This is a genomic window from Reinekea sp., assembly GCF_982785585.1.
In genome coordinates, this window is the sequence record NZ_CEYAVF010000011.1 from 1 (window position 1) to 57,671 (window position 57,671).

Consider the following 57,671-nt stretch of genomic DNA (forward strand, 5'->3'; position numbering starts at 1 on the left):
GGATTAATAAAAAAGCCCGGCTTAGCCGGGCTTTTTTGTGGCCGCTCGAAACGGCGATCTAGATCAGGGCTGCGCGCTCATACTAGGATTTCTTACTGCCATCCACCATCAGCTCTTCGAGTGGCAACTTGGTTAGGGACTTCAATTGGGCCAGCAAATAAAAGATCGCGCCGATTAATACAATCATGCTCGGAATCACGATAACCGGATAACTTAGTGCGGTCATGCGGCCTAGCTCTTCATTGAACTGGGAGGTTCCCGCCGGACTTTTCAGCACCAGCTTGGCCAACATATAGTTCAAGCCTGAAGACAGGAAGAAAGAAGAGGCAACTATGTAAGTCACAATATTCATCTTTTGATCGAATTTGGCTTTATTGCCCAGTTCCGCCAATGCCTCGTGAACTCGGGCAATCTGGATTATGTTCTCATTGAAGATTAACAACTTCACCACCGACCGACGCGAGCCTTGGCTGATGATTACCGCCAGTCCGATAAGCCCCGGAATGGCCGCTTCTTTGATGGCAATATATTTAGGGTCTAACTGCAATAGGCTGATGCCACCGGTCAACAGCACACTGACCACACCGAGAATGGAAAACCCATTGACCTTACCAGTCACGCGCATTTCCCACAGACCAAAGCCTATTGGGAAGGCAAGGGCGACAATAATGCTCCAAACCGGCCCCAATGCAGACTCTTGGCTAAACTTTGTTAAGATGACCACTGGAATAACTATATTAAACAGCAGGTTGCTTAGAAATCCGCCTTTTTTAGGCTGAGCGGCAGAAGAGGTCGAAGAATTTGGCGTTGGGTCTGTCATTACAGGCTCACAGAGCAGAAATTTGACCCCACTTTACCTGACTTTAGGTACCTGAGCATACTCATGAAAGGGTAAAATGATCGATCACAGTTTAAAAACCCGTATGGGCACACGTCTGAGCGCACTCTTTAACGCCATACCCGAAACCACCACTGAATTTTGGGATCTCTGTTGTGACCACGGCGCGGCTGGCCGTGCCATACTCGAATCTAGGCCAAGCTGCCCGGTGGTGTTCAACGATATCCACAGCGATATTATGGCCCATCTAGAGCACCAGTTGGCGGAGTTAGCGGCAGATAATTATCGCCTGGCAATCTGCCCAGCCGAACGCTTAGAGCTCACCGCCAGTAGGCAACCTACCCTATTGCTGGCCGGCGTTGGCGCTGAACAATGTATCGTTATTTTGGCCCATCTGTTTGCCCAACCGGCCAGTGCATCGGCAAGCTTTATTATTTCTCCGGCGACAAAGATGTACTGGGTTCGGCAATTTCTGATCGAACAAGGCGCTTATCTGTTGGCAGAACAGGTGGTCACGGAACATAACCGTTCTTACGAAATACTCACCATTCGTCGCGAACCGACATCATCTGGGTTGGCAATGATCGACCATCCAGACTTTAGTCATGGCGATTGCTGGCTCCCGGCCGACCCCAATCACCGGCGCCACATCAACAAGCTGATAGCCTATTATGGCGCACAACTAGAGCATCGCCCTACGCCACAAAGCAAGGCGATTGTGCAGGGTTATCAAAATATATTAAAAAAATTATCGGGCCAGACTTGAAGCGGGTCAACCTAACCCCTATCTCTTGATTACGACGCCGCAAAGCGGGTCGTATTAGATAAAAGCGTTAAGCGTTTTAGCCAACCCGGTTAGCAACGTCTTAGCAACCTTTTGCTCATAGGAGATTAGGATATGCGTACAGCCTTCGATTTTTCACCACTACACCGCACCACGGTCGGTTTTGACCGAATTGCCCACCTCTTTGATGCGGCCAACCAGAGTGCCAACACGGGCACCAACTACCCACCTTATGATATTGAGATCACCGGTGAGAACCAATATGTCATCACCCTCGCCTTGGCCGGCTTTGCCGAACATGAGATCGACATCCAGTCGGAAAATAGCCTACTAGTGGTGCGAGGAAAAAAAGACAAGGACGAAACAACACGGCAGTTTCTATACCAAGGCATTGCCTATCGTTCCTTTGAACGGAAGTTTCAACTGGCCGATTATGTCACGGTGACCGGCGCGCAACTGGCGCATGGTATCTTACAGATCAGCTTGCTGAAGGAAATTCCCGACGCGATGAAGGCTAAAAAAATCCAAATCAACAGCCTGCACCCGACGGCGATAAAAGAGCAGTAACGCAGGGCGGTTATTCGAGCGCTCTGGCGCGAGACCGGCGCGTGCTCTAACGCGCCGGATTGCCCTTGACCAGAGCGCCATCGGCAACGTCCCGAGTGACCACACTGCCCGCCGCCACGACGGCTCCCACACCAATGGTGATGCCGGGCAAGATAATCGCACCTCCGCCAATCCAAGCCCGCGTTTTAATATGAATCGGCTCAGCCCACATCAGGCCTTTTGCACGGGCCTCGGCATCTAGGGCGTGCTGCGCGGTATAAAACTGTGCAGCGGGCCCAATCAATACCTCATCATCGATACGGATCGGTGCGGAATCGAGGAACACACAGTGGGCATTAATATAGACCGCGCGGCCCAGGGTCATCTGGCTGCCGTAATCGACAAACAAGCCCGCCTCAATAAAGCACTGTTCACCGACGGACTCAAACTGTTCGAACAAGCGTTTTAGGTGGCCTTTACTGGGCGCACGATTAAATTGCGCGCTGCGTTGGCGTATTAGCTCTCTTTGCTGCAACAGATCGGGCGCCAGCGAACAATAGGGCTCGCCCCGGACCATGCGTTGCCAATCGTCACTACGTGCCATTGCTTACTCCTAGGGGCCGCTCGGCAACCACAGCCTGCCACGGCGACAAATACTGCAACCAGACCGAGGGTTGGGCCAGATTGGGCCTTGAAGGCTGATCGGCGGGCCCTCTGTTGGTCATGACTAGGTGCCAGTCGTCCCTGCGCACCGGCTCGGGTAGGGTCAGATCCGCGGGCTGATCGGATAGGTTTACTAAAACCAAAAAATCGCCATTAGCATCGCGCCTTCGATACGCAAAGACCTGCTCCGAGCTATCCATAAAGGACTCGTAATGGCCATAAACCAGAGTCTTACGCACCTTACGCAAGGCAATCAGCCGCTGATACCAGGGCCACACGCCCTGCTCTTCCGCTTGCGCGGCGGCGACATTGATCTGGGCAAAGTTAGGGTTCACTCTCAGCCATGGCATTCCAGTGGTAAAGCCGGCCTGAGGCCCGTCGGTCCATTGCATAGGGGTGCGGGCATTGTCGCGCCCCATACGATGAATAGACGTCAAGAGTTGCACCGGATCCCGGCCTTGGGCGAGTTGCTCTCGATACCAATTGATGATTTCCAGATCGCGGTAGGCCTCGATTGGATACTGCACATTGGTCATACCGATCTCTTCGCCCATATAGATATAGGGCGTGCCCGGCAAGGTCAGGGTAACGGCCGCCAAAGCCTGGGCAGACTCGATACGAAAGCTCTGGTCGTTACCGAAGCGACTCACGGCTCGGGGCTGGTCGTGATTCATCCAAAACTGACTGTTCCAGCCAATGCCGTCTAAACCCTCGATCCAGCGTTTGAGAATGCTTTTCAGTGCCACCCGCGACCAGGTCGCTTGCGCGTCCCACTTACCAGCGGGACCGTGATCCAGCGCCATATGCTCCATCTGAAAGATCATCTGCAACTCGTTACGGTCGGCGCCGACCAGCTGCTTGCCCTGCTCTATATCGACGTCAAAGCATTCACCGACAGTCATGCAATCGTAATGTTGTAACACTTCTCGATGCATCTCCTGCATATAGTCATGCAACTTAGGGCCGTTAATAAAGTATTCACCTCCCCAGCTCAGCTGGATCTCATCACCGACCGAGGGCAGATGCGGATGCTTCGAGATCATATTGATCACGTCCATCCGGAAGCCGTCGACGCCCTTGTCAAACCAGCGCCGCATCATACGGTAGATATCCTGACGCAGGTCGGGGTTGGCCCAGTTTAGATCCGGTTGTTTTTTGGAAAACAGATGCAGGTAATATTGCCTGCTGGCGGGGTCAAATTCCCAGGCCGATCCAGAGAAGACACTGAGCCAATTATTCGGTGCCCGATCCTGGTCGCCGTCCCGCCAGAAGTAATAGTCCCGATAGGGCCCGGTCGGATTGGCCCGGCTGCTAACAAACCAGGGGTGTTCATCGGAACAGTGGTTAACCACTAGGTCCATAATTAGCCGAATGCCGCGTTGATGCAGGCCGGCCAACAACTCATCGAAGTCGGCCATGGTGCCAAATTCGGCCATAATGGCGTCATAGTCGGAGATGTCATAGCCGTTATCATCATTGGGCGATTGATAGATCGGGTTTAACCAGACGATGTCGACGCCCAGTTCAACCAAATAATCGAGTTTGCTGATGATCCCACGCAGATCGCCGACGCCATTACCGGTACTGTCGGCAAAGCTGCGCGGATATATTTGATAAACAATGCCTTCTTTCCACCAGGTCACAATAACTGTCCTTACCGGTTATAAATTTGCTCGCAGCCTAATAAACTTTCAAATCGACGCCTAGATTTAAAGGTCGGGCCGGTTGATTTTACTCAAACCTTAAAAGCCATAACCACCGCCATCCAGGCCATAAACAGGGCCATCAGGGTGTCGAACAGGCGCCAACGGCGAGGCGAAGACAGCCAGCGACTCAAGGGTTTGCCCGCCGCCGCCAAGGCACTAAACCAGAGGATCGAGGCGCTGGCACTGCCGCTCCAAAAGAGCCAAGGCTGTTGCGAGGCGGCCGCTAAACTGCCCAACAAAACAACGGTATCCAGATAAACATGGGGGTTGAGTAACGACATGGCCAGGGCCGCCAACACCGCCTGGCGCAAACCCAGGGTCGGTTGCTCAAGGTTGGCGGTTAAGCCAGATTGGCCGCGGATCGCGCGCCGGCCAGCCTGCCAGGCTAACACGACCAACAAGAGCACCGCCATCGCCGTGAACCAGGGCACCAGACCGGGCAGCCAAGCTTGAATCCGGGCGAAGGCGACCACGCCGATGGCCATCAGCACGACATCGACGCTCATACAGACCAGCGCGATCGGCCAAGGCCGCTGGCCGCGCAGACTCATGCTGAGCACCCAGGCATTTTGCGAACCGATCGCGACGATCAGCCCCAAGGCCAGGGTCAGCCCGGTGAGATAGATCATTTAAAAGTCCTTGCTAATAAGTGGCGTCGACTGGGTCACAGACCGCAGAGTGCCTGTGCCATTTGCGCTGGCGCGATTGTCAGTGCGCGTTACAGTTGATAGGCCGGTAATTGGGGGGCGCTGATGGCTACCAACATTTCACTGATAAGGGTCCACGGGTCGCCCTTGGTCTGACCTTTGATCATGGCATCGATTTTGGAACAGGCGATCAAACAACGCTGATAGTGGTTGACCGGCGCTCGGCGCATGGCCGATTGATAATCTTTTTGCCGTTGTTCGAAGATACGCAGCCGCTTAAAGACCTCCTGCACCGACTGGTTGTGCACCTGGGCCTCGCACAACTCGATCACCAGCCGCAGCTCTCGACTGATCAGCCAGAGCACAATGGGCGCCTCGATACCTTCACCGGCTAGGCCGTGCATGATTTTCAGTGTTCGGGTGAGATCGCCCGACAAAAAAGCCGATGAGAGATCAAACACCGTGTAGCGCGAACTGTCTGAGACACTATTGAGAATCATCTCAGCGCTGACCTGACCAGCCCCCGCGAGCAATTGCAGCTTATCGATTTCCTGTTTCGCCGCGAGCAAATTACCATCGACCCGATCGACCAACAGGGTGAGCGCATCCGGTTCGGGCTGCAGACCCGCCTGCTGCATGCGGGTGCGAATCCAGCCGGACAACTGACTGTGCTCAATTGGCCAGATTGGCAGCCACCAGCCCGCCGCGACCACCTGCAAAAACCACTTGGCCTTAGTTTGGGCAGCCTCAAGTCGATTGGACACGATCACTAACAGGTTGTCCGGATTGGGCTGCGCGATATATTCCATAAGGGCTTTGCGGCCCTTGTCGTTAAACTTAGCGTGCATGCGCAACTCGATCAATTCCCGGTCGCCAAAGAGCGACAGGGACTGGTTGGCGGCGATCAATTCCGAACCGTCAAATGATCCATCGACATCGATCGAGATACGCCCTTCAATACCCGCCTTTTTCGCCTGGGCACGGATCAGATCACTGGCTTCGAGGACCAATAGAGGTTCATCACCACTGAGCCAAATAACCGCTGGCAGCGGCATTGACGTGAGATTTTTCGCTAATTGAGCGGCGGCAATTTTCATCCGAGTTCCCCGTTAGCGCAGTGCGAGCAGGCCCACCCTAGGGCATCCGGTGTCAGCCAGAGCCCTAAGCGTGCTACCTCTGATGGTGCCGTCAATTGGCCACTATATTGATTAACTTGTTAGGGATCACGATAACCTTGCGAATCGTTACCCCCTCGAGAAACTTCATCACATGTTCATCACTAAGTGCCAAGACTTCAACCTCGTCCTTGGCCATGCTGGCGGGCACTTCAAGCCGCGCCCTCACCTTGCCATTAACCTGAACCACATAGAGCAGCGTATCCTTAACCAGAGCGCTCTGATCGACTGTGGGCCAAGCGGCATCGATGATCAACCCGTCCTGACCCAGTTCCTGCCAGAGACGTTGGCTGATATGCGGCACAATAGGCGATAACATCACCACGATCGCCTGCAAGGCTTCGCCTACCACCGCAGAACTCTGCGCGCCGTCGCCGGTAAATTGATTGACCGCATTGAGCAACTCCATCGTTTTAGCGATGGCGGTATTGAAGGTCTTACGCTCACCAAAGTCGAGCGTGATGCCCTCGATGGTCTCATGGGTCTTGCGCCGCAGCGTTTTCTCGGCGGCGGTGAGATGGCTCGGATCGAGCGCGACCCGGGCGTCACCGCTAACCAACTGATGCACCGCACGCCAGACTCGCTCGAGAAAGCGCTTTGCGCCTTGCACGCCAGCTTCAGTCCACTCAAGGGTTTGTTCCGGGGGCGCGGCAAACATTGAAAACAGCCGGACCGTATCGGCCCCATAGAGATCGATCGCTTGCTGGGGATCCTTGCCGTTCATTTTGGACTTGGACATCTTAGCCATACCGGCGTAGATCAACGCGGCTCCAGTGGCCGTTTCAATGCCCGCGACGATACGGCCCTGCTCATCGCGCTCGGGGGTCACCGCGTCAGGATTGATCCACACCCTGGTGGTGCCATCGAGCCGATACCAAGTTTCTGCCAAAACCATGCCCTGGCACAGCAAACGGGTAAAGGGTTCGTTCGAGTTCACCAGGCCTTCATCGCGCAGCGCCTTGTGAAAGAAACGGGCATACATCAGATGCATGGTGGCGTGTTCAATACCGCCGATATATTGATCGACCGGGAGCCAATAATTGGCCTCTTCCGGCTCGAGCATGCCCTCATCGTAATGGGGCGTGCAGTAACGCGCATAATACCAACTCGATTCCATAAAGGTGTCAAAGGTATCGGTTTCACGCAGCGCCGGCTGCCCTTGCCAGGTAGTTTGCTCGAACTCAGGATTGTTTTTGATCGGTGAATTGATGCCATCGATGGTGACATCATAGGGCAACTCGACCGGAAACTGCTCGGCCGGCTTGGCCACACCATCGACATAGACTACCGGTACCGGGGTGCCCCAATAGCGCTGGCGACTTACGCCCCAGTCTCTAAGCCGATAGTTGGTCGCAACCGAGCCCTTGTTCTGTGCGACCAAAACGGCTGCGATTGCGTCGAAGGCGGCCTCAAAGGTCAAACCGTCGAACTCGCCAGAATGGACCAACTGGCCCTTCTCGGTAAAGGCTTCGAGTTCAATATCGCAGGCTATGGCACTGTCTGCCAGTGGCGCGACGACCTGCTCGATGGCCAAGCCGTATTTGCGGGCAAACTCCCAATCGCGTTGATCGTGGGCCGGCACGGCCATAACCGCACCAGTGCCGTAATCCATAAGTACGAAATTGGCGGCCCAGATGGGCACGGCCTTGCCGGTTAAGGGGTGTATCGCCATCTGACCGGTAGCACAACCCCGTTTTTCCATGGTCGCCATATTGGCTTCAGAGGTCGTCGATTGACGGCATTCATCGATAAACTGCGCCAGCGCCGGATTAGACTGCGCTGCGGCCGTCGCCAACGGGTGTGCCGAGGCCACAGCCAAATAGGTGACGCCCATCAGCGTGTCTGGACGAGTGGTATAGACTTCAACCACGTCCGGGCTGTCCTGCACGGCGAATTGCAAGTTGACGCCTCTGGATTTACCAATCCAGTGACGCTGCATAGCCTTCACTTCCTCGGGCCAACCGGGCAGATTGTCCAGTTCACTGAGTAATTCTTCGGCATAGGCGGTGGTGCGGACAAACCACTGCTCCATCTCTTTGCGTTCGACCGGGGTATCACAACGCCAGCAACAGCCATCGTGAACCTGTTCATTGGCCAATACCGTCATATCGTGTGGGCACCAGTTCACAAAGGACGACTTTTTATAAGCCATGTCCTTGGCCATCAGGCGGGTAAAGAACCATTGTTCCCAACGATAATATTCGGGTTTACAGGTGGTCACCTCACGCTCCCAATCGTAGGCAAAGCCCAGGCTTTTGAGCTGAGTACGCATGTAGTCGATATTTTCCAAGGTCCACTTGGCCGGCGCAACGCCGTGTTTGATGGCCGCATTCTCGGCCGGCATCCCGAAGGCGTCCCAACCCATAGGCTGAATCACATTTTTGCCCAGCATGCGCTGAAAACGACTGATCACATCACCAATGGTATAGTTGCGCACATGGCCCATATGTAAGGCACCGCTAGGATAGGGCAACATCGACAGGCAATAGTACTTCTCCTTATTGGTGTCGACGACGGCCTTAAAGACCTGCTTTTGAGCCCATACTTGCTGGACAGAGCGCTCTATTGCGGCGGGTACGTAACTTGTTTCCATTGATTTTGAAACTCGCATAATGAGGTTATAAAACCCAAGTCTGAAACTCGGATCTACAGAGGCGCCAAGAATAACCCAGACGCCGCCGCTTTAAAACTGATGACAACGGCAAAGGCTGGGTTCAAACTTAACCAGTAGTGCTCTAGCAGCGACAAAGTGACACCCGAACGTCCTGTTCTGGCACTGCCTCAGTCGTTAAATCCTGGATAATAAAACAACAGGAGCACAACCATGAAAACTGTACTAGTCCCCCTAGCAGACGGTTGCGAAGAGCTCGAAGCCGTTGCCATTACCGATATCCTCACCCGAGCCGGTGCCAAGGTAGTCACCGCGGGTCTGCGCCCCGGCCCGATCAAAGCCAGTCGAGGCCTAAAGCTGGTACCCGACACCAGCCTGGCTCAAATCAAAGACCAGCGCTTTGACCTAATTGTCCTGCCCGGCGGTCTACCCGGCTCGATCAGTCTCGCCGAAGACCCAATACTGCACGCCCTATTGCAAGATCAGGACCTCCATAATAGGCCCTTTGCCGCCATCTGTGCGGCGCCCCAAGCTCTGGCCGTCGCCGGCTTACTCACCCAGCGAACGCTAACTTGCTTTCCCGGCGCGCTCGATGCCTTCGATTGCCAATGGACCAATACCGGTGCGGCTATTGAAATAGATGGCAATCTGATTACTGGGCGAGGGCCCGGTGTCGCCATAGACTTTGCCCTCGCGCTGGTGCATCAACTGTTCGGAGCAGAAAAATGTGCCGAGGTGAAACAGGGCCTGGGTATCTAAGATATTGGATTTAAGGATTGTTCCATATTAGAAACAGTGCGGCCAAAAAGATCGGTTGCATTAAAATTAGTAATATCTAATATATATAAATCCAAGTCGTTAGCCCAAGAGGTAATAGCCATGCAGCATTTAGTTGATGTCCGATCTCCTGCCGAGTTTCAAACCGGCCATGCACCCGGTGCAATCAATTTCCCCGTCGAGCAGTTAGCGATCCAGTTGGATGCCGGTTTGGCGATGGCTACCGATGATGAGATCACGGTCTATTGTGCCGCCGGCGGCCGGGCCGGCGTGGCCAAAACGTTGCTGGAGCGAGCCGGATATCTGCACGTAACCAATGGCGGTGGGCTAAGTAATATGCTCTAGAGTTGGCGACACAAAAAAGCCCGAGGTCCATAAGGACCTCGGGCTTTTTTTTTGCGGCCGGCGCTGCGGTTGTTTAGTGACCCAAGATCTGGCTCAAAAACAACTTAGTCCGCTCGTTTTCAGGATTGTCGAAGAAATCCTGCGGATTGTTCTCTTCAATAACTTGACCGGCGTCCATAAAGATCACCCTATCGGCTACTTTACGCGCAAAACCCATTTCGTGGGTTACGCAGATCATGGTCATACCCTCTTCCGCTAGACCGACCATGACATCCAATACCTCGGCGATCATCTCAGGATCGAGCGCCGACGTTGGTTCGTCAAAGAGCATAATCTTCGGCTTCATACAGAGCGACCGCGCAATGGCGACGCGCTGCTGTTGTCCACCGGATAGCTGGCCGGGATACTTCTTAGCCTGGTCCGGAATCTTAACGCGTTCCAGATAATGCATGGCGGTCGCTTCGGCTTCCGCTTTAGGGATCTTACGAACCCACATCGGCGCCAAGGTCAGGTTTTCCAAAATGGTCAAATGCGGAAATAAGTTGAAATGCTGAAAACACATTCCGACTTCCCGACGAACTTCCTCGATGTTCTTAACATCACTGGTCAGCTCGGTGCCATTGACGATGATCTGGCCTTGTTGATGCTCTTCCAGACGGTTAATGCAGCGAATCATGGTGGACTTACCGGAACCTGATGGTCCGCACACAACAATCCGCTCACCCTTCTTCACTGACAAATTAATGTCTTTTAAAACATGAAAATCGCCATACCACTTATGCATCTGGTTGAGCTGGATGACTACTTCTTCCGATAAGTCGCGTTGAACAAATTGAGTCATTACAGAGATTCCTTAATTTCGGTGGCCAGTATCTAAGACACGTTCCAGATGTTGTGAGTAACGGCTCATACTGAAACAAAACACAAAGAAGCCGAGGGCCGCAAAGACGTAGCCTTCAATGGCGAAGCCTAACCAATCGGGATTGGTCGAGGCCAGCTGGGCCATGCCCAACAGATCGAAGAGGCCAATAATCAGGACCAGTGTGGTGTCTTTAAACAAGCCAATAAAGGTATTGACGATGCCAGGGATCACCATTTTCAGTGCCTGCGGCAAAATAATCAGCATGGTGCTTTTCCAGAAGTTCAGACCCAGTGCAGCTGCAGCTTCATACTGACCCTTGGGCATGGCCTGCAAGCCACCGCGGACCACTTCAGCCATATAGGCCGATGAAAACAGCGCCACGCCTATTAGAGCACGCACCAGCTTATCGGGGCTCATCTCTTCTGGGACAAACAACGGAAACATAACCGAGGCCATAAAGAGCACGGTGATCAGTGGGATACCACGCCAAAATTCGATGAAGACCACACAGATTGACTTCACCACCGGCATCTCAGAGCGCCGTCCCAACGCGAGTAAAATACCCAAGGGCAGAGACATCACGATACCGGTAACGGCAATCACCAGGGTTAAGAACAAGCCGCCCCAAACCGAGGTTTCAACCATTTCCAGGCCGAAGCTGCCACCGTAGTAAAGGTAGAAGCAGATAACCGGAAAGACCACGACCAGAAATAGCACCAAGACGGTCTTGATTTGGCGCGATACCGCGTCAAAAAACAGCGGTGCAGCGGCTGCGATCGCTAAAATATAGGACAGATTGATCCGCCATATTTGCTCGTCGGGATAACGACCATAGATGAGCTGCTCGTACCAAACTCGAATAAACACCCAGCAGGCACCCTCACGCGAGCAAGAACTGCGATCCTCGCCGAGCCAGTCTGCGGAAAAAACCGCCCAATTCAAAAAGGGCGGAACCACTAGCCATACCAGATATAAACTGAAAAACGTCAGGATAGCATTCATCGGACTACTAAAAAAACTCGACCGAACCCAATGCAGGGCCCCCACCGAGTGCTTTGGTGGCGGCAAATTGGGGTGGAGTCCAACAGCGTATTTTTGTTCTGTCATTGCAACACTCCTAGCGTTCGACCAAGGCCATTTTCGAGTTATACCAATTCATAAAGAATGAAATGGTCAAACTTAAAAATAGATACACGGCTAATGTCATGCCCATTATTTCAACTGCCTGACCCACCTGATTCAGAGCGGTGCCCGCAAATACGGCGACCAAGTCTGGATAGGCGATGGCGGCTGCCAATGACGAGTTTTTTGTCAAATTGAGATATTGGGACGTTAAGGGCGGAATGATGACCCGCAAGGCTTGCGGTACGACGACCAAGCGAGTTGTCCACGCCGGTTTGATACCCAAGGCAAAGGCCGCTTCGGTTTGACCCTGATCGACCGCGAGTATTCCGGAACGCACGATCTCGGCGATAAAGGAAGACGTATAGATCGACAACGCAAATACCAGCGATGAAAATTCCGGTGTTAGGGACATGCCACCACGAAAGTTAAAGCCCTTCAAGACCGGGATATCCCACGACATTGGGAAACCGTTCAATGCCGCGATCACAAGGGGCAGGCCAATCAACAGGGCCAACGCCGTGCGGTACACTGGAAACAGCTCACCAGTCGCTTCTTGACGTCTTCGGGCCCATTTGAATAGGACCACGGTACCGATAACCGCTAGGACGAAGCCAATAGCAACCCAGCCAAAGCCTGCTTCATAGATGGGTTTCGGGCCAAACAGACCGCGATTGGTGAGAAATAAATTGCTGCCGAATTCGATGGCCTGCTTCGGATTGGGTAAGGGTCGCAAGACCGCAAAGTACCAGAAAAACAGTTGCAACAGCAGAGGGATGTTACGCAGTGTATCGACATAGATGGCCGCTAAACGCGAAATCAGCCAGTTATTCGACAGACGGGCTATACCCATGCTGAAGCCTAGGATAGTAGCGAAAAAGATACCAATGACCGACACCAGAATGGTGTTGAGCAGGCCGACAAAAAAGGAGTCTAAATAGGTAGAGCTCTCATTATAGTCAATGAGTGTTTCTGCAATGGCAAAGCCAGTATTGGTCGATAAAAAACCAAACCCGGAGGCAATTCCCTGAGATGCCAGGTTGGTCATGGTATTGTTTACCAATGAATAACCGATATACAGCACAATAGCTAAGAACACTATTTGAAATGCTAGGGCACGTTTTTCAGGATCTCGCCAAAAAGGGGGTTTAGCCGGAGCGTTAGTAGCATTCAGTTCGCTCACAAAGGGTCTCCCGGAATTCCATATAAACTAATGAGGGTAGAGAAGTCAGCTGACTTACCTAAAGAATTGTGGAGCTTGGCATACAAGGCTGGATTGATCTGTATATTTTTTATTAGTAAACCACCTCGTAACGAGGTGGTTAGGTAGGACCAATCAACTTTTAATCTTTAACGATTAACGAACTGGTGGCGCGTACATGATGCCGCCATTGTTCCAAAGATTGTTCAGGCCACGCGGCAATTCCAAACCGGAAATGTTGCGGTCCCAAATTTCACCGTAGTTACCCACTAGGCGAATAACGTTATAAGACCATTTGGCGTCCAATCCAAGGTTTTCACCTAAAGCACCTTCACGACCAACGAATCGAAGTTCCGCAGGTGTCGCTGAGTTGGAATCAACCAACAGGCGAGAGATGTTTGAAGACGTCAGACCCATTTCTTCAGCTTCAACTGTGGCATTGATAACCCAGCTAACAACGTCGAAGAATTGATCATCACCGTGACGAACTGCGGGTCCGAGTGGTTCTTTAGAGATGATTTCCGGCAGCACTATGTGTGCAGCAGGTTCGGCCAGCTTGGTGCGCTGAGCAGCAAGACCGGAAGCATCGGTGGTGTAAACATCACAACGACCTGAATCGTAAGCCGCAACAACTTCATCTGCCTTAACAAACACAACAGGTTCAAATGTCATGTTGTTGGCACGGAAGTAGTCAGCCAAGTTAACTTCGGTAGTTGTTCCTTGGTTGGTACATACTGAAGCACCGTCCAATTCCAAAGCACTGGTAACACCCAGATCTTTACGAACCATGAAACCCTGGCCGTCATAATAAGTCACGCCGGCAAAGTTGATACCCAAAGACGTATCACGAGTCTGAGTCCAAGTGGTGTTACGCGACAACAAGTCGATTTCACCAGACTGCAGCGCCGTAAAACGCTCAGAAGCCGACAGAGGTGAAAACTTCACCTTAGTGGCATCGCCAAAGATTGCAGCGGCTACGCCGCGACAAAAATCGACGTCGAGACCAGACCACTCACCATTAACATCGGTGTTAGAAAAACCAGGCAAACCCTGGCTAACACCACATTGGACAAAACCCTTAGCTTTTACCTTGTCTAACACTTCTCCAGCCTGGGCCGTAGACATCAAAAGTGATGACGTAAGCGCAACACCTAGAGTCGTTAATAAAGCTTTCTTAATCATGTGAGTCTCCTGAACTTATAATTATTTTCATACACACCTGACATGATCCGAATCATTTTGACTAAGGATATCTATCGGTCTGTACGTCTAGCACGGTTAGATTAGCACGCTTATTTTAAAAATCGAACTGTTTAAAATACAAATGTCTGCTAACGCCCTGCCAATGCCTCACGGCCTGCACACTATTGGTGCGCCTAGCATTTAGGGCTTTTTGGGTGCACTAAGACGCGACAAAAATCCGTTAATCGGTCATGATTCAATCAAAATGATATGTCAACTAAGTGTAAATAGATATATGGAGAACCATTTTTGGTCTAACGGTCGAGGCGAAGCTAAAAAACCCGTCCGAATCTTCGTCATCAATCTAATCGAATTCGATTCAATCGCCCGAATAACGGCAACTGTGGCTTCATCAGCCGGCACCTGAAGACGAGTTTGGGCAATTAAGGCCGTCAGCACCAACCCTTGCCATTGGCAGCGCTACATAAGGGCCAATTGGGCAGTGGTTTTAAAGGTCCAGGCCAAAAAGCGACTGTTTTTTTGGCCCTGGGACATGCTGATCACACGGCGATTCTGCACCGGTAAGGCCGTAATCGATTGCTCCAACGTCTTTAAATGCTCTCGCTTTGACACTAGGCAGGTGAACCAACCCACTTGCGACTGGAATTCAACACTCTCTCGGATCATATTCTGGATAAAACGCAGCTCACCGCCCTGGCACCACAATTCAGCCTGTTGCCCGCCAAAATTGCGGATCGGTTCGGCCGGTCCCGGCTTGGCTTTTTTAAGGTTGTGGAGTTTTCGGCGGGTACCGACCGCAGCATCGGCCAACGACTTATGGAAAGGCGGATTGCACAGCGTTAAGTGAAAACGATCCTCGGGCTTGATACAGCCGTGAAAGATCCGTCCCGGCTGCGCTTGGAGCCTGAGTTCAATCTTCGACTTCAGCACCGGGTTAGCCGCAACCAGAGTTTGGGCCGCCGAAATCGATACCGGATCGATATCGCTCGCCACAAAGCTCCATCCATAGACCTGGCTGCCGATAATCGGATAAATAAGATTGGCACCGGTGCCAATATCGAGAATCCTCGCAGCTCGGCGAGGCTCGGCGCTCTTCAGGCCGAGTAAATCGGCCGCGTAGTGGATGTAATCGGCCCGCCCTGGAATGGGCGGACAGAGGTAGCCTGTTGGAATTGACCAATGCTTAATGCCGTAGAAGTGCGCCAGCAAGGCTCGATTGAGTGCTAGCACCGCCTCCGGGTTGGCGAAGTCAACGGTCAGCTGGTCGACTGGATTCTTGACAAAAAACTTAGCCAAAGGGGGATGGCTGTTCGCCAGTTGCATTAGGTCGTAGCGGCCCTGATGCTTATTACGCGGATGCAGTTGACCGGTTGCGGGCTTCTTAGCAGTCATGACGGCGCCGATCTCTTAGGATAATGGGGGCATCAGATCATAAAGCCGATGCACACACAAACCAGGGCGGCTAATTGCGGCGGAAAAGCAAAACAGCCGACGCTGAATTGGGGAACTTTAGCCCGCCAGCCCTACCCACCGCCAAGGCAAGCAACAGATCCAATAGGCCCTATTCAGTTGCTAGCCTCGCAACATCGACACCAGCGGTGGCGATAGCCCTAGTTAGGCTATGGACGGCTGGCCATTTAATTCGGCACGGGCGCGCTTGATATAGAGAATCATGGCAATTGAAACGCCCAGTGCCACCACAAAAGCACCCGAGAAAATATAGAGGGTCGCCTCATATGAGCCTGTCACGGTATGTAGGTAGGCATTAATTTGTGGCCCGGCCAGACCGGCAAAAGCCCAAGCGGTTAAGATATAGCCGTGAATCGCACCTAGCTCCTTGGTCCCGAATAGATCGCCGATAAAGGCTGGCAAGGTCGCAAAACCGCCGCCATAACAGCTTAAGATGGTAAACACGACAATCTGAAAGGCTACCAGGGAGGTTAGATTGGGTAATAGAATGAAGGCCACAATCTGGATAAGAAAGAACGCCATATAGGTATTGCCACGGCCGATAACATCGGAGAAGGATGCCCAACCGATACGGCCCAGACCATTGAACAGCGACATTAAACCGACCATGGTTGCGGCTTGAGTCGCGGTTAAGCCCATTGTTTCTTGTGCCAAGGGTGACGCTGAATAGATAACGCCAAGACCACAGGAAATATTAATAAACATCATGATCCAGAGGCCATAGAACGGAGCCTTTTTGATGGCTTCGTTAGCCATAAGCTGAGATAAATCCTGAGTAACCGTTCTCTCGCCAGCGTCAACCGCCGCTTGCATACCGGCTGGCAGCCAACCCTGGGGGGGGCGTTCCAAGTAGGACGCGGAGGCAAACATCACTACCAGGTAGACCAGCCCCATGATCAGCCAAGTATAGGCGATACCGCCACCGGCCACGGTGAAGGTCTCAATAATATAGTTAAACACGGGTGCGCCGATCATGGCACCAAAACCAAAACCCATAATCGCTAGACCAGTAGCCAGACCGCGCCGGTCCGGGAACCACTTGACCAGTGTTGATACGGGGGTGATATAACCGATGCCCAGACCGATGCCGCCTAAAACCCCATACCCTAACCAAATGACATAGAGATTCTGAATATAGGCACCCAAGCCGGCGATTAGCATGCCGCCGCCAAAGAAGCTGGCCGCCAAAATGCCCGCCTTGCGGGGGCCGTGACGTTCGACAAAGTGGCCCATAATGGCCGCAGCCATACCTAGAAAAAATATTGCCAAGCTAAACGTCATCGCGATTTCATTGTTTGTCGCCGTGTCTATTAGCTGTCCCAACGGTTTTTTAAATACGCTGAAGGCGTACACTGAACCAATTGAGGCATGCACGCCCACAGCAGATGCTGCGATAAGCCAACGGTTTTTCATGCCGAATCTCCTAGGGGTTTATATCTGCGCAAGAGAATAACCGGTAGGAATATTACAAAGTTGATCGGAATCAACGAACAATCACGTTAAGAATGTAGTGATAATTACATTGTCATGAGTCCTATTGAACTGAATCGGCTGATCAAGCCAGCATGGCCGAGCATGAGTTTGGGAGCTAAACGGATCACCGAGCCCGGTTGCTGTTGACACCGGTAAAATTGACAACCATTTCGTTGCTGTTAGCCTTTGGGTCACTCAGCTCACTAAGTATCAGCCAACAATGATAAATCTATCGGCCCAAACACTAAGGCGATCATGCGTTTTCGGTACGGGTTCACTGCTCGCTCGATTTGCCTTGGCTCTTATGTTGCTTGTCGCCCATCCAGTTTCAGCCGCTAACGCAGATGCCTTCTGGCTCGATGACAGCCTTAGTGACTCCTCAACCGGCTGGCGTGAATTGCTCGCATTGGAACCTGGGCAACTGATTGCGCGCGCGGATAGGTTGCCGCGAACGGGCGGTACTTTTTGGCATCTGATGTCGGCCCAGGTCCTGGCCGACAAACCGCTGGTGATCGATTTTAAAAACTCCTCGGTAGTTGGTCTGTTCAGTCATTTTGTGATCGACGCACACGGTGAGGCAGTTGCGGCCTACCATGGCGGCATTCAAAGTACCGAGGTGAATGGTTATTTCTTACGCCATGGCCGCGCCCTGTCGGTGCCGCCCGGTCAATATCGTATTTTTACCCGTATGAGTACGCCCTTTTCAATGGGCCAACCCACTCCAGCCCTCTATGACCAGGCATCCTATCAAGAATCGATCAAGCTCAGTAATGGCCTAACCTTGATGGCGCTGGGCATGTTCCTGGCTCTGGGTCTGTATTACCTCATCCTCGGGTTGGTGCGCCATCATCTAGCCGACTTTTTCTACTCGATGTTTATCTTCGGCAACCTCATTTACAACGCGACCGCATTAAATGTCTTCAGTGATATATTCGCTTGGCCAATCATCTATAGCATCAGCTTAACCGTCATGGCGTCCAACCTTGCCTACATGGGCTTTGTGATGTGTTTGCTTGGCATCGCCCCACACCGCACCCCTTGGCTGTACAAAGCTGGCCTATTATCAATTGCGACAATTGCCTCATTTTGGCTGCTGTTACCGTTATTACCTCAATACAGCTATCAGTTTGCGGGCCTTGGAGCCGTGATCTTTGCTCTCTATGGCTTAACTGCCGGCATTGCCCTGACGCGTCGGGGTCACAAGACGGCACGCTATTATCTGATTGCCAATATTGCCTTTATTATCGTTGCCTTTGGGATTCCGCTCTTTCTTTCCCTCACGACACAACTCCAGACCAATTCCATTCTATTTGTTGAACACCTGGGCTTGATCGCCGTTGCCATAGAAGTCGTGTTGTTATCCTTAGTGTTGGGCCATCAACTGAATATTATTTACCTTGAAAAATCCGCTAGCCTGCTTGCTGCTCGAGAGGCGATCTTCGCTGCCGATCAGGCAGTGCGTAGCAAGGAGCGATTCTTGGCAAACATCAGTCATGAATTACGCACCCCGCTCACTGCCATTCGAGGCTCGGTCGAACTGTTAAACGAACAGGTCGACAAACCGAAGAAATTGGCACACTTGGCCGTAATTGACCATGCTTCGTCGTTTCTTCTGTTCCTAATTAACGATATTTTGGATCTTGCCAAACTAAAGGACAACAAGCTTACGATTGACAATCAGCCCTTTAATATTCAATCCCTGGCCGAGCAAATCGCCCGCATCTATGCCGCTGGCTTTGGTAACAATCCCGCAGCCAGGTTCGAACTGATCATTGCGCCCGAACTGCCAAAGTGGATCATAGGCGATCAACAACGCATCGAACAGGTCATTGCCAATCTACTCAGTAACGCCTTTAAATTTGCCCCCCAAGGCACGGTGACACTCGAGCTTTCAGTCGACATACGGTCTCAACTGGTTAAAATTTCAGTCATCGACAATGGCATCGGCATGGATCCCAAGAGCGTACAGGACATGTTTAGACCCTTTTCGCAGGCGGATTCATCGACGTCAAGACTCTATGGCGGAACCGGTTTAGGCCTGACCATTGCACGCGATCTGGTTGAGCTGATGGCGGGGCAGATCGGTGCGGAAAGCCAATTGGGCCTAGGCAGCCAGGTTTGGTTCACCTTGCCACTTATTGTCGCGCCGGCACCCGCAGGCCCTCTCGAGGAGGCAGTACAGCCTAGCCAACCCGACTTTGAGGGACGTCGCATCGTTGTTGTTGATGATAATGAAGTCAATTTAAAAGTGGTCTGTGGCTTGTTGAAACGCCTCAACATCGAGATTAAACCCTTTAGTCGGGCTCAAGCGGCTCTGGACTATGTGGGCCAACATCCTATCGATCTGGTCATTATGGATATACAAATGCCCGAAATGGATGGATTAACGGCAACAAAAACTTTACGCGAGCGCGGCTTCACCCAGCCTATTATCGCCTTCACGGCGAACTCAAGCGAACAGGATCGACAGGACTGCCTGGTCGCCGGGACAGATGATATTTTAGTGAAGCCAATCAAGCGGCAAGCATTGGTCGATATGCTGTTGAAGTGGCCCGTTACCCGCTAACAACGTGGGGGAAATAAATAACTGCTTTTGCCCGTGCCACGATACACCACCAGACCCAGCCATTCGTGTAAAACCCGCTCCAGCTCCTGCAGATGCTTGGCCAGTTGCCAATTAGGACGCCAGGACAGGCCGGCATAGTAGTGGTCCACCGGGTAGGGCGTGACCGACCAACCTTGCTGGCAAAAGACCCCCACCGAGCGTGGCATATGGTATGCGCTGGTGATCAACCACCAGCGCTCGCCGATTTTGGGGGTCACCAGTCGCTTGCTGAAGCGAGCGTTTTCATCGGTGTTGCGACTCTCGTTTTCCAACGTTAAGCGCGTCTGGTCGAGACCAAAATCCCGATACAGAGCCTGTGCCCAATGAGCTTCCTTCAGCCCTTGACTAAACACGCGGCCCGATCCGCCGGTAAAGACTAGCTTAGCAGCCGGATAGCGCTCGGCCAGCATCAGAAAGGCCAGCTCGCGTTCCGCGGCGTGATTCAACTCCCATTGTTGCCAATAATCGGCTTGCTCGGTCTGCCATGCCCCACCAAGCACGATAATGCCATCGGGAGCCGGTGCATCCGGCACAGGAATCGCACTATAGGATTCTAATGGCTCAGCCAACCATTGGCCGACCGGATAGGCACCAATCATTAAAATAAGCCCGATCTCTAGAGCCCAAGTACAGCGCGCCCATATCAGCCACCCTAAGCGGTTCAATAAAAGCGCCAGCAGCGGGATCAACACAAGCCAATTGGCCGGTGAAATGAACATCCAGATCAGTTTTGAGGCGATAAAGAAGAGGTTATCCAATCGACATTCCCTTGCTTAAGGACGACACCCCAGGCGGGCGCTAGGATACCAACGGACGAATATGCACAAGGTGGTTGAGCGAGATCGCCGTCGATTCACGAAGAGGACTCCGCCACGACACCTGAAGGATCGGGACGGAGTATAGCTCGGTTTAGAGCGGACTACGGCCTTTGGCGGCAGCAATCTTTAAGCGTAAGGCGTTCAGTTTAATGAAACCCTCAGCGTCTTTCTGGTTGTAAGCGCCGGCGTCGTCTTCCATGGTCGCCATTTTCTCATCAAACAGGCTGTCGTCGGATTTACGGCCCACCACGGTCACATTGCCCTTGTAGAGCTTCAAGCGGACTGTGCCATTAACCGGCTCTTGCGAGGCGTCGATCATCTTCTGCAACAATTGACGCTCCGGGCTCCACCAATAGCCGTTATAGATCAGCTCGGCGTATTTCGGCATCAGGCTGTCTTTTAAATGAGCAACCTCGCGATCCAGGGTAATGGATTCGATGGCACGATGAGCACGCATCATGATGGTGCCACCGGGTGTTTCATAACAACCGCGTGCTTTCATACCAACATAGCGATTCTCGACCAGATCCAGACGTCCGATACCGTTGTCGCCACCAACCTTATTCAGATAGGTCAGGACTTCGGCCGGAGTCATTGCCTGGTCATCGATGGCGACAATGTCACCGGTGAGGTACGACAGTTCAATATAGGTGGCTTGATCGGGGGCCGCTTCGGGGCTGACACTCCAGCGCCACATCTCTTCCTCGGCTTCGGTCCATGGATCTTCCAGGATGCCACTTTCATAGGAAATATGCAGCAGGTTGGCATCCATCGAATAGGGCGATTTTTTGCCCGCCTTGTTGAAATCGACCGGGATATCATGTTTGGCGCAATAGTCCATCAGCGTTTCACGCGACGTCAGATCCCATTCACGCCAAGGCGCAATCACCTTCACACCGGGCTTCAAGGCATAGGCACCCAACTCAAAGCGAACCTGATCGTTACCCTTACCGGTGGCACCATGAGAGATAGCATCCGCACCGGTTTCATTGGCGATTTCGATTAATCGCTTGGCGATCAGGGGCCGGGCAATAGAGGTGCCGAGTAAGTACTCACCCTCATAGATGGCATTGGCGCGAAACATCGGGAAAACGAAGTCACGGACGAATTCTTCACGCAAGTCTTCGATGTAGATTTCTTTGATGCCCAGGGCTTTAGCCTTGGCGCGGGCGGGCTCAACCTCTTCACCCTGACCCAGGTCGGCGGTAAAGGTGACCACTTCACATTTATAAGTCTCAGTAATCCATTTAGCGATCACCGAGGTATCGAGACCGCCAGAATAGGCCAACACAACTTTTTTAATATCTGACATATGCACTCCCGGCATTGAGTTCAGTTAATTTCGGGCACATTGTATGGATTGACGTCGCCAAGCACCAGTAAAATGCCGACAATAACCTGTTTCATCCGGCCTATTGGTACGCCATGAAAAAGCGAGCCCTAAGCTCGCCCTGTTGATTGCGTTGATACCCGTCAATTCAGGATCAATCCGATTCGTCATGGCCGTCATCGAGGCCCAGCTCTTTGATCTTACGGGTCAGGGTGTTACGACCCCAGCCGAGCAATTCGGCGGCGTCCCGACGCCGACCCGCGGTGTGTTTCAGCGCGGTTTCAATCATCACCCGTTCAAAGGCGGGGATCGCCAGATCAAGAATACGGTTCTCGCCGCGGGCTAACTCACGATCAGTCCAGTTGCGCAGCGATTGTTCCCAGTTCTCATGACCGCCACCCGGCGTAACCTCCTCGACCAGCTCCGGCGGCAAGTCATTCACCAAGACTTCCCGGCCCGAGGCCATCACGGTAATCCAGCGGCAAATATTTTCCAGCTGGCGGACGTTACCGGGCCAGGGCAACCGGGTCAGGTAAGACTGGGTATCCGGTCGCAAGGTTTTGGCCTCGACGCCCAGTTCTTTGGCCGCCTTGTGCAGGAAGAAGTCGAGTAACTTAGGAATATCCTCCTGCCGATCGGACAATTTGGGGATGTGAATTCGAATCACATTCAAGCGGTGAAACAAATCTTCACGAAAACGCCCGTCTTCGACCAGCTGCTCAAGGTTTTGATGGGTTGCGGCAATGATGCGCACATCCACCTTGATCGGCAAATGCCCACCGACCCGGTAAAATTCGCTGTCGGACAGCACCCGCAACAGACGCGTCTGAGTTTCAGCCGGCATATCGCCGATCTCATCGAGAAACAGCGTGCCACCATCGGCCTGTTCAAAGCGGCCGCGACGTAAATTCTGCGCCCCGGTAAAGGCGCCCTTCTCGTGGCCAAACAGTTCCGATTCCATCAGATCACGGGGGATGGCCGCCATATTCAGGGCAATAAAGGGCTCGGTCTTACGCGGACTGTGCCGGTGCAGGGCCTGAGCCACCAATTCTTTACCGGTACCGGACTCACCATTGATCAATACAGTTATATTGCTTTGCGATAAACGCCCGATGGCTCGAAACACTTCCTGCATGGCCGGCGCTTCACCGATAATTTCAGTTGGCGACTCCTCAACAAAAACCGCTTCTTTGGGTTGGTGCTTCGCTCGGTGCTCGATTGCTCGCTCGACCAAGGCCAACGCCTCGTCGACATCAAATGGCTTGGGTAAATACTCGAAGGCGCCGCCCTGAAACGACGACACCGCGCTGTCTAGGTCAGAATGGGCAGTCATAATAATCACCGGGATATCGGGATGCTCTTCCTGCATCCGCGCCAACAACTCCAGCCCGCCCATGCCATCCATACGCACGTCGCTGATAATGACATCGGGGGTCTGGGTCGATATCTTGCGCAGCAGGGCTTCACCACTTTCGAACACCGAGCAATCATGGCCCTGTTTGCTGATAGCGCGTTCCAACACCCAGCGGATAGAACGGTCGTCATCAACCACCCAGATAGTCTTGGTCTTACTCATCTATTGTCTCCAAGGGAAGATGGACGGTAAATAATGTCTGCCCCGCTTCGCTTTCACACGCTACGGAACCATTGTGTAATTCAACCAACTGTTGCACCAGCGATAAACCCAAGCCCGTGCCCGAGGCACGACCGGAGATCATCGGATAGAATATTTTTTCCAGCATATCGCGCTCAATGCCAGGGCCATTGTCGATTACATCGATACGCGCAACGATACGGTGGCGTTTTTGTCGGATGGTATATTGGCGCACGGTACGGGATCGGAAGCGAATTACCGCAGCCGATTGATCGCTTTCCGACAGGGCCTGCAGGGCATTGCGGGCGATATTGAGAAAGACCTGGATCAGTTGTGCCTCGTCCCCGAGAAACTCCGGAATGCTCGGATCGTAGTCGCGAATCAGGGTCACACGATCACCTGCTTCGGCCTTGATAAGCGCCAATACACGCTCTAGGACCTGATGAATATTCAATTGCGAGAAGGCCGGCATCTGGTGACTGCCCAATAACCGGTCGACCAAATTACGCAATCGATCGGCTTCCTTGATGATTACCCGGGTGTACTCCTGCAGCTCATCACTGGGCAATTCGCTCGCCAATAGCTGGGCGGCACCGCGAATACCACCGAGCGGATTCTTGATTTCATGCGCCAGGCCGCGCACCAAATGCCGACTGGTCTCGGTATGATCCACTCGACCCTCATCGCGGCTGATGCGCACCGATCGGTCGGCCGGTACCATTTCCACAATTAGGTGTATTTGGTTCCTATCCATAACGGGACTGACAATAAAGTCGAGTGTCAGGAGTTCTCGGCTCTGCATCTGCCAGCTGGCCGAGCGCACCGATACCGAAGCGCCCTCCTGAACAACCGACGCCAGCAGAGACCGAATTTCATCCGGTTGGGCAAACAGGCTATCAAAGGCATGGCCGAGCAGTTGTTTTTCGGAACGCACCAGTAGGAGTTCGGCGGCAGAGTTAATATGCTCCACGACACAGGACCCATCCAGCACCACTACTGCCGTATATTGATGTGCCATAATGCGTCGAAATGCTGAATCCTTATCCACCAAGGTAATCATCCTAGTCTGAGTATGAGTGAGAAACGCAAGAAACAGGCCAGTCCGCTACTCATGCAGTATTATTTGATGCGAGCAAGGCCTAGAGCGAACAAAGCCAGCGAGGGGCGGGAACTTGTGTTCTGGGGTCTGTTTAAAATGGCGCGGATAAATGCCCAGAGCTACAAAAGAGTTGACCCCGTTTGCACAATCAAGGTGCCTAAATTAGACCGAGGCACCAATATAGAGCAATAAGAAACAAATGTGCACTAAAATAGCGCATTGAATAAGCACACCAAGGCCCGCAATAGGTTGCAATGCTGGGACGAAGGTAGAGGTGTTAACCGTTTTTTCGAGCGATGAAGAAGCCTGAATGAGGGGTGAGGCGCAAATATCCCCTGACCACCATGGCGTCACTAATAGCGGCATGGATCTCGTCGTAATGCTCCGTCACCCACTCGGCCAGACTACTCTTCATGGTTTTCAACAGATAATCCATTACCGGTTCTGCGGAGTTGACGTGCAGACTGTTGTCATATTCAAACTGGTCTACTTGCTGAAAGTGGCGCTGCAAGATGCCACCGCCATTTTCCAAACCAAAGCAGTTGGCCCATGTCTCGGCGCCCCAGGTCAAATCCTGCTGCTTTAACCTTAATAAAGTGGCCAATTCATGCAGATGGTCCTGCCCCACTGTCGAGCAAATCAGCAGTCCGTCGGACGTCAGCAAGCGGGTCACTGAGGCCAGCAGTCCGTCGATTTCCTGTGCGTAAAACAGATTGTGATTGGCGATAACCACATCAAAAGGGCCCGCGACCTTGGCTAACTCATTAAAATCCAGCGTTTCAAATTCAAGGCTCGCGGCTAGGTTGCTTAGCGGCTCGAGCTTTTGTTGGGCTGACGACAAGATATCCTGAGAAATATCGGTCAGGGTCAGCGCGCAGTTTGACCAGCGCGGTAATAGAGACTGCCAAAAGCCACCGCTGCCGCAACCCAGCTCCAGCACCCTTTTCCCGGCGAGGGAGGGCAACATCCCGGCCTGCCACTGAAAAAAGGTTTGCGTACCCGTGGAAAAATCATACAAGCGAATGCGCGTTTCATTTTCTTCATTAACAGACTGTTCTAATGACTGAATCACGGTGCTTCCTCTGGCGAGTGTTTCGATTTTTAAATGACTCTTGTGCGCTAAACACACAGAAGGCACCTTTTGGGGGCTTGCTCTTAGCCGTTGGTAGCACTCAATATCTCACCCTGGCGGGAACATCTAAACAACCCATAGGTTCTATTTATGGCCCCAGTGCTAGCGGAACGGGTCCTCTTAAATAACGCCGGCATACCTTTAAGGGGCTCGATTTCATTAGCCTACAGCAAGGCAGTGAGGCCGCCCTAAAGCTTGCATTTGGCCCAAGGAGCACCACTATTATTGGGTTCGCTAGCCCTGAATGCAGCACGACCCGCAACCCCAGTGGTATGCTATGACCTGTGCGCACGCGGGTCACCCAAGTGATAGTTTCGCTCACTATAGCGCTCTTCGATGAACCAGATTGACACGCATGGGTGGTTTGACGGTCAGCATACTTATATAATCGCCCTCAGCAAGTGGTTTTGGTCAATAAACCGGCCACCCGTCCAGAAAGATTAACCTCACTTTCATACAGAGAGATTGTCATGAGTCGCCAGGCGACAGTAGAACGCAACACTAACGAAACCCAGATTCGGGTGTCGATCAATCTAGACGGCACCGGCAAGGCGACGCTCAATTCGTCTATCCCTTTTCTGGACCATATGCTCGATCAGATTGCTCGCCACGGGCTTTTTGACCTAGACGTCTATTGTGACGGTGATAATCAAATAGATGATCACCATAGCGCCGAAGATGTGGGCATTACCCTGGGGCAAGCCTTTGCCAAGGCCGTTGGCGACAAGAAAGGCCTGACCCGTTACGGTCACAGCTATGTCCCGCTAGATGAGGCGCTGTCCCGCGTGGTGGTCGATTTATCCGGCCGACCGGGCCTAGAATTTGATTGCACCTTCGTCCGAGCCAGTATTGGCACCTTTGACGTCGATCTGTTCGTCGAGTTCTTTCAAGGTTTCGTCAACCATGCCCTAGTCTCTCTGCATATAGACAATCTAAAAGGTCGCAACGCGCATCACCAGGCTGAGACGATCTTCAAGGCCTTTGGACGAGCCTTACGAACGGCCGTGTCCGTCGATGAACGACAAGCTGGCGCAATTCCGTCCACTAAAGGCGTGCTGTAATAGTTCCGCTGGACCGGTCGGTCATCTCTGCCTGACCGGCCGCACTGTTTTTGGAGTTCGAATTGAGCAAACACCTCCTGACCATTATCGACTACGGCATGGGCAACCTGCACTCGGTTGCCAAAGCCCTAGAGCATGTGGCACCCAATTTTCAGGTTGAAATTACTGCAGATAAGGCGCGTATCGCCGCTGCCGATCACGTGATATTGCCCGGCGTCGGTGCCATCCGCGATTGCATGGCGGAAATACGCGCGCAGGGCGTCGACACGCTGGTGCGCGACGTTCTGGCCAGCGGCACGCCCTTTTTGGGCATCTGTGTCGGCATGCAGGCGCTGATGCACTCCAGTGATGAAAACGGGGGCGTGGCTGGTCTCAACACCTTCCCCGGTCGGGTCCATTGTTTCCCGAAAGATGCGCTCGATGTCCACGATTTACCGATGAAAGTGCCCCATATGGGTTGGAATAACGTCTATCAACAAGCCGAACACCCGCTCTGGCAGGGCATTGAGTCAGGGGAGCGCTTCTATTTTGTCCACAGCTACTATGTTGAGCCACAACCGGCCTACACCATTGGTACCTGCCACTATGGACCCGAGTTTGCGGCGATGGTGGGCCGCGACAACCTGTTTGCCACTCAATTCCATCCGGAGAAAAGCCATACCGCCGGCTTGCAGCTACTCAAAAACTTTACCGACTGGAATGGGCGCCTGTAACCCACCGACTGATTTTTTCAATAGGACACATCATGCTGATTATCCCTGCCATCGATTTAAAAGACGGCCACTGCGTTCGCCTTCTGCAAGGGCGTATGGAAGACGCCACCGTGTTTGGTGCCGATCCGGTTGCCATGGCGACCCGCTGGGTCGAGGCTGGCTGCAAGCGTTTGCATTTGGTGGACCTCAATGGCGCCTTCGAAGGCGCGCCGATCCATGCCGATGCCGTGCTTCGGATTGCGCAGAAATATCCCAAGTTACCGATTCAGATTGGTGGCGGTATTCGTTCGCTCGAGACCATAGCCCATTATATCGAGGCCGGTGTCAGCTGGTGCATCATCGGTACTAAGGCCCTGCAGGATCCGGATTTTGTAAAGGCGGCCTGTAAGCAATTCCCGGGCAAAATCATAGTGGGCATCGACGCCAAAGACGGCTGGGTGGCGACCGACGGTTGGGCCGACATCAGTAACGTCAAGGCTACCGACCTGGCCGTCGGTTTTGCCGACGCCGGCGTCAGTGCCATCGTCTACACCGATATTAGCCGGGATGGCATGATGCAAGGCGTCAATTGGCCGGCCACTCAAGCCTTGGCGGCTGCATGTGGAATACCGGTCATCGCCTCGGGTGGCGTCACCAATATGAACGATGTCACCGAGCTGTGCCAGCATGCCCAGAGCGGCATCGCCGGTGCCATTACCGGTCGTGCCATCTATGAAGGTACGCTGGATTTAAGCGCGGCCCAACAGTACTGCGATCGTTATACAAGCGCATAACAGGGAATCAAGATGCCATTAGCCAAACGAATTATTCCATGCTTGGATGTCGATCGGGGCCGAGTCGTTAAGGGTGTCAACTTCCTTAATATCCGCGACGCCGGGGACCCGGTCGAGGTCGCCAAACGCTATAACGAGCAGGGTGCCGACGAAATCACCATGCTCGACATCACCGCCACCCACGAAGGTCGCGGTACCATGATCGAGACGGTGCGTGCCATCGCCGGGCAGGTCTTTATCCCGCTGACGGTCGGCGGTGGCATTCGTACCGTCGCCGATATCCGCGCCATGCTCAATGCCGGCGCCGACAAGATTGGCATTAACTCGGCCGCCATCAGCAACCCAGCCTTTGTCCGCGAAGCCTCGGAGCGCTTCGGCGCCCAATGTATTGTGGTCGCCATCGATGCCAAACGCGTCGATGACCACTGGGAAATTTTTACCCATGGTGGCCGCAAGGCGACCGGCATAAACGCCGTTGAGTGGGCCATCCGCATGCAGGCGTATGGTGCGGGCGAATTGCTGTTGACCAGCATGGACCGAGATGGCGCCAAAAGCGGCTTCGACCTGGCCCTGACGCGCGCAATATCCGATGCGGTATCGATACCGGTGATCGCCAGTGGCGGTGTCGGCACCTTGGAGCACCTGGCCGAGGGCGTTAATCTGGGACATGCCGATGCCGTGCTAGCGGCCAGTATCTTTCACTTCGGGGAATTCACCATCGCCGATGCGAAGCGACATATGGCGTCACGCAATATTGAGATGCGCCGCTAAGAACCCTTCGGCCGAGCGCTCACCCACCTCGTGGTTAGCACACGGCCCTATTCCTGACTTTTGGTACTTAATTTCCATTTCCGGTTAAATACGCCCTACTGACCCTATCAAAAGTTGCTTAAGCACACTAAAATAGCCCCAATTATTAATTTCAGGCCCTTTTAATGTAATTTCATTACATTTTACGGCCCCAGATCGGATACCAAATAGCCTGTTTTTGATCCATTCACAGGCATTGAACTCTAGAGGCAGTCCTCCCATGATCAAGAAAATCGGTGTACTTACCAGCGGTGGCGATGCCCCAGGTATGAATGCGGCAGTTCGAGCGGTGGTTCGAACCGCTATTGCTAAGGGCATTGAAGTTTACGGCATCTATGACGGTTACTTAGGTTTGCATGAAGGTCGTATTAAGAAGCTCGAACGGCACAACGTCTCCGACATGATCAATCGAGGCGGTACCTTTCTCGGATCGGCACGTTTTCCGGAATTCAAAGAAGAGTCGGTACGCCACACCGCGATCGCCAATATGCGCAAGCTCGATATTGAGGCGCTGGTGGTCGTAGGAGGCGACGGCTCCTACATGGGTGCGAAGAAAATGACCGAAATGGGTTTTCCCTGTATCGGCCTGCCCGGCACCATCGACAATGATATCGCCGGCACCGACTATACCATCGGCTTTCATACCGCCTTAAATACAGTCCTAGATGCCATCGACCGATTGCGGGATACCAGTTCGTCACACAATCGTATTTCAATAGTCGAAATCATGGGTCGTCATTGTGGCGACTTAACCATGATGGCGGCCATCGGGGGCGGTGCGGAATTCACCATCATCCCCGAAAAGGGTTACAACGAAGACGAGTTGGTCGCCAGCATCGTCAGTGATGTCGAAAAAGGTAAAAAACACGCCATTATCGCGATCACCGAACACATCACCAATGTCGCGGACCTGGCAATGGTAATCGAAAAACGCACCCACTTGGAAACCCGCGCCACAATCTTGGGTCACACCCAACGTGGCGGTTCGCCGTGCGCATTCGATCGAATTATGGCCAGTGAAATGGGCGCCTTTGCCGTGGAATTATTAATACAGGGTGAAGCCGGCCGCTGTGTTGGCATACAGAGTAATAAACTCACCCACCACGATATTATCGATGCCATCGAGAATATGGCTCGACCCTTTAATCAGTCCATCTACGACCTCACCAAAATCCTCTCCTAATGCCTTGGGGCTAAGCCTCAATAAGAAGAGAATCCACCCTCGATGGGTTTTCTTCAACCCCAGTGAGAAAGAAATATTGCGTAATTTCGCTCCCAGATTGCACTTCGCAGGCATCCCAGGGGAGAAATTCAATTGCGTAATTTAACTACATGAAAATAGCCCTAAGCCAGGTTTTTGTTGACTCAGATCAAACGGAGTCGACCTAAGAGATCGATAATAACGCCAGACAAAATTTGTAGAGCGTGTTGAAGTCTTTTTGGCTCGATGAATCCATGAAAGCTGTAATAAAACTATTTTTTCAGTCATGGTTAAAACATTGATGTAAGCCAAAATATCGTCAACAAATGAAGGTAGTCTGTTATCACTCTCTGGCTGTAGGAAAAGACCTTAAAGCGACTTCTTGAGCAGAGATAATAGTGCTGGTGTTGGCCTATAACTCTTGAAACCAGTTTTAATCGTTTCAAGATTTCACTTAGCTCGGCTTTTTTCCTACCTTTTTTTCAGACGCTCCTGCTCTTAGTTTTAAAATTTTCTATGCTTATAGAAACGTTGCGGAGAAAAACCTATGTACCGAAAACAGGCAGACCACACCATCAATACCCAAACCACACCGTGGGATGGATTCCACTCCGGACTTTGGCAACGCGACGTGGATGTGCGCGATTTTATCCAACAAAACTATCGTCCGTACACCGGCGACGCCCGTTTTTTGGTCGGTGCGACTACCCGCACCAAAGATGTCTGGGCGCTCGTTCTGGATCTAATGAAAGAAGAACAACGGCTGCAGGGCCCACTGGACTTTGATACCGATTTACCGAGCACCATCACCTCCCACCAACCTGGCTACATCAATAAAGATCTCGAGCGCGTCGTCGGCCTGCAGACCGATGCACCCCTTAAGCGGGGCATGGTCGCCAACGCCGGCATCCGCATGGTGGAGGCGTCCTGTGATGCCTATGGTCGAAAGCTGGACCCAATGATCAATAAAATTTTCACCCAGTATCGTAAAACCCATAATGCTGGCGTGTTCGATGGCTACACCCCCGAAATGGTACGTTGCCGAAAGGCCGGCGTGGTGACCGGTTTGCCCGATGCCTATGGCCGTGGTCGGATCATTGGCGATTACCGCCGCGTCGCGTTGTATGGAACCGAGCGCTTAATTGAAGATAAAAAGAATCAGAAAACTTCGCTCGATAATGAGCAGATGACCGAAGCGGTAATACGTTTGCGCGAGGAGCTGTCCGAGCAGATTCGGGCCCTGCAAGAAATGACCGCCATGGCGGAAAGCTACGGCTTCGATATCAGCCTGCCGGCCCAAAACGCCCATGAAGCGATACAGTGGACCTACTTTGCCTACCTTGCCGCGATAAAAAGCCAAAACGGCGCCGCGATGAGCTTTGGTCGCGTTTCAACCTTCCTCGATATCTACATTGAACGTGACCTGGCCTGCGGCGCCCTGTCCGAAGAGCTGGCCCAGGAATTGATCGACGATCTGGTGATTAAGCTGCGCATGGTGCGCTTCCTACGGACTCCTGAATACGATGGTCTGTTTTCCGGCGATCCCACCTGGGTCACCGAGTCGATCGGCGGGATGGGCGAAGACGGGCGAGCCTTGGTGACCAAGACCAGCTTCCGCATGTTAAACAGCCTCTATACCCTCGGTGCTGCGCCGGAGCCAAACCTGACGGTGTTATGGAGCGACGCCATGCCCAAGGGCTTCAAGGACTTCTGCTCCAAGGTGTCAATCGATACCAGCTCAATTCAGTATGAGAACGATGACCTGATGCGCGCCAAGTTTGGCGACGACTATGGTATCGCCTGCTGTGTATCAGCGATGCGCATCGGCAAACAGATGCAGTTCTTTGGTGCGCGTTGTAATCTGGCCAAGACCATGCTTTATGGTATTAACGGTGGCATGGACGAAAAAATTAACCTGCAAGTCGGACCAAAAAAAGACGTCCTGGCCGGGGACTATCTGGACTACGACACCGTCTGGGCACGCTTCGATGAGTACATGGCCTGGATCGCCCGGACCTATGTCAATACGCTCAATGTGATCCACTTTATGCACGACAAGTATTGCTATGAAGCATCACAGATGGCCCTGCACGATCGGGACGTAGTGCGCACCATGGCCTGTGGCATCGCCGGCCTGTCGGTCGTGGCCGATTCCTTGAGTGCGATCAAATTTGCCAAGGTGAAGGCCATCCGCAACGCCGATGGTTATATTACCGACTTTGCCACCGAAGGCGATTACCCCAAGTTCGGCAACAACGATGACCGGGTCGATGAATTGGCGCAAATGGTGGTGACTCGCTTTATGGATCATGTCCGGCAAACGCCGACCTACCGGGATGCTACGCCCACTCAATCGATCCTGACCATTACGTCGAATGTCGTCTACGGCAAGAAAACCGGCAATACCCCGGACGGCCGTAAAACCGGGCAGCCCTTTGCACCGGGTGCGAACCCGATGCATGGCCGGGATCAAAAGGGTGCTCTGGCCTCGCTGCTGAGCGTGGCTAAGCTGCCCTATGACGATGCCGAGGATGGTATTTCCTACACCATGTCTCTAGTCCCAGCGTCCCTCGGCAAAGACGAGACCAGCAAGGTCGGCAACCTTACCGGCATGCTCGATGGCTATTTTGGCGCCAAGGGTCACCATATTAATGTCAACGTCTTGAATCGGGAAATGCTCCAGGATGCCATGGAACACCCGGAAAACTATCCCCAACTGACCATTCGCGTGTCCGGCTATGCAGTGAACTTTGTCAAGCTGACGCGTGAACAGCAGATGGATGTCATCACTCGGACCTTTCACAGCCAGGTATAGACAGGCCGCTGTCGGGGTTAACGATTCGACTATAAGGGCGCCGAGCGCCCTTTTTATGACTTGGCGGTTAACGGCCGACACCGGATGCATATCTTCGGTCGGCTAAGACGGCCTAACGAATAAGGTATAGAGCCCCAAGGTTTCGATCACCCATGCGCTTGGATGGCAATCTAAAGTCAAAAAAATGGGCTATGCTAAAACTGACCCGTTTATACAGTCCAATGCCAGTGGCCGCTTATTATCTAACAAAAATCCCCCCTCTGTTTGCTGTTGTGCTTCTTGCAATACTCTTGGTTAAGTTGGACTTTCTGACTGAACGCACAGCGAGTGCCCATGCGCTGGATGCACAGTTGGTTCGGCTTGAACAGGTTACCAACAACCTGGCCTTTGCCGTCAGCCAGCTTGTCGGCCACACTCAAAAGAAGACAAATGGTGCCGACTTGCTCAGCCATCTTATGCAACCCGGTGCTTTTGAGCTGGCCCTGAACAGTGCTTACCTACTTTTAGCTGATGGCACCTACTATCGCTTTAATGGCGGCAACCCGGTGCAACACTATTTGGTGACCCAGGACGACACCGATGCTGCGGCGCGCCCGCTGAGTCTAGTCGGCACATCAATATGGCGCTACTACTTTGACGCCGAGCGCCGGCTCGACTGGCGCATTTGGCCGGACCCGTTTAACCGCTCCCTGTTGGTGCTAACCCTACCGGTGGCAACCGATATTAGCAGTCGGCCACAACTGCTGGCGATCAGCTTCGAACCGGCTCAGTGGCTGGCGGCCCTAGGTCCTAAGTTGAATTTGGCCATTAGAGTTCAGGAGGACATCCTCTACGACACCTCAGATTACCCGAGCCAAGTCACGGCCTTAGTCGCCACTGTCGGCTGGAGCGATCCGGCCTTGTCCTTTCAACACTGGCATCGAGCGCAGCCCTGGCGCTATCTTTATATAGGCTTGGCGGTATCGGCCCTACTCATGCTGATAATCAAACTGATCGAAACGCCACAGAGACAACTGCAACAGGACCTGAGGCAGGCCCTAAAGATCAAGGCTTTTAGCCTACATTACCAGGCCATTGTCGAGCTCAACTCGAATCGCTGTGTTGGCGCCGAAGCGCTTATTCGCTGGCCAGCGTCCAACCTCAAACCGGAGCAATTCATCTGCGTCGCTGAACAGACCGGCCTCATTCACGGCATTGGTTTTTGGGTGTTGGAAACAGCTCTGGCCCAGTTGCAGCGATGGCGCAACGAGCGGCTTGAGATAGGCTATCTTTCGGTTAATCTGTCGATAATCCAGCTGGCGGACCCAGAGTTCCTAAACAAGATCGATGCACTTTTGGCGCGTTATCCCATTCGCGCGGGTGAGATCATTTTAGAAATCACCGAGTCGGTGTTGATCCAACAAGACGATGCCGAGGTGCTTCAGCTGTCGCAATTGCGCGCCCGCGGTTTTCATCTAGCCTTAGATGATTTCGGTACCGGCTGCTCGCCCCTCAGTAATGTAAAAAACTTACCCATCAATGTTCTCAAGATTGACCGATCCTTTATCGCCGGCATTCCCGACAACCGCTATGACGCCAGCATTTGCACAGCCATCATCCAGATGGCGAAAGCTTTGGATTTGCAGCTAGTGGCCGAAGGGGTTGAAACCCCGAGACAATTAGCTTGGTTGCAAGCCCAGGGCGTGACCGCCGCCCAAGGCTTCTTCTTTACCAAAGCCGTTTCGGCGAGCGATTTTCGCGCCCATATCTCGTCACCTCGACCGGACTTATTACCCGAGCTCGGCGCAAGTTAGGGCGGGCCCTAATCGTTCAACTGATCTGTCGCAATAGGCTTGTCTGCGATGGCGCTACAATTACGCCGCCGACCCACTAGGATGGATAATGAGCTCAACCATAGCCGTGTTAAATATTCCAAAATACCATGCCGATGAGATGCTCGGTCGGGTGCATTCAATTGAAAGTTTTGGCACCGTCGATGGCCCAGGCACCCGATTTGTGGTGTTTTTACAAGGCTGTTTGTTCCGCTGCAAGTATTGCCACAATCGCGATACCTGGGACTTGGATGGCGGCGAACTCTATAGCGTCACTGAAATGGTCGAGCAAATATTGCCCTATGCTAAATTCATGGACGCCAGCGGTGGCGGGGTTACAGTAACCGGCGGCGAACCGGTGTTGCAGGCCGCCTTTGTCGGGCTCTTGTTTGAGAAACTGCACCAGCACAATATTCACACCTGCCTCGACACCAATGGCTATGTCGGCGTTTACAGCGCTGAAGACAAGCTAATGATTGCCGAGAGTGACCTGATCATGGTCGACATCAAACATATCAACGATCAAAAACACCATCTATTGGTGGGCGTATCAAACCAGCGGACATTGCGCTTTGTCCGTTATTTGGCCAGCCTTGGCAAAAAAACTCGGATACGCTATGTGGTCGTGCCGGGTTATTCCGATGATCTGGATGACATCCATTCACTGGGCCAATTTTTGGCGCCCATGAATAATATTGAGCAGGTTGAGTTATTGCCCTATCACAACCTGGGCACCCACAAATGGAAGGCGATGAATTTGAAATATCCCCTAGAGGGCATGGTGCCGCCAACGGATGCCAGGATGGCAGAGATACAGTTGATCTTGGAAAGTTATGGCCTCGGCATCATTCGCTGAAGCGACACGCGAGCCTGTGTTTTCGATCCCATTCCTATATGCTGTGCCCAGACTGACACATTATTCATTAACCCCGTGCGGCCAACTAAGGCGACTGGGTTGCAGGCAGGCACCCTATGAAAATTCTTTGCGATACCCATTCCCATACCATCGCCAGCACCCATGCTTATAGCACGGTACACGACTATATTCGCGATGCCCGAGGCAATGGCCTAGAGCTGTTCTCACTGACCGACCACGGCCCGACCATGCCCGATGCGCCGCATCCATGGCACTTCGGCAATATGAAAATCTTGCCCCGGGTGGTCGAAAATATCGCAATCCTCCGCGCGATTGAGGCCAATATATTGCCCGAACCCTTTACCAACACGCACGACCGCTATGTCGACCTGCCCGATGGCATGCTGGGTTATTTGGATTTCGCCATCGCCAGCTTTCATGAACCGGTCTTTGCCCCCGGCAGTGTCCGAGAGAACACTCAGGCGATGATTCGAGCCATCACCAGCGGGGTAATTCAGATTATTGGCCATCCCGGCAATCCCAAATTCCCCGTCATCCAAGACGAGATCGTGCGCGCCGCCAAGGACCACAATGTGCTCTTGGAAATCAACAACAGTTCTTTTTTACAGTCCCGAAACGGTTCCGAACCCCATTGCCGCAGCTTGTTGGAGTTGATTGATAAGCACGCTGGGCAAGTCAGCCTAGGCAGTGATGCGCATATTAGTTTCGATGTCGGTCGCTTCGATTACACCCTGGGCATTCTCGACGAACTGGGTTTTGATGAACGTCGCATCACCACCAAGACCCCGGAACGCTTTTTGGCTTTCCTGGCGACTCACGGTAAGCCGGTGGCCACAGAATTGGCGCCCTGGTTGGCCACCTTACCGGCAACCCGGGGGTGATATCTGAGCATTGGGCGCTAAGCGGTTTGAGGCGAGCAAAGCAGGACTTCGCGCCCTATGGATCTGTCGCCAACGAGTGCACCAGATAGCGTTGTTGAAACGCTGCACTGCGGCCACGCGCCCAGTGAATCAGGGGCCAAGCCACGAGCAAGGTGAACAGCAGGCGCAGGCTCAATACCGCCGATAGGTCTGCGCCCATCAGTAAAATCAGCAGAGTATCCTCGATCAGGCTGTGACTGAGACCCAACAACGTCATAGCGGCAAAGACGTCCATCGGTTTAATGCGCCCAGATGCGGCTTCGCGAATTAGCAATCCGCCGCCAAAAGATAGCCCTAGGGTGAAGCCCACCAGGGTAATCGAGGTCGCCTGAGCAGAGATCCCAAATACTCGTAACAGCGGTGCCAAGGCAAGGTTAATCAGGCGTTCAATGCCGATAATTCTAAAGATACGCAACACCGCTAAAAGCAGCACAATAATCAGGAAGATAGCGACTAGACCCTTAAGTTGTTCCAGTGCCCACGCCAACAACGTCGGCTCTGGGCCCAAGGTTGGCTGCCAGAGCAGTATGGCCGGCTCTTGCAGGGTATTCGAAAAGCTGTAAATGAGATGTAGGAAGTAGCCATAGGCCAGACCACCAACCAGCCGCAACAACAGCGAGAAACCGAGACGAACCCCGGCCTTTTGGGCCACGCGCACTTCGATCGGCAGTGCGTGGCCAATCAACATCATGCCACCGATAACCGATACCTGAGCAACCGTCATGGCCCCATCAGAGTGGGTAAAAAAAACCAACATACCGGCGTAGATATTAGTAAGCAGACTGGTCGCCCAGACCAGGGCCATCGTCTCTGGTAAGCCGAGGCTGGCCATTAGCGGCGCCAAAAGTTGGCTCAATAACTCCACCCCACCGAGCTCCTCCAGCACTTTAATCACTATCAGAGTGGGCACCATAATCTTATAAAGGGTCCAAGACACCTCGAGGGTGTCGCGAGCCAAGGCTCGTAAATGATCGATTGGGCTTAGTGCGGTCATAGTTTAACTCATTGGGGGGCCTGGGCTGTGTGGAGCAACCAGCAGGCGAACGGGCCAAACCGGGACGGATTTGGGCATAGAAGCAAAAGCTGGACTATATTAGCGGGTAATGCTCGACGAATCAGGCCTTTATGATGCATACCCTTAAATACGCGCTGCTTTGCGCACTTCTTTTACTGATCGTGACCGTGGCCATTGCGCTGCTGATCATTGCCTACCAGTCACAGCTGTCCGGCGAGATCATCAGCGAAGCGCTGACCCGCTTCGTCGATCAGCGTCTCATAGAGCGTGCTACTCAGGCTATAATTGAGCGCGAGCTGGGCCTACAGAACGCCGCCCTGTGGCTGGCCGGTCTGCTGTTGTTGGCTAGCAATCTAGTCAGTACCGCGCTTTTCCTGCGCCTGCGCAGGGCCATGACGAATGAATCTGCCCAACCAATATGAGCATTTTTCGGCAAAAATAGTTTTTTCGGACAAAGCGGGCAAAAAAATGCCGTCTGAGGCAATAAACTGGGGCTAATGCCGCCAAAGGCTCTTACACTGGCGTCAACATACACAATATAGGGCCTGCTAAGCGATGAATCTCGATAAAGCACAGAAACGAATTAGCAAAAAGGCGAATAAGGGCTTTCAAGGCTTCCCGCAATTGATTATCACCTATTCCGGCCCCAGCGCCGATCTAGCGACCCGGGTCGATATCAGCTTTATCGCGGATGAAAACAGTGCCGCTCAGGTGCAAACCTTTAACACCCAGGCCGACATCCGCAGCGATGAAACCATCCAGACCACCCTGGTGAAAATAATGGACCGCTCCGAGGCCCTCACGGTGAGCCTAACCGACGGGGTTCAAGCACTCACCTAACGGGGCCCGGTTACAGTGCGAGAATCTGGGTTGGGTTGTAAGTCAGCTCGATTAACCGATTCACCGTACCGTCGTCCAGATCGATTACCTTTAAGCCGGCGTTTTCACTGCCATCGCTTTGCGCCTGCACGCCGACATAGAGCGCATCATCGGTGGCCAGCAGGTCACCGATATTATATTGGTTGGTTCCCAAGACGATTTCGCTCGGTGTACTGGTGCCAGCACGCAGCACAAAGACCTTGTCGTTGCCCCAGCTCACGCTACCGGAAAAGTACACATCGTTGTTGGCCGACACGGTCACGCCGCTGATATTGCCATAGGGTGCCGCGCTCAGGTCGCCATCGTCGATCAACAGAGCCGTCGCGTAGCTGGTTGTGTTAAGGGTGGCGATACCACCGGTGTATTTGCCTGACGTATCGGCATAGTTGTAGGCGTCACCTGTGGCCGCGACATAGAGTAGGCCATCGTGCAGTGCAAAGGACCCGGCATTGCGCACCGGCAATTCGATAGCCTGAACGCCGGCCATTGTGGTATCGGTATCGACTAAACTATTCGTGCTGGTATCGATCACCACGACCTTGGAATTGGCAGCAGCGGCATAGCTGTCGTTCAAACCAGTTAACAGTACAAATAATTTCCCATCCAGCCACTCCAGATCGGCCATATGCGGGTTACCACTGCTGGCGTTAGCAAAGGCAGATAGATCAATTTTCTCGATGAGGAAATCAGCATCTGTCGTCGCGGCAGGATTAACCACCCACAGATCCTTGCTACCATTGCGAGACACGTAAGCTTGACGGCTACTTAGGGCCAATAGATCACCCGGATTGGCACTAAAATCATCGCCCAAGACACTGCGCTGCCAATCGACTGACACAACGTCCGATTCCGTATCAATACTGATTTTCGATACGGAATCAAAGCCATAACGTCCGAGTCGGAACAGTTCTCCAGCTTCAAAGGCAATGGCGATATCGGCTGGATTGGTGGTGTGAATTCGTTGTTCAAATACTTCATCGATTTCTAGGACTGTGTTGATCAGGATAACATCGCTAGTGGCATAGTCCGGCGAGGCTGCCGCCACCGCTAGGTTAACCGAACCCAAGGGGCTGTTATTCGGCTCCGGCAAACAGGCCACAAGGAGCATGGCGCTAGCAATTATTAACAGTTTTTTCATATATTTTCTCCAAAGAAATAAACAAGGCTAAGATAGATTTTGCGCCCAGGCAGCGGGCTATTGCTGTAATCCACCTGGTAGCGATTGAGTAGGTTTTCGACGGCGAGCGTGCCCTGCCAATTATTTTTTCGGCCACTGAGCGCGCTGTTAAATTGGTGTTTGGCGGTCGCCATGGTCGAGTTGGCGCGATCAAAATAGAGGCCGGCCTGATAGATATAACTGCTCTGCCAAGTCAGGCCGGGCAAGGGTGTCCCGCTCAGCTGATGGCGCACACTGAGTGGATAAAAGCCGGGCACCTGCTTTTGGTCATAGACCTTTAACAACGAGCTTGCCCAGCCACGTTGCCAGCTGCCACTGGAGCTCAGTTGCAACGCGCCGAGAGGGGCTTCGACCTGCCACTCCAGGCCATAAAAAATCGATTCATCGATATTAATATAACGACCGACACCCTGGGAGTTGAACACCGGCGCGATGGTATTGTCCGACTGCCGGGCAAAGGCGGTGGCATTGAACTGATAGGCCGCACCCTGCCATTGATAATTGATATCCCCGCTCAGGGCGCTCTCGGCAGCCAGGTCAGCATTGCCCTTAAAGCTGCCCAGATTCCCGAAGCGTTCAATGAGGTTCGGCAAGCGCTCGGAACTTTGCAGATTCACTTGCACGCGGTGCTCACCGCGTTGATAGCCAATTCCGGCCTGGCCACTGAAGCGGCTACCAGCCGCCTCTGTGTCATCCGAGCTATCACTGAAGGTGGCGTAGCGTAAGCTGCCGGTTAAGGTTGTAAAGGCAGCCACAAACCAGTCGGCGCCGAGACTGTGCGCCCCGCTCAGCCGTTCGGCGTCGACCTGGGTAACGCTCTGCTGTTCAATCACAAATTGCGCCTGATCCAATTGATTGTTCAACGTAAGCAGTCCCCAAGACAGCGGCAGCACAAAGGTCTGCGCCAGCTGTCGACTCAACAGTCGATCGCGACTGTCGCTGACAAAGCTGCCCAGGCCATTGGCCGGATCGCTAAAATGGCCCAGATCTTCACTGATATTGAAGCGCAGCGAACTGTCCTGGTGCCATAACCAGTCGGACAGGTTAATACCCAGTTGCAGCGCCTGTTTGCCTTGCTGGTAGTAGCTGTCGGCGCTGGTTAGATTGGCCCAGTGGGGCAGATTTTTCTGTTGATCGTGCGCACTGAGATTGACAAAGTAACTGCTCTTGGCTTGATTGATAGTGCCGGTTAGGCCACCGGACCAGGATTCAAATTGCGCATTGTTGCGCGTCTGCCATTCATCATCGCCGCTGTATTGCGCGGTGCCGCCATCGTTCGAGTAGGTAAAATCGTTATCGACTGCCAAGCCTTCAACAAAGCCGGTAACCGCCAGATTCGCCACCAGTAGATCACTGGTCACCAGGCCGCGCCGATGGCCAAAGCTACCGGTCTCGAGCAATATCTTAGTTCGATTTTGGCGTGCCGTGCGGCGCACTATATTGATGGCACCGCCCGGGCTGCCCTGGGCAAATTGAGTGGGGGTACTGCCGGAATAAACTTCGATGCGTTCGACATCGGCGAGCGACATCTGTTGCAAGAAACCGCCCTCACCGCCAACGTTCGACTGCAACACCCCGTCGAGGTAAATCTGGGTCTGGGCGCTGGGTGCGCCGCGCACGCTGACGCTGGCATAGCTACCAGTGGCCCCGGTTTGTTGCAACTGCACAGAGGGGGCTCGCTCGATAACATCGGCGACGCTTAGAGCGCTAGCCGCAAATTGGCTGGCATCGATTACGGTGACTTGGGCGGTACTGAATTCCGGCTGGGTGCTGAAAGCGGGGGTAATGGCAGAATATAGGGTCGGCAAAATATTAGCCGTCGGCTGGGCCGCATCAGTTTGCGCGCCAACCGATGCATCAACTAAGTCTTCTGCAGACGGAGTTGTTACAAAAAGGCAAAAAATTACAGACCACAGCGAAACGCTGCACGATTGTCTAAACGACATGCACCCACCCGTACGGAAAAATGACATCAGGCCGGTATCCGGACTTGAGAGGCTCAGCTAGGCTGTTGAATCAATCCCTTCCCGCTTGCGCAGTGGCATATATTGATTCAATGGTTTACCCTCTCTCACCGTTGCGGGGGCAGTACTGGTTTCACACCAGTTTCCCGTTTAAACGTTGTAGGTCACCTGAATTTGGAAGCGAGTATAGAGTGTCCGACGAAGCCGTCAACCCCTTATTTACAATGTCTGCACGCGATACGATCTGGCGACTGGTATTTTTTACCGGTTCCATTTTGGTGCACCTGGCTATATTCGCATTGGTCAAAATACCGCAGACTTCGGCGCCAATGGCGACGAAAAATAGTTTAACAGTGCAGCTCCAAAGCAGCATAAATACTATTACGCCCGTGCCGCAGGGCAGCGCCCAAACCCAGACAAAAAAAGCTCTTAGCAGCACATTGCCGACCAAGACGGCGACACCAAAAAAAATACTAAAACCCGACGCGCTGGGCAAAAAAATCGAACCTAAAGCGACTTTGATTATTGCCCAAACGGATCCAATAGAGACGTCCGTCTTCGTCGCAAAAAAAACCTCAGCTCCAATCGTCCAAGACCAGCTCTCCAAACCAATTGACGTACTCGATTTGGAAAAATTTGCGCGCGCAAAAAATATTTTAGCGACCGCCGAACTCGCCTCCATGGAAGACCTAAAGCCGACATCGACTGGGCCGGAGCAAGCGGCAATGCCAGCTGCGATTGCGTCGGCAATGGCCGAACTGCCAAAGGCTAATCCCCTCGACCAGATCGTATCCGAGCCCAGCAATGAGTTTCAATCCACCGCTCAAGTAGAACCCGATCGCGTCGATCGACGAGACGTGCAAAACTTTGCCGCCGCCCGCTTCGCCGGTCGCCCGCCGGTGCCGATCAAGCCGGCCAGTGCCATTCGCAAACGGCTGCGCGGCGAACTCGTTCTGCGCGGTTTTGTCGGCGCGTCGGGCCAACTGGAACAGCCCTTTGTGCAGCGGTCATCAGGGCATCTAGAATTGGATCAGGCGGCCCTGGAGCAAGCCTTGGCATGGTCGTTTCAACCGGCGCTGGAAGATGGTGTCGCCACCGGCCAATGGGTCGAGTGGACGGTAGCCTTTCGTTAAATGCCCCTCGGTCATTGCGACAGATCCTAACAGTTCGACGCCCCCTACCCTTGCACTTCACCAGGACCATCGGCACTATCGGCTAACATCGTAAACTGTTGTTGAGAGCCCATTGTGAGTTACCAATCTATTGCACTGCCGTCCGCTGCGGTCGGCAACCAGAGCCATCTTGGGGTGCATCGTTTCGGCCCGAGCGGCGCCAAAAAAGTGTACATCCAAGCCGGCCTACACGCCGATGAACATCCGGGCCTGTTGGTTGCTCAGTACCTGATCGGCCAGTTCGCCCAATTAGAACAACAGCAATTGCTGCTGGCCGAAATTGTCCTCGTCCCATTCGCCAATCCCATTGGCTTACGGCAGCGCACGTTCGGGCACCTCACCGGTCGCTGCGATTGGCATACCGGGCAAAACTTCAACCGTGGCATGGCCCTCGATTCGGCCGCACTGATTGAGAGCCTAAGGCCCGAGCTGGGCGAAGATGGCGAGCACAACAGCCGACTGCTGCGGGCAGCCATGCTGCACCAGGTCGCCCAACGCAGTGGCCAGATGGAAATTGCCACGCTGCACAAGACGCTATTGAGCCTGTCGATAGACGCCGATCTGGTATTGGATCTGCATTGCGATGAGGTCGCGCTACCCCATCTGTTTTATGGCCAGCATCAGCCTGAGATGGGTGCACAACTGGCGCATTGCCTAGGCTATGATATTTGCCTCGGCGAAGATGTACGCGGCACCGTGGCCTTTGATGGTACCCATACCCAACCCTGGGTCGTGCTCCAGGCCGAGTTTCCCGATCATCCCTTTGCCAACCCCTGCTTTGCGGCTACCATCGAACTGCGCGGTCGCAATGACGTGTCGGCGGCATTGGCCCAGCAGGACAGCCAGGGCATCGTGCATTTTCTCGCCGAACAAGGCCTGATCACGACCAGTGAGTATCAGCCACCGGCCTGCACACCTCAGCAGCATGGGGTTGACCAGGTCAGCCTAATACTGGCCAGCCATGCGGGCCTGGTGACCTATAGCCGTGCACTGGGTGAGTGGCTCGCCGCTGGCGATCTGATCGCCGAAATCGTTATACTGGACGGACCCGAACCACAGACTGTGGCGGTGCGCAGCCCCAGTGCTGGGCGGCTGTTTAGCCAGACCAATCACTTTGTGACCGCGCCCGGCCAGGTGATCGCCATGGTCGCGACGCACGAATCCCAAAACAGTCCCGGCACCCAGCTGGCCTTTTGAGGCCAACAGTGCCAAGCGACCAACGACCAGCCTAGGGTAGAGATGAACAACTTTGGTAAGGAAATTAAACGGGTTTATGATGCCATTGGCCCAGTTCTGGTGTATGACGACGGCAATAAGCGTCATCTCTCCTTTGGCGATGATGACGAACAGGGCTGCATTCTCAAGCACCAGCCGACACAGATCCAATACACCTACGTTCGCGCTATGTTGCTCAGCCTGTTGTTCAATGCCGCTCCAAACCGCGCGCTATTATTGGGCCTGGGTAGCGGCGCCTTGGCCAATCTGCTCTACCATCAGTTGCCCAAGGCCCATATCGATGTCGTGGAGCTGCGCAAGGTTGTGGTGGATCTGGCCTACAGTCATTTTCAATTGGCGCGTCATCCTCGCCTATCGGTTGGGATCGGCGATGCCGCCGCCAAACTCGCGCAGCCTGTTGACCAACCCTATGACCTGATCATGAGCGATATTTATCACGCAACTGGCATGGACGCGCATCAGTCTCAAGCAGCCTACTTGGAGCGCTGTTACCGACTCCTGGCGCCACAGGGCTGGCTGGTAGTGAACTTTTGGCAAGAACATAAGCAGGTTGAATTACTAGCCCAGTTACATGCGCTCTTTGCTCAAGTGTGGGTCAATAATATCGATGGCGGTAACTGGATCGTGATGGCGACCAATAGCCCCGAACTGCCGTCCGACGTACAATTAAAAGACAACCTCAATGACTGGAACAAACGGCTCGGTTTTTCCCTGACCCAAGTCGCCATTAGCCTGTGTTTGCATCGTTAAAATCGGGCGCTAATCAGGCTCGCCAATCGAGTCGTTCGGCAACCCACACCTGCCTAAGCTAACTTTTAAACCGGAGCCCGCCATGACCGATACCAGTTCTAACGCCCAGGCCGCGCACCTGATTGGTGTCACCGCCAAGGCCATGCTCGATGGCAGCGCGCACTATCTTCAAGGCGCAATAGAGCTCGAACGGCTGCGCCACCTAATCGGTGCCTATGAAAACGATCCGGACTTTATGGCCTTTGTCGGGGTGATGGCGGAAATCAATAGCCTCAAGCTGGATACCGACAAGCCGAACTGGGTCGAGCGGGCCACGCCAGCGCAACAGAGTGCGATCGCGGAGTCGGTAGCTTGGGCCAAAGCCGTGTCTTGGGCGCAGTGCCAAGCCTTGGCCGAGCGCTATGGCGTGACCTGAATCGTCCGGTCCAGACTAAGCGCGCGGCAACACTAAGCCTGGTGGCAAAGTCCGCCAAGCTAAAATTCCACCCACAGGCCCTGATTCGCCGCCCTTACAGTAGGGCTATTGCATGTCCGTCAATTTACGGGCTCCAGTTTGCTTGCATATGCCTGAGGAGTTCCCCATCACAGGGATTGGCTGCTGCTCGCCATTAAAACTGTTGTTCGCGCTCAGAGTCCGTTAAATTGGGCCTAAATGGCCGCGGCGGCCACCCCCTAAAGGAGCACAACCCATGACAGCGACCGAACAACGATTCTATTGGCTCTTATTGGTCAGTTCGTTGGCTGGCTTTGCCACCACTTACTTCCCCGGCCTATGGGGCCAGCCCGCGAGTTTCTGGCTGTCCGAGCTGATCGCCACCCTGAGCTATTTTACCATCTTGAGTAATATATCCATCGCGGTCCTAGCCGCTAGCCAGCTGTTTTATAGCCGCACCAGCTGGGCCTTAACACTCAGCCAGATGAAGGTACAGACCGCCATCGCCGTTTACATCACCATCACTGGGCTGGTCTATAATCTGCTGTTGGCTGACACGTGGGAGCCGCAGGGCATCGATATACTAAGCGATAATCTACTGCACCGGGTGACACCTCTGCTCTACGTCACGTTCTGGTTTATCAGCGTGCGCGGCAAGACGATGAACTTGGCCCACACCCTGCCAATCTTGTTGTTCCCCGTGGCCTATCTGATCTATTGGCTGGTGCGCGGCCCACTGGTGGGTTCTTACCCCTATTTCTTTATCGATGTGGCCAGCTATGGCTATGCGCAGGTATTAATCAATAGCGTGCTGCTGTGGTTTGGTTTTTGGCTGGTGGCCTTGGCCTATTGGGCGATCAATAAATTCACCACACCGATCTATGTCTAACCTATACTGTCCCGCCACTGCGTAGAGAATGATTATGAACCGAACCCAGGCCATTTTACTCGGTACCGGCACACCCAACCCGGATCCATTGCGCATGGGTCCCTGCACCGCAATTACGGTCGGCGATCGGGCCTATCTGGTCGACTGCGGTGCCGGCCTGGTTCGGCGCGCGCACGAGGCGTTCACCCAAGGCATTGCCGCCTTGGACGTCAAAAACCTCGATCGGTTATTTCTCACCCACCTGCATTCAGACCATACGGTCGGCTTGCCGGATCTAATCTTCTCGCCTTGGGTGATGGGTCGGGCCTTGCCCCTGCAAGTCCATGGCCCCAAGGGCACAGGCCATTTGGTGGACCAGGTGGTGAGTGCCTATGGTGCCGACGTTGAGGCCCGCACCTGCGGTCTGGAACCGATTAACGCCACCGGCGGCAGCGCTCAGGCGTTCGAGATCGATGCCGGAATCGTCTTTGAAGATGATCGGGTCTTGGTCGAGGCCTTTGGTGTTGAACACGGTACCACCTGGGAGCCCTTAGGCTATAAGTTCACCACGGCCGAACGCACCATTGTCGTCTCGGGCGACACCGCGCCCTGCCCCGAAGTCTATGATCTATGGCAAGACTGCGATCTGCTGATTCATGAAGTCTACTCCGCCGCCGGGTTTGCGCGCCGTGCGCCGCACTGGCAGGCGTATCACAGCCATATGCACACCTCGGGGCTTGAGCTGGGCGAAATTGCCCAGCGAGTGCGGCCAAAACTGTTGGTCCTGACCCACCTGCTGCTCTGGGGCGAAACACCGGAAGCACTGGTAGCCGAAGTTAAACAGTCGTTCGACGGAGCGGTCCAATGTGGTGTCGATCTGGGCGTCTATTGACCGCAGAGATTCCTAGCCGCGTGAGGCGCCGCAGGAATCACGGATAATCAGATGTGAATCCATCCGGTGGTGGTGGGGTTCGAGATTGCCGCTGAGGTGATCGAGCAGTATCCGCACCGCTTTTCGACCATGCTCTTCAGGGAAGGTTTTAATAGTGGTCAACGGCACCGGCGCGAATGCCGCTAAGGGGGTATCATCGTAACTGACGATGGCGACATCGTCCGGAATCCGCAACCCTTGATCTGTCAGCGCCTTGATTATACCGAACGCAACGGTATCATTCCCGGCAAAAATTGCGCTAAAGGATTTCTTACCACGCAATAATCGCTGGCAAGCTTCATAACCACTTTCGGCACTCAGTTCGGCACTTTCTTTTAGGCCCTCACCACTGAGCCCAGCCTCCTCCAGTGCGCTCAGCCAACCGCGTTCACGCGAGTTGACGCTGACAAAGGCCGATGATGCGAAACCAATGTGCGCAATGCGTGCATGGCCCAAACCGATAAGGTGACGCACAGCCAGCTTAGCGTTGATAAAGTTATTACTGCCGGTGGTGCTAAACTCGGAGGCGGTTTCAGCACTACGCCGTTGGCTACCGAAGACCACTAGGGGCATTATCTGTTGATTGATCTGTGCCAACTCGTCGTAATCGTTTTCACGCGGGTTCACCACGATCAGCCCGTCGACCCGGCCGCCTTTAGCCAACTTAGTGTAGCCGCGGGTCTGTTCGTCAGCTGTGGATTCGATCAGCAGTTTCATGTTGTTCAGGTGGGCTTCTTCCAAAACTGAGGCAACGACACGGGCCAGAAAAGAGTCTATGTAGAGATGATGAATCTCCGGCAGGACCAAACCAATCGAGGCAAAGGAGCCCGACGCCAAAGATTGTGCTGCGGCGTTAGGCTCATAACCCAACTGGGCCGCTGCTGCCAAAACCTTCTCACGAGTGGCCTGACTGATACCAGATTTTTCGACATCATTCAGTACGAACGACACGGTGGTGCGGGATACACCGGCAAGCTTGGCGACCTGAGCACTGGTTGCTCGCATAACTTTTAGCTCTCTTTTTATTAGATCCCCGTAACGTCAAGCGTATTCGGGTAGATCAGAGATTGTACGCACACATTGGCTCACCCCGCCAGCGCTAATAAAAATACTCGGGCAGATAGTCCCGATGAGCCTCGAGCAGCTCATCGACCATGGCACGGATCTGACGAATATCGAGCACCGAACTGGTGTGCGGATCGAGCATCGCTGCGTGATAGATGTGATTCCGATCCTGTTCCAACACCGCATTGACGACCATTTCCTGAACCCCAATATTGGTGCGCATCAGCGCCGCCAACTGTGATGGCAACTTGCCAACCCGAGTCGGGGTCACACCATTGTGATCCACCAAACAGGGCAGTTCGACACAACAACCGTCTGGCAAATTGTCGATCAAGCGGTTGTTGAGTACATTGCCATAGATGACGCTCGGCTCACCGGTCACCATTGAGTTGATAATGGTGCTGCCAAACTCTACAGAGCGCTTAACATTGCTCAGGCCGGTTAACATATGGGCCACGCTTTGTATTTCGCGTGGCATCACCTTAATGTTTTTGTTTAGAACAGCCTGGGTTAGCGCCTCAACGGATTGTGATCCGGGGTGCTGTAATTCCTTCTCGATAAAGGGCCAGGCTGTTTCATACACCTGGCAACGGCCCGGGTATTCATCCAACGGGATACAGTACTCTTTAAGCAGATCTTCACGACCGGGTTTAATAAACCATGGCACATATTCGGCAAAGTGTTCACTAGACTCGGTCGGAAAATAGCCAAACTGCATCATGGCTTCATACCGCACCCGGTTCCATTCCGGTATTTGACCGCTCTGGGCTAATGCCTTTAATTGAGGATAAAGATCCTGACCCTTATGTTCGAATCGGGTATAGAAGGACATGTGATTAATACCGGCACATTTGTAATCAATTTCCTGTACGGGGATCTTCAGGTCTTTGGCTAATTCATGAGCGGTACCTTGAACACTGTGGCACAGGCCAACCGTTTTCACCTTATCACTGGAGGCATTGAGTGCCCAGGTAATCATCGCCATAGGATTGGCATAATTCAAATGGATCAGGCGATCACTACCGACCTGTTCCATATCGCGCAACATGTCCAGCATTACTGGGATAGTCCGCAGACCGCGCATAATACCGCCAATACCGAGCGTATCGCCAATGGTCTGTTCCAGACCATATTTTTTGGGTATATCAAAATCCCGTACCGTGGCTGGGCGATACCGGCCCACTTGAATGGTGTTGAGCGCAAAATCGGCACCTTCGAGGGCTACGCGACGGTCGGCCTGCGCTTCAATCTTGGGTTGCACACCGAGCAATTCGGCGAGTCGTAAAGCCACCGCCATGGATAAATCCAGGCGATGGTCATCAATATCGTGGAGCACAATATGGGCATCTCTCAGCGCTGGGATCGACCAGATATCGCCGAGCAAATTCCGGGTAAAAACAGTGCTGCCTGCACCGATTAAAACTATTTTTGGAGGAGAGTACATTGGCGCTTCCTATCAGAAGTCCACTGCCGCAGTGGTCAGCGGCAGTGGATGGTCGAGATGATGGGCTTAGTCTGTGGTAAGCCTAGGGTTAGTTACTTGTTCAGTTTCAATACTTTTTTATTTACCTTAGTCAAGGCATCCTGAGCGTCGTCCTTACCCAGTAATATCGATTCGATCGCGCCATTGACCAGTTCGTTAATCCGCGCACCGTTGTTGGCAATTGGCGCTAGGAAAGTGTTGCTGTTGGCCATGGTTAAGAACGCAGAAGAATCGATGCCGCGCGCCGTTTGAGCAGCAATGGCTTTTTCGGCCATGCCTTTAATCGCAGGAAAAACCACACCCCGTTCAGCGACAACATTTTGGCAATCTGCTGAGCCTAGGTACTTAACCCATTCCCAAGCTTCGGTTTTGTTCTTCGAGCCACTCCAGATAGAATCGGCCAAACCATTAAACATGGTAGCACGCTTGCCTGTGGGTCCAACCGGCAGGGGTATCCACTGATAATCAAACGTAGAATTGGTAGCGAAGTGGGTGATCATCCAAGAACCCTGTGGCACGATCGCCGTTTTTCCGGCCATAAACATCGCATCGGCACCGAGTGACTGGGAATTTTTAAAGTCAGCCGATAAGCCATTCGTGGCCATAGAGGTCAGATAGGCCAAGGTTTCAGCCAGCTTTGGAGAATCGTAGTAAAACTTGCCGTTCCAAGCAGAATCCTGATATTTAAAGCCGTTGGACACCGCGAAGTGACTCCATTCAGTTTGCCCCATCATGCCGCCCGAACCGGGATTCTGATAGCCGAACACCTCGACATTCTTGCTGTCAAAAGCACCGGTCGCGGCGTTATTGCCATTTTTATCGACCGTTAATTTGCGCACAACTTGCTCGAAACTGCCGCCGTCTTGTGGGTTCCAAGTCATGTTATTGAGTTCGTTCAGACTCACACCCGCACTGCGCGCCATATCCATGTTGACGATCATAGCGATGGTATCCCAATCTTTCGGGAGACCATACTGTGCGCCATCTTTGCCCCAAACCTGGTACAGGCCGGGTGAATATTGTGAGGTATTCACGCTATCTTTTTTAACCAATTCACTAAGATCGACTAACTGTTTGTTTTTAGCAAATTCAGGATATTTTGCCAGGTGGTTAGTGAACACATCTGGCGCCGTACCGGACACAAATCCGGTCGACAACGCAGTCCAGTAATCGTCCCAACCGGACTGGGTTATAGCGACATTAATGCCTGGGTTCTTAGCGGTAAAATCCACTGCACATTGCTCATAAGCTGGCAGTTGGTTGGAATCCCATAAGACGTACTTTACCTCGCCAGCATTGGCCTGGAATGCGATACCCAGCGCTAAAGAAGTCAAAGCCATTGTTTTTATTTTCATGTTATTACTCCATTATTTTAGTTTACTTACCACCAGTGAACTGCACGGATTCGACAATCCTGCGTCCAAAAAAGAACAGCATAGCAACGGTTGGAATGGTGGCAATGACGGTTGCCGCCATCAGCCCACTCCAGTCCGGTTGACCTTGAGGGGTCTGCGATTTAAACGATTGCAAGGCAACAGGCAAGGTATGCATGCTGGCTTCTTTACCGATCAAAAACGGCCATAGAAACTCATTCCACATATTAATAGTTGTCAGCGTTGCAATCGTCATTAAGGGCGCCCAGCTTAGCGGCAGAGCGATCTTAAAAAATATAACGAAGGGGCCTGCGCCATCAATGCAAGCAGCCTCTTCGATTTCTTTAGGAAGGGACAGAAAAAACTGCCTGAGAAAAAACACTGTGAAACCGTGCATTAAAAAAAACGGGGCAACCATGCCTGCCATTGAGTTCAATAAACCCAAATCGCGAATTAAAATAAAATTCGGAATCATAGTAACTACCCCGGGCACCATCATCGATGCAACGAACGACCCAAACAAAACTTTCGACCCGCGAAAAGGGATGCGGGCAAAGGCATAGGCTGCCAGGGCACAGTTAAAGGTCTGTGCAATGACGATAATGCCGGTAAACAAAATTGAATTTATTAGCGACTGTGAAATATTAAAGTTCGCACCCGAACCACCGGCCGCAATCGACTCCTCGGTGCTCAACATGCCGAGTACTTTTTTATAATGAATCAGCGTGGCATGCCTGGGCAGCAAGTCAGTCGAGGTGGTATAGAGATCACTCGCCGGCACCAGCGAGGTTTTCACCACGAAGACCAGCGGAAACACCGTTACCAATAACATCAAAACCAGAACCACCCAGGCAACAATGCGTGCCGGCGTCAATTTATTAAGCAAGGTCACTTTCGGAAGCCCTCATAATGTGCATTTGAAACAGCGTATACAGCAGCATTGCGGCGCATAGCGTTACCGACATAGCGGAGGCATAGCCCATCCTGTAAAAGCTGAAAGCGTTTTGAACTATGTAGTAGACGATGACCCGGGTTGAATCGAGCGGTCCGCCCGAGGTTGTTACCGCTATAGTGTCAAAAATTTGAAAAGAACCGGTCACACTTGTCACCAAAACAAAGACCATCACTGGGCGCAGCAACGGCAGGGTAATCTTCTGGAACATCTGCCACTCTGAGGCCCCCTCTAGACCGGCCGCCTCGTAGAGGTAGCGCGGAATGGTCTGCAACCCGGCCAAAAACAACATCGCGACCAGACCCATATGGCGCCAGATATTGATGGCGGCTACAGAAACCAACGCTTGGTCGGGATCACCCAAATATGCCTGAGTGCTCAGCCCGAGAGTGTCGACCAGCGCATTGATGATTCCCAATATTGGATCGAGCATCCACAGCCAGACCATCGCGACCAATACGTTGGACATCAAATAGGGCAGTAACAGCGTCGCCTTAACAAAGATCGACTTAGTCAGGCGGTCCATCGCCACCGCCAGAAACAGGCCTAATGCCGTTTGCAACGGAATGTTCAGTAGCACGTAGTAACCCGATAGCTTCATCCCGTTGAGGAACTGCTCGTCCTGAAACATTTCTAGATAGTTGTCGAAACCGACAAAAGTTGAATCGCTGAGCAGATTCCAGTCGGTAAAGCTGATCGCGACAGCCCGTGCTGCAGGCCAAGCATAAAACACCAAAAAACCTATCAGCGCCGGTAAAATAAACAGATAGGCATAAGGCGATGTGCGTGTGCTATGTGGGACTGACATCATATTCTGACCTTTTTTGCTTTAATTGCTAACGCGTGTTAGTCATTAAAGTATTACTTATTGCCGAATAAGGCAAGAATTTTTGTAATAAAATACATAAAAGATCGATTTTAAGGGGGGGTTTGTTTTATCAATTAACGCGCGTTATGTTTTTTGTTAGATTTTACGTTGGGATGAATAGTAGACGGGTTCGGATTGTTGCCGCCGTTTTTAGTTTGCAGCTTGGGCGTGGCGGCCAAAAACAGCCGCCGCCATCATTACTTTTTACTGCGGAACGTCTTATGGCAGCCGGCGCAGTTTTTAGTCAAAAGACCGAAAACATCCGCCGGGGGCATCAATGCCAGTTGCTCAACGGTCATGGGCTGACTTGAGCCTTCGATTGCCGCGACCCCATCATTAAGCGATACCTCATTGGCGGCAGACGCGGCCAAGCCATCGGCATACAGCGTCAATTCCTGGGCATAGGTTTCAAACTGAGACCATTGCTGCCAAATGGCGGGCTTCGCTTCGCTGGCCTCGGTCAAACTGCCTTCAGGAAACATCTCCGTAAGATGGACCCCGCCCAGGCGGGCTATGGATTGCGCCGCCGTCTGCACCGTCTCGGCGTTATATGTCGTCCGGCCACGCATCATCGGCTTCAACGTCTTAACCGACTCCGCCATGCTACTCATAGCATCCATGCGGTCCTTAACGATCCCCATTGCACCGTTATGGGCCCAGGCCAACCCGGCACCGGTAATTAACAAACCAATGGACAGATGACGAACAGTTTTCGATCTAAAACTCATATTGGATCCTTAATAATTGGGCACTATTCTGAGTGAAAACTCACATTTCACTGAGAGTTTATAGACTTTGCCGGTGATTTAAACCCCCGCGCAGCATCCTGCTTCGAGTCAGCCTCAGCATGCTCTTAGACTTTTTATTGATGTATTTATAACCGAAATTGTGAGCTTTTTGTGAAGTAGGTCTAAAGTTTATTGAGATAATGTGAATTTTGACAAAAATATTTCACAAAACTTACCTGTCATTTTTCCGCTCATACGAAGGTACAAGCCCGGTTTGATCAAGGCTTCAGTTACATTTCTATGGCCCCAAGGAGAACTGGGTTTGTAATGTTTCTGATAAGGGAATAAAGGCGGACTAAATGCATATCCGCCATCGACACAATTTTAAGGATGACCATGGACCTTCAATATCGATGGCTGACGGAAATACAGCCGCAAGACGCCGTTAAACTGGAACATCTACTCATGGCCAGTATTGCTGATGATGGCATGCTCGGCTTTGGTGAATCCGACAGCGCCTTGATCGCCGATTATGTGGCTCACTTGGGGGCAAAACTGAACAATCATATTATTCATATCCTATTAATTGACGACGTAATGTCTGGGCGGGCCGCAGGCGTTGTTGTGGTTACTCAAATCGCCCATAAGACGTCATGTCATATAGCCGAACTGAGTAAAGTGATTATTGAGCCTACATTTCGAGGCGCGGGCTTGCTTAAAATGGGCCTGAGAAAGGTATGTCAGAAGGCCACCAGCATGGGGGTAACGCGGTTTATTTTTGACGTTAGAGAGGACACCCCGAGCGCCAAACTTTGGCATGCTTTGGGCTTTGAAACCTACGGCCGTTTAACCGACTATTCACACTACCAAGGAAAACTGCATGCAGGACTGTTTATGACAGCGCGTATCGAGGATCTGCATGCACGGTAACTACCGATACCATTAAGGGAGCTCCAATGACGATCAGTAAAAGCAGAAGGACACTGTCTCTGGCCACCCTGGCGATACGTGAAGGTGCAGCCATTGATACCTCGACGGTTAATTGCGAACCGCTGGCGCTAACCAGTAGCTACGTTTTTGAAAGCGCACAAGATGCCGAAGAGAAATTTGCGGGCAGGTCGATAGGTCATGTTTATAGCCGAATTTCAAATCCAACCGTGAGCGCGTTTGAGCAGCGCATCGCCGCATTGGAAAATGCCTATGGTGGCGTGGCTTTTAGTTCAGGCATGGCCGCAATTGACTCGGTCCTTATGGCCTATCTTAGACCTGGGGATCAGGTCGTCGTGGGTGGAAATGTATTCGGCACAACTGCATTTTTGTTTGTTAATTTCTACAATACTTGGGGCATTTCTATCGATTTTGTCGACTTGAGCCAAGAAAAAAACTGGCAGAATAAAATTAGCGATAAAACTCGTTTGGTGTTCTTTGAGACCCCGTCCAATCCAAACCTGAGGCTGACCAACATAGAGCGACTGAGTGCTAAAGCCCACCAACATGGCGCGCTGGTCGTAGTCGACAACACCTCGGGCACGCCCATTATGACGCAACCCATTGGACTTGGTGCCGATATTGTGGTTCATTCTGCCGGCAAGTTCCTCGATGGCCAAGGCCGTGTGGGCGGCGGCGTCGTCTTAGGCGATGCGAGCGTATGCGAACAGATGCGCGCCATCGTGCGTTCCAAGGGTAACTGCATTAGCCCCTTTAACGCCTGGATTGTATTGAAGAGCCTTGAAACTCTTGATATTCGTATGCGGATGCACTCCGAAAACGCCCAAAAATTAGCGCAATATCTGACCAATAGCCCTTATGTTGACACAGTTTATTACCCTGGCCTGAACGATCACCCACAGCGCGACTTGGCACTCAAACAACACGCCAACAACCTCCACGGTGGCATTGTCTCTTTCGAGCTCAAGGGGGACAAGGCCCGGGCATGGCGCTTTATTGATCGCCTGGAGTTAATCACCAATAGTACCAATATTGGCGATACCAAGACCCTTGTCACTCATCCTGCGAGCACTACCCACGGTCGCTTGACCTCGAAGCAAAAAAACATTTTTGGTATTAGCGATACCCTAATCAGAGTGTCAGTTGGCTTAGAAGACAGTCGCGATCTTCTTGCGGATATTGAGAATGCCCTAGTACACCTAACCCAAACGGATATAACAGGCCAATTTAAGGAGCTAAATCATGAACAAAGCGCATAGCCCCAGCGAGTTTCGACTGAAATTAGAATCTGACTTACATAATCATCTTACCTTAGACCATCCGATCATTGGCGAGTTGGTAAAACCCGAGCGTAACCTGGCACTAATGAAAGTCATGGCATTACAAGGTTATCAGCTCACCAAACACTTCCTAGAATACGTCGAACATCTGTTTTTTTACTGCCCGCTGGCTAAGCATAAAAGGAGACTGTTGTTTAACCTATTTGAAGAGGAGACGGGTCGGATTTCTAAAACGCGAAACCACGTCGTTCTGATGGAAAATTTTATTAGGGCGTTAGGGATTTCCGATGCAGAACGCGATGCTGCCAAGGCGTACCCTGAAACCCAGGCATTAATAGACTATCGAATGACCGCCGTAAAGGACCGTAGCCAATATCATATCGGTGCCGCGGCGGTCATGATCGCAAGCGAAGGTCAAAACTTGGAAACTCGAGCGGGTGCTGCCAGGCATGAGATACTGGGTAAGCTCTATGGTTTAACCGAGCAGGACCTATTGTTTTTCTCCGTTCACCAAAAAGAAGATATTGGCCATGTTAATGAGGGCCTAAACCTTGTCACGGATATTTGCACGACTAAAGATCTCCAAGATCAGGCACTTTTTGCCGTAAACCATACCTGTCAACTCTTTTGGAATATGTATAGCGGCGTCGCCCACCGCCATTGCCCCGCGATTTTGGCGGCCTAGAATGATCATGAATTGTGCTCAGCGCAGTGACTATTTCTCGAGTTCCTATGTCGAGGCCCGAAGCCGCTTCAACAGCAAAGCTCAGGTCCGGGGTCTAGTAGTGACCACCTACACCTTTGCCGGCAAGGGTGTAGCCGGCGAGGCATTGACTGCGGACACGGTTGAATTGGGCGATCCACGCAGTTCCAACGTTCTGTTTATTGTTAGCGGCACCCATGGCGTAGAAGGTTTTGCTGGGTCGGCTTGCCAACTTGCAGTGCTGGATCAGATCGATGCTTTGAAATTGGGAAATTGTCGAATTGTGCTGGTGCATGCCCTCAATCCCTTTGGCTTTTCATATTTTCGACGTAGCAATGAATATAATGTGGATATCAACCGAAATTTTTTGACTTCAAGGCCAACAGCCATAATAGACAAAAATCGGGAGCATGCTGTTATTCGGCAGTTGCGCAAGACCTCAAATGGCTACCAATCCCTAAAACTTTCTCTCATGTTGGTTTGGCAAATCATCCAGGGGAAAAAAGCAGCTTTGCAAAGTTTAATTACGGCAGGGCAATATGAAAACGAACGTGATCTTTTTTTTGGTGGAACCACTGCATCCGCGTCTGCGCAATTCTGGCAAGATCTGTTGGTGAAGTATCAATCAAATTCTTTGTATTTGATGGATATTCATACCGGCTTGGGGAAGCGGGGCCAAGCCTATATCTTGTCCGAAGCACAGAAATCGAGTGCGCAATATCAAGACAATCATCGCTTTTTCAAGCATTGCAATCTCGTCCATACCGCCAATGATGTCAGCATCAGTTCACAGCTCAGAGGTACTCTGTCAAGTCGATTACCCGAGCCCGATAAGGCAATTACATTGGAGTATGGGACTCGAGG

52 protein-coding genes and 1 riboswitch (1 of these 53 running past the window's edge) are annotated in these 57,671 nt (G+C 52.6%); of the genes, 26 read left to right on the top strand and 26 right to left on the bottom strand.

Annotation, left to right across the window (positions count from 1 at the left end; genetic code table 11):
* Window positions 1–82 precede the first annotated feature (82 nt).
* Window positions 83–820: a VC0807 family protein gene (locus AC4FIC_RS06190; RefSeq protein ID WP_100256396.1), complete on the bottom strand. Its 738-nt coding sequence runs from the start codon at window positions 818–820 to the stop codon at window positions 83–85.
* Window positions 821–896: 76 nt separating this feature from the next.
* Between AC4FIC_RS06190 and AC4FIC_RS06195 the strand changes: the two genes are divergently transcribed.
* The gene (locus AC4FIC_RS06195) at window positions 897–1,604 is read left to right on the top strand and encodes a tRNA (adenine(22)-N(1))-methyltransferase TrmK (protein ID WP_100256395.1); all 708 of its coding nucleotides are present in this window, start codon (window positions 897–899) and stop codon (window positions 1,602–1,604) included.
* A gap of 132 nt (window positions 1,605–1,736) precedes the next feature.
* Window positions 1,737–2,189, top strand: coding sequence for an Hsp20 family protein (locus AC4FIC_RS06200; protein ID WP_273284362.1), 453 nt, complete (start codon window positions 1,737–1,739; stop codon window positions 2,187–2,189).
* Between the two features lie 46 nt (window positions 2,190–2,235).
* Here AC4FIC_RS06200 and AC4FIC_RS06205 read toward each other — a convergent pair whose 3' ends face one another.
* From AC4FIC_RS06205 to leuS, 5 genes are all read right to left on the bottom strand, one after another.
* On the bottom strand, window positions 2,236–2,772 hold the full coding sequence (locus AC4FIC_RS06205) for a sugar O-acetyltransferase (RefSeq protein ID WP_287418584.1): 537 nt from the start codon (window positions 2,770–2,772) through the stop codon (window positions 2,236–2,238).
* Window positions 2,762–4,474, bottom strand: a complete 1,713-nt coding sequence (locus AC4FIC_RS06210) for an alpha-glucosidase (protein WP_476194880.1) — start codon at window positions 4,472–4,474, stop codon at window positions 2,762–2,764. The genes AC4FIC_RS06205 and AC4FIC_RS06210 overlap by 11 nt, the downstream gene beginning before the upstream one ends.
* A gap of 92 nt (window positions 4,475–4,566) precedes the next feature.
* Window positions 4,567–5,166, bottom strand: a complete 600-nt coding sequence (locus tag AC4FIC_RS06215) for a LysE/ArgO family amino acid transporter (RefSeq protein WP_100256392.1) — start codon at window positions 5,164–5,166, stop codon at window positions 4,567–4,569.
* Window positions 5,167–5,255: 89 nt separating this feature from the next.
* Window positions 5,256–6,281: a DNA polymerase III subunit delta gene (holA, locus tag AC4FIC_RS06220; protein ID WP_100256391.1), complete on the bottom strand. Its 1,026-nt coding sequence runs from the start codon at window positions 6,279–6,281 to the stop codon at window positions 5,256–5,258.
* A gap of 91 nt (window positions 6,282–6,372) precedes the next feature.
* Window positions 6,373–8,952, bottom strand: coding sequence for a leucine--tRNA ligase (gene leuS, locus AC4FIC_RS06225; protein ID WP_100256390.1), 2,580 nt, complete (start codon window positions 8,950–8,952; stop codon window positions 6,373–6,375).
* Between the two features lie 231 nt (window positions 8,953–9,183).
* Between leuS and AC4FIC_RS06230 the strand changes: the two genes are divergently transcribed.
* Together AC4FIC_RS06230 and AC4FIC_RS06235 are read left to right on the top strand one after the other, a co-directional pair.
* A complete protein-coding gene (locus AC4FIC_RS06230; protein ID WP_100256389.1) occupies window positions 9,184–9,729 on the top strand; it encodes a DJ-1 family glyoxalase III in 546 nt (181 codons plus the stop codon).
* Window positions 9,730–9,849: 120 nt separating this feature from the next.
* Window positions 9,850–10,092, top strand: coding sequence for a rhodanese-like domain-containing protein (locus AC4FIC_RS06235; protein WP_100256388.1), 243 nt, complete (start codon window positions 9,850–9,852; stop codon window positions 10,090–10,092).
* Between the two features lie 73 nt (window positions 10,093–10,165).
* On the opposite strand, the gene AC4FIC_RS06240 is transcribed toward AC4FIC_RS06235, so the two are convergent.
* From AC4FIC_RS06240 to AC4FIC_RS06265, 6 genes are all read right to left on the bottom strand, one after another.
* The gene (locus tag AC4FIC_RS06240; RefSeq protein ID WP_100256387.1) at window positions 10,166–10,933 is read right to left on the bottom strand and encodes an amino acid ABC transporter ATP-binding protein; all 768 of its coding nucleotides are present in this window, start codon (window positions 10,931–10,933) and stop codon (window positions 10,166–10,168) included.
* Window positions 10,934–10,945: 12 nt separating this feature from the next.
* On the bottom strand, window positions 10,946–12,061 hold the full coding sequence (locus tag AC4FIC_RS06245) for an amino acid ABC transporter permease (RefSeq protein ID WP_100256386.1): 1,116 nt from the start codon (window positions 12,059–12,061) through the stop codon (window positions 10,946–10,948).
* 10 nt (window positions 12,062–12,071) lie between these two features.
* Window positions 12,072–13,250 carry an amino acid ABC transporter permease gene (locus tag AC4FIC_RS06250; protein WP_227003815.1) on the bottom strand — a complete coding sequence of 393 codons (1,179 nt, stop codon included), beginning with the start codon at window positions 13,248–13,250 and terminating at the stop codon, window positions 12,072–12,074.
* Between the two features lie 183 nt (window positions 13,251–13,433).
* Complete coding sequence (locus tag AC4FIC_RS06255; protein WP_273284350.1) at window positions 13,434–14,459, bottom strand: amino acid ABC transporter substrate-binding protein; 1,026 nt, start codon at window positions 14,457–14,459, stop codon at window positions 13,434–13,436.
* A 480-nt stretch (window positions 14,460–14,939) separates the two neighbouring features.
* Window positions 14,940–15,872, bottom strand: coding sequence for a 23S rRNA (adenine(1618)-N(6))-methyltransferase RlmF (gene rlmF / locus AC4FIC_RS06260; protein ID WP_476194879.1), 933 nt, complete (start codon window positions 15,870–15,872; stop codon window positions 14,940–14,942).
* A gap of 222 nt (window positions 15,873–16,094) precedes the next feature.
* On the bottom strand, window positions 16,095–17,363 hold the full coding sequence (locus AC4FIC_RS06265; RefSeq protein WP_273284348.1) for an L-lactate MFS transporter: 1,269 nt from the start codon (window positions 17,361–17,363) through the stop codon (window positions 16,095–16,097).
* A gap of 364 nt (window positions 17,364–17,727) precedes the next feature.
* On the opposite strand from AC4FIC_RS06265, the gene AC4FIC_RS06270 reads away from it, so the two are divergent.
* Window positions 17,728–19,989: an ATP-binding protein gene (locus tag AC4FIC_RS06270; RefSeq protein ID WP_273284347.1), complete on the top strand. Its 2,262-nt coding sequence runs from the start codon at window positions 17,728–17,730 to the stop codon at window positions 19,987–19,989.
* Here AC4FIC_RS06270 and AC4FIC_RS06275 read toward each other — a convergent pair.
* From AC4FIC_RS06275 to AC4FIC_RS06295, 5 genes are all read right to left on the bottom strand, one after another.
* Window positions 19,986–20,786, bottom strand: coding sequence for a YdcF family protein (locus AC4FIC_RS06275; protein WP_476194877.1), 801 nt, complete (start codon window positions 20,784–20,786; stop codon window positions 19,986–19,988). The genes AC4FIC_RS06270 and AC4FIC_RS06275 overlap by 4 nt on opposite strands.
* Before the next feature lie 151 nt (window positions 20,787–20,937).
* Window positions 20,938–22,158, bottom strand: coding sequence for an argininosuccinate synthase (locus tag AC4FIC_RS06280; RefSeq protein WP_100256379.1), 1,221 nt, complete (start codon window positions 22,156–22,158; stop codon window positions 20,938–20,940).
* A gap of 172 nt (window positions 22,159–22,330) precedes the next feature.
* Complete coding sequence (glnG, locus tag AC4FIC_RS06285) at window positions 22,331–23,752, bottom strand: nitrogen regulation protein NR(I) (protein WP_100256378.1); 1,422 nt, start codon at window positions 23,750–23,752, stop codon at window positions 22,331–22,333.
* Window positions 23,745–24,818: a nitrogen regulation protein NR(II) gene (gene glnL, locus AC4FIC_RS06290; protein ID WP_227003756.1), complete on the bottom strand. Its 1,074-nt coding sequence runs from the start codon at window positions 24,816–24,818 to the stop codon at window positions 23,745–23,747. Before glnL ends, glnG begins: the two co-directional genes overlap by 8 nt.
* 328 nt (window positions 24,819–25,146) lie before the next feature.
* Window positions 25,147–25,941 (bottom strand): class I SAM-dependent methyltransferase, encoded by a 795-nt coding sequence (locus AC4FIC_RS06295; RefSeq protein ID WP_476194310.1) that lies wholly within the window; start codon window positions 25,939–25,941, stop codon window positions 25,147–25,149.
* A gap of 530 nt (window positions 25,942–26,471) precedes the next feature.
* On the opposite strand from AC4FIC_RS06295, the gene hisB reads away from it, so the two are divergent.
* From hisB to AC4FIC_RS06340, 9 genes are all read left to right on the top strand, one after another.
* Window positions 26,472–27,062, top strand: coding sequence for an imidazoleglycerol-phosphate dehydratase HisB (gene hisB, locus AC4FIC_RS06300; RefSeq protein ID WP_100256375.1), 591 nt, complete (start codon window positions 26,472–26,474; stop codon window positions 27,060–27,062).
* A gap of 62 nt (window positions 27,063–27,124) precedes the next feature.
* Window positions 27,125–27,775 carry an imidazole glycerol phosphate synthase subunit HisH gene (hisH, locus tag AC4FIC_RS06305; RefSeq protein ID WP_100256374.1) on the top strand — a complete coding sequence of 217 codons (651 nt, stop codon included), beginning with the start codon at window positions 27,125–27,127 and terminating at the stop codon, window positions 27,773–27,775.
* Window positions 27,776–27,807: 32 nt separating this feature from the next.
* Window positions 27,808–28,548, top strand: coding sequence for a 1-(5-phosphoribosyl)-5-[(5-phosphoribosylamino)methylideneamino]imidazole-4-carboxamide isomerase (gene hisA, locus AC4FIC_RS06310; protein WP_100256373.1), 741 nt, complete (start codon window positions 27,808–27,810; stop codon window positions 28,546–28,548).
* A 12-nt stretch (window positions 28,549–28,560) separates the two neighbouring features.
* The gene (hisF, locus tag AC4FIC_RS06315) at window positions 28,561–29,319 is read left to right on the top strand and encodes an imidazole glycerol phosphate synthase subunit HisF (RefSeq protein ID WP_100256372.1); all 759 of its coding nucleotides are present in this window, start codon (window positions 28,561–28,563) and stop codon (window positions 29,317–29,319) included.
* 259 nt (window positions 29,320–29,578) lie between these two features.
* Window positions 29,579–30,541, top strand: a complete 963-nt coding sequence (gene pfkA / locus AC4FIC_RS06320; protein ID WP_100256371.1) for a 6-phosphofructokinase — start codon at window positions 29,579–29,581, stop codon at window positions 30,539–30,541.
* Between the two features lie 565 nt (window positions 30,542–31,106).
* Window positions 31,107–33,374 (top strand): formate C-acetyltransferase, encoded by a 2,268-nt coding sequence (gene pflB / locus AC4FIC_RS06325; protein WP_100256370.1) that lies wholly within the window; start codon window positions 31,107–31,109, stop codon window positions 33,372–33,374.
* Between the two features lie 272 nt (window positions 33,375–33,646).
* On the top strand, window positions 33,647–35,167 hold the full coding sequence (locus AC4FIC_RS06330) for an EAL domain-containing protein (RefSeq protein WP_158524285.1): 1,521 nt from the start codon (window positions 33,647–33,649) through the stop codon (window positions 35,165–35,167).
* Between the two features lie 88 nt (window positions 35,168–35,255).
* Window positions 35,256–36,041 (top strand): pyruvate formate-lyase-activating protein, encoded by a 786-nt coding sequence (gene pflA, locus AC4FIC_RS06335; protein ID WP_273284511.1) that lies wholly within the window; start codon window positions 35,256–35,258, stop codon window positions 36,039–36,041.
* Between the two features lie 116 nt (window positions 36,042–36,157).
* Window positions 36,158–36,943 (top strand): phosphatase, encoded by a 786-nt coding sequence (locus AC4FIC_RS06340; RefSeq protein WP_100256367.1) that lies wholly within the window; start codon window positions 36,158–36,160, stop codon window positions 36,941–36,943.
* A gap of 55 nt (window positions 36,944–36,998) precedes the next feature.
* On the opposite strand, the gene AC4FIC_RS06345 is transcribed toward AC4FIC_RS06340, so the two are convergent.
* The gene (locus AC4FIC_RS06345; RefSeq protein ID WP_100256366.1) at window positions 36,999–37,976 is read right to left on the bottom strand and encodes a nucleoside recognition domain-containing protein; all 978 of its coding nucleotides are present in this window, start codon (window positions 37,974–37,976) and stop codon (window positions 36,999–37,001) included.
* Between the two features lie 131 nt (window positions 37,977–38,107).
* On the opposite strand from AC4FIC_RS06345, the gene AC4FIC_RS06350 reads away from it, so the two are divergent.
* Window positions 38,108–38,419, top strand: coding sequence for a hypothetical protein (locus AC4FIC_RS06350; protein WP_145980229.1), 312 nt, complete (start codon window positions 38,108–38,110; stop codon window positions 38,417–38,419).
* Between the two features lie 133 nt (window positions 38,420–38,552).
* Window positions 38,553–38,837 (top strand): hypothetical protein, encoded by a 285-nt coding sequence (locus tag AC4FIC_RS06355; RefSeq protein WP_100256364.1) that lies wholly within the window; start codon window positions 38,553–38,555, stop codon window positions 38,835–38,837.
* Window positions 38,838–38,847: 10 nt separating this feature from the next.
* Here AC4FIC_RS06355 and AC4FIC_RS06360 read toward each other — a convergent pair whose 3' ends face one another.
* Entirely contained in the window at window positions 38,848–40,014 is a 1,167-nt protein-coding gene (locus AC4FIC_RS06360) for a hypothetical protein (protein ID WP_100256363.1), read from the bottom strand.
* Window positions 40,011–41,861 carry a TonB-dependent receptor gene (locus AC4FIC_RS06365; RefSeq protein WP_476194307.1) on the bottom strand — a complete coding sequence of 617 codons (1,851 nt, stop codon included), beginning with the start codon at window positions 41,859–41,861 and terminating at the stop codon, window positions 40,011–40,013. The genes AC4FIC_RS06360 and AC4FIC_RS06365 overlap by 4 nt, the downstream gene beginning before the upstream one ends.
* Before the next feature lie 150 nt (window positions 41,862–42,011).
* Window positions 42,012–42,204, bottom strand: a riboswitch (cobalamin riboswitch).
* Window positions 42,205–42,742: 538 nt separating this feature from the next.
* Between AC4FIC_RS06365 and AC4FIC_RS06370 the strand changes: the two genes are divergently transcribed.
* From AC4FIC_RS06370 to AC4FIC_RS06395, 6 genes are all read left to right on the top strand, one after another.
* Window positions 42,743–43,150, top strand: a complete 408-nt coding sequence (locus AC4FIC_RS06370; RefSeq protein WP_273284519.1) for an energy transducer TonB — start codon at window positions 42,743–42,745, stop codon at window positions 43,148–43,150.
* 114 nt (window positions 43,151–43,264) lie between these two features.
* Window positions 43,265–44,386, top strand: a complete 1,122-nt coding sequence (locus tag AC4FIC_RS06375) for a succinylglutamate desuccinylase/aspartoacylase family protein (protein WP_158524283.1) — start codon at window positions 43,265–43,267, stop codon at window positions 44,384–44,386.
* A gap of 42 nt (window positions 44,387–44,428) precedes the next feature.
* Entirely contained in the window at window positions 44,429–45,175 is a 747-nt protein-coding gene (locus tag AC4FIC_RS06380; RefSeq protein WP_100256359.1) for a spermidine synthase, read from the top strand.
* Between the two features lie 82 nt (window positions 45,176–45,257).
* Window positions 45,258–45,590: a DUF2489 domain-containing protein gene (locus AC4FIC_RS06385; RefSeq protein WP_100256358.1), complete on the top strand. Its 333-nt coding sequence runs from the start codon at window positions 45,258–45,260 to the stop codon at window positions 45,588–45,590.
* A 274-nt stretch (window positions 45,591–45,864) separates the two neighbouring features.
* Window positions 45,865–46,497, top strand: coding sequence for a Pr6Pr family membrane protein (locus tag AC4FIC_RS06390; RefSeq protein ID WP_100256357.1), 633 nt, complete (start codon window positions 45,865–45,867; stop codon window positions 46,495–46,497).
* Between the two features lie 34 nt (window positions 46,498–46,531).
* Window positions 46,532–47,368, top strand: coding sequence for an MBL fold metallo-hydrolase (locus AC4FIC_RS06395; protein WP_227003755.1), 837 nt, complete (start codon window positions 46,532–46,534; stop codon window positions 47,366–47,368).
* Window positions 47,369–47,380: 12 nt separating this feature from the next.
* On the opposite strand, the gene AC4FIC_RS06400 is transcribed toward AC4FIC_RS06395, so the two are convergent.
* The 6 genes from AC4FIC_RS06400 to AC4FIC_RS06425 form a co-directional block, all read right to left on the bottom strand.
* Window positions 47,381–48,412: a LacI family DNA-binding transcriptional regulator gene (locus AC4FIC_RS06400; protein WP_100256355.1), complete on the bottom strand. Its 1,032-nt coding sequence runs from the start codon at window positions 48,410–48,412 to the stop codon at window positions 47,381–47,383.
* A 94-nt stretch (window positions 48,413–48,506) separates the two neighbouring features.
* Window positions 48,507–49,916, bottom strand: coding sequence for an alpha-glucosidase/alpha-galactosidase (locus AC4FIC_RS06405; RefSeq protein WP_100256354.1), 1,410 nt, complete (start codon window positions 49,914–49,916; stop codon window positions 48,507–48,509).
* A gap of 92 nt (window positions 49,917–50,008) precedes the next feature.
* Window positions 50,009–51,310, bottom strand: a complete 1,302-nt coding sequence (locus tag AC4FIC_RS06410) for an ABC transporter substrate-binding protein (protein WP_100256353.1) — start codon at window positions 51,308–51,310, stop codon at window positions 50,009–50,011.
* Window positions 51,311–51,332: 22 nt separating this feature from the next.
* Window positions 51,333–52,220 (bottom strand): carbohydrate ABC transporter permease, encoded by an 888-nt coding sequence (locus AC4FIC_RS06415; protein ID WP_227003754.1) that lies wholly within the window; start codon window positions 52,218–52,220, stop codon window positions 51,333–51,335.
* The gene (locus AC4FIC_RS06420) at window positions 52,207–53,091 is read right to left on the bottom strand and encodes a carbohydrate ABC transporter permease (protein ID WP_100256352.1); all 885 of its coding nucleotides are present in this window, start codon (window positions 53,089–53,091) and stop codon (window positions 52,207–52,209) included. The genes AC4FIC_RS06415 and AC4FIC_RS06420 overlap by 14 nt, the downstream gene beginning before the upstream one ends.
* A gap of 254 nt (window positions 53,092–53,345) precedes the next feature.
* Complete coding sequence (locus tag AC4FIC_RS06425; RefSeq protein WP_273284523.1) at window positions 53,346–53,876, bottom strand: c-type cytochrome; 531 nt, start codon at window positions 53,874–53,876, stop codon at window positions 53,346–53,348.
* A 396-nt stretch (window positions 53,877–54,272) separates the two neighbouring features.
* Between AC4FIC_RS06425 and AC4FIC_RS06430 the strand changes: the two genes are divergently transcribed.
* The 4 genes in view from AC4FIC_RS06430 to AC4FIC_RS06445 are tightly spaced (at most 26 nt apart) and all read left to right on the top strand, a layout consistent with a single transcriptional unit that may run on beyond the window.
* Window positions 54,273–54,806, top strand: coding sequence for a GNAT family N-acetyltransferase (locus tag AC4FIC_RS06430; RefSeq protein WP_273284525.1), 534 nt, complete (start codon window positions 54,273–54,275; stop codon window positions 54,804–54,806).
* A gap of 26 nt (window positions 54,807–54,832) precedes the next feature.
* Complete coding sequence (locus AC4FIC_RS06435) at window positions 54,833–56,083, top strand: trans-sulfuration enzyme family protein (protein ID WP_100256349.1); 1,251 nt, start codon at window positions 54,833–54,835, stop codon at window positions 56,081–56,083.
* Window positions 56,067–56,789: an iron-containing redox enzyme family protein gene (locus tag AC4FIC_RS06440; protein ID WP_100256348.1), complete on the top strand. Its 723-nt coding sequence runs from the start codon at window positions 56,067–56,069 to the stop codon at window positions 56,787–56,789. Before AC4FIC_RS06435 ends, AC4FIC_RS06440 begins: the two co-directional genes overlap by 17 nt.
* A gap of 7 nt (window positions 56,790–56,796) precedes the next feature.
* Window positions 56,797–57,671, top strand: the 5' portion of a protein-coding gene (locus tag AC4FIC_RS06445; RefSeq protein ID WP_227003814.1) for a DUF2817 domain-containing protein. It continues 214 nt past the right edge of the window; only the first 875 of its 1,089 coding nucleotides appear in the window; the start codon lies at window positions 56,797–56,799; the stop codon falls past the right edge of the window.

Coding starts and splice junctions, on each gene's coding strand:
- AC4FIC_RS06190 (WP_100256396.1), bottom strand. CDS start 820: ATGACAGACCCAACGCCAAATTCTTCGACCTCTTCTGCCGCTCAGCCT.
- AC4FIC_RS06195 (WP_100256395.1), top strand. CDS start 897: ATGATCGATCACAGTTTAAAAACCCGTATGGGCACACGTCTGAGCGCA.
- AC4FIC_RS06200 (WP_273284362.1), top strand. CDS start 1,737: ATGCGTACAGCCTTCGATTTTTCACCACTACACCGCACCACGGTCGGT.
- AC4FIC_RS06205 (WP_287418584.1), bottom strand. CDS start 2,772: ATGGCACGTAGTGACGATTGGCAACGCATGGTCCGGGGCGAGCCCTAT.
- AC4FIC_RS06215 (WP_100256392.1), bottom strand. CDS start 5,166: ATGATCTATCTCACCGGGCTGACCCTGGCCTTGGGGCTGATCGTCGCG.
- holA (WP_100256391.1), bottom strand. CDS start 6,281: ATGAAAATTGCCGCCGCTCAATTAGCGAAAAATCTCACGTCAATGCCG.
- leuS (WP_100256390.1), bottom strand. CDS start 8,952: ATGGAAACAAGTTACGTACCCGCCGCAATAGAGCGCTCTGTCCAGCAA.
- AC4FIC_RS06230 (WP_100256389.1), top strand. CDS start 9,184: ATGAAAACTGTACTAGTCCCCCTAGCAGACGGTTGCGAAGAGCTCGAA.
- AC4FIC_RS06235 (WP_100256388.1), top strand. CDS start 9,850: ATGCAGCATTTAGTTGATGTCCGATCTCCTGCCGAGTTTCAAACCGGC.
- AC4FIC_RS06240 (WP_100256387.1), bottom strand. CDS start 10,933: ATGACTCAATTTGTTCAACGCGACTTATCGGAAGAAGTAGTCATCCAG.
- AC4FIC_RS06245 (WP_100256386.1), bottom strand. CDS start 12,061: ATGACAGAACAAAAATACGCTGTTGGACTCCACCCCAATTTGCCGCCA.
- AC4FIC_RS06255 (WP_273284350.1), bottom strand. CDS start 14,459: ATGATTAAGAAAGCTTTATTAACGACTCTAGGTGTTGCGCTTACGTCA.
- rlmF (WP_476194879.1), bottom strand. CDS start 15,872: ATGACTGCTAAGAAGCCCGCAACCGGTCAACTGCATCCGCGTAATAAG.
- AC4FIC_RS06265 (WP_273284348.1), bottom strand. CDS start 17,363: ATGAAAAACCGTTGGCTTATCGCAGCATCTGCTGTGGGCGTGCATGCC.
- AC4FIC_RS06270 (WP_273284347.1), top strand. CDS start 17,728: ATGTTGCTTGTCGCCCATCCAGTTTCAGCCGCTAACGCAGATGCCTTC.
- AC4FIC_RS06280 (WP_100256379.1), bottom strand. CDS start 22,158: ATGTCAGATATTAAAAAAGTTGTGTTGGCCTATTCTGGCGGTCTCGAT.
- glnG (WP_100256378.1), bottom strand. CDS start 23,752: ATGAGTAAGACCAAGACTATCTGGGTGGTTGATGACGACCGTTCTATC.
- hisB (WP_100256375.1), top strand. CDS start 26,472: ATGAGTCGCCAGGCGACAGTAGAACGCAACACTAACGAAACCCAGATT.
- hisA (WP_100256373.1), top strand. CDS start 27,808: ATGCTGATTATCCCTGCCATCGATTTAAAAGACGGCCACTGCGTTCGC.
- hisF (WP_100256372.1), top strand. CDS start 28,561: ATGCCATTAGCCAAACGAATTATTCCATGCTTGGATGTCGATCGGGGC.
- pfkA (WP_100256371.1), top strand. CDS start 29,579: ATGATCAAGAAAATCGGTGTACTTACCAGCGGTGGCGATGCCCCAGGT.
- pflB (WP_100256370.1), top strand. CDS start 31,107: ATGTACCGAAAACAGGCAGACCACACCATCAATACCCAAACCACACCG.
- pflA (WP_273284511.1), top strand. CDS start 35,256: ATGAGCTCAACCATAGCCGTGTTAAATATTCCAAAATACCATGCCGAT.
- AC4FIC_RS06340 (WP_100256367.1), top strand. CDS start 36,158: ATGAAAATTCTTTGCGATACCCATTCCCATACCATCGCCAGCACCCAT.
- AC4FIC_RS06345 (WP_100256366.1), bottom strand. CDS start 37,976: ATGACCGCACTAAGCCCAATCGATCATTTACGAGCCTTGGCTCGCGAC.
- AC4FIC_RS06350 (WP_145980229.1), top strand. CDS start 38,108: ATGATGCATACCCTTAAATACGCGCTGCTTTGCGCACTTCTTTTACTG.
- AC4FIC_RS06355 (WP_100256364.1), top strand. CDS start 38,553: ATGAATCTCGATAAAGCACAGAAACGAATTAGCAAAAAGGCGAATAAG.
- AC4FIC_RS06360 (WP_100256363.1), bottom strand. CDS start 40,014: ATGAAAAAACTGTTAATAATTGCTAGCGCCATGCTCCTTGTGGCCTGT.
- AC4FIC_RS06370 (WP_273284519.1), top strand. CDS start 42,743: ATGCCAGCTGCGATTGCGTCGGCAATGGCCGAACTGCCAAAGGCTAAT.
- AC4FIC_RS06380 (WP_100256359.1), top strand. CDS start 44,429: ATGAACAACTTTGGTAAGGAAATTAAACGGGTTTATGATGCCATTGGC.
- AC4FIC_RS06385 (WP_100256358.1), top strand. CDS start 45,258: ATGACCGATACCAGTTCTAACGCCCAGGCCGCGCACCTGATTGGTGTC.
- AC4FIC_RS06390 (WP_100256357.1), top strand. CDS start 45,865: ATGACAGCGACCGAACAACGATTCTATTGGCTCTTATTGGTCAGTTCG.
- AC4FIC_RS06395 (WP_227003755.1), top strand. CDS start 46,532: ATGAACCGAACCCAGGCCATTTTACTCGGTACCGGCACACCCAACCCG.
- AC4FIC_RS06400 (WP_100256355.1), bottom strand. CDS start 48,412: ATGCGAGCAACCAGTGCTCAGGTCGCCAAGCTTGCCGGTGTATCCCGC.
- AC4FIC_RS06405 (WP_100256354.1), bottom strand. CDS start 49,916: ATGTACTCTCCTCCAAAAATAGTTTTAATCGGTGCAGGCAGCACTGTT.
- AC4FIC_RS06410 (WP_100256353.1), bottom strand. CDS start 51,310: ATGAAAATAAAAACAATGGCTTTGACTTCTTTAGCGCTGGGTATCGCA.
- AC4FIC_RS06420 (WP_100256352.1), bottom strand. CDS start 53,091: ATGATGTCAGTCCCACATAGCACACGCACATCGCCTTATGCCTATCTG.
- AC4FIC_RS06425 (WP_273284523.1), bottom strand. CDS start 53,876: ATGAGTTTTAGATCGAAAACTGTTCGTCATCTGTCCATTGGTTTGTTA.
- AC4FIC_RS06430 (WP_273284525.1), top strand. CDS start 54,273: ATGGACCTTCAATATCGATGGCTGACGGAAATACAGCCGCAAGACGCC.
- AC4FIC_RS06435 (WP_100256349.1), top strand. CDS start 54,833: ATGACGATCAGTAAAAGCAGAAGGACACTGTCTCTGGCCACCCTGGCG.
- AC4FIC_RS06440 (WP_100256348.1), top strand. CDS start 56,067: ATGAACAAAGCGCATAGCCCCAGCGAGTTTCGACTGAAATTAGAATCT.